This is a genomic window from Streptomyces sp. NPDC057424 (assembly GCF_042803315.1).
GTDB lineage: Bacteria > Actinomycetota > Actinomycetes > Streptomycetales > Streptomycetaceae > Streptomyces.
The window spans coordinates 18,319-75,989 of the sequence record NZ_JBHVCP010000040.1 but is presented as its reverse complement, the minus strand read 5'-3'; the positions used below and the strand labels follow the sequence as shown (position 1 = coordinate 75,989).

At 72.4% G+C, this 57,671-nt stretch carries 40 protein-coding genes (1 of these 40 running past the window's edge); 16 read left to right on the top strand and 24 right to left on the bottom strand.

All coding sequences use genetic code 11. The annotated features are described in order from the left end of the window. Positions 1–1,858: the 5' portion of an acyl-CoA dehydrogenase family protein gene (locus ACFU3E_RS27115; protein WP_384163460.1), read on the bottom strand. It extends 83 nt beyond the left edge of the window; the window shows 1,858 of its 1,941 coding nt (coding positions 1–1,858); the start codon lies at positions 1,856–1,858; its stop codon lies off the left edge, out of view. A gap of 348 nt (positions 1,859–2,206) precedes the next feature. Here ACFU3E_RS27115 and ACFU3E_RS27110 point away from each other — a divergent pair, with 348 nt between their 5' ends. From ACFU3E_RS27110 to ACFU3E_RS27100, 3 genes are all read left to right on the top strand, one after another. Beyond that, on the top strand, positions 2,207–3,220 hold the full coding sequence (locus ACFU3E_RS27110; RefSeq protein WP_384163457.1) for a LacI family DNA-binding transcriptional regulator: 1,014 nt from the start codon (positions 2,207–2,209) through the stop codon (positions 3,218–3,220). Positions 3,221–3,301: 81 nt separating this feature from the next. Continuing rightward, a complete protein-coding gene (locus tag ACFU3E_RS27105) occupies positions 3,302–5,344 on the top strand; it encodes a TIM-barrel domain-containing protein (protein ID WP_384163454.1) in 2,043 nt (680 codons plus the stop codon). Positions 5,345–5,454: 110 nt separating this feature from the next. Continuing rightward, a complete protein-coding gene (locus ACFU3E_RS27100; RefSeq protein ID WP_384163451.1) occupies positions 5,455–6,642 on the top strand; it encodes a sulfotransferase family protein in 1,188 nt (395 codons plus the stop codon). A 34-nt stretch (positions 6,643–6,676) separates the two neighbouring features. Here ACFU3E_RS27100 and ACFU3E_RS27095 read toward each other — a convergent pair whose 3' ends face one another. The 7 genes from ACFU3E_RS27095 to ACFU3E_RS27065 form a co-directional block, all read right to left on the bottom strand. Further along, a complete protein-coding gene (locus tag ACFU3E_RS27095; protein WP_384163448.1) occupies positions 6,677–7,390 on the bottom strand; it encodes a hypothetical protein in 714 nt (237 codons plus the stop codon). Positions 7,391–7,427: 37 nt separating this feature from the next. Beyond that, positions 7,428–9,620 (bottom strand): glycoside hydrolase N-terminal domain-containing protein, encoded by a 2,193-nt coding sequence (locus ACFU3E_RS27090; protein WP_384163445.1) that lies wholly within the window; start codon positions 9,618–9,620, stop codon positions 7,428–7,430. Beyond that, entirely contained in the window at positions 9,617–11,599 is a 1,983-nt protein-coding gene (locus tag ACFU3E_RS27085; protein WP_384163442.1) for a beta-galactosidase, read from the bottom strand. Before ACFU3E_RS27085 ends, ACFU3E_RS27090 begins: the two co-directional genes overlap by 4 nt. Then, entirely contained in the window at positions 11,599–13,818 is a 2,220-nt protein-coding gene (locus ACFU3E_RS27080) for a WD40/YVTN/BNR-like repeat-containing protein (RefSeq protein ID WP_384163439.1), read from the bottom strand. Before ACFU3E_RS27080 ends, ACFU3E_RS27085 begins: the two co-directional genes overlap by 1 nt. A 148-nt stretch (positions 13,819–13,966) precedes the next feature. Next, positions 13,967–14,920: a carbohydrate ABC transporter permease gene (locus tag ACFU3E_RS27075; protein WP_384163436.1), complete on the bottom strand. Its 954-nt coding sequence runs from the start codon at positions 14,918–14,920 to the stop codon at positions 13,967–13,969. Continuing rightward, positions 14,917–15,954 (bottom strand): ABC transporter permease, encoded by a 1,038-nt coding sequence (locus tag ACFU3E_RS27070; RefSeq protein ID WP_384163433.1) that lies wholly within the window; start codon positions 15,952–15,954, stop codon positions 14,917–14,919. The genes ACFU3E_RS27075 and ACFU3E_RS27070 overlap by 4 nt, the downstream gene beginning before the upstream one ends. A gap of 26 nt (positions 15,955–15,980) precedes the next feature. Further along, complete coding sequence (locus ACFU3E_RS27065; protein ID WP_384163430.1) at positions 15,981–17,663, bottom strand: extracellular solute-binding protein; 1,683 nt, start codon at positions 17,661–17,663, stop codon at positions 15,981–15,983. A gap of 371 nt (positions 17,664–18,034) precedes the next feature. Here ACFU3E_RS27065 and ACFU3E_RS27060 point away from each other — a divergent pair, with 371 nt between their 5' ends. Next, positions 18,035–20,872 (top strand): glycoside hydrolase family 3 C-terminal domain-containing protein, encoded by a 2,838-nt coding sequence (locus ACFU3E_RS27060; RefSeq protein WP_384163427.1) that lies wholly within the window; start codon positions 18,035–18,037, stop codon positions 20,870–20,872. A 97-nt stretch (positions 20,873–20,969) separates the two neighbouring features. On the opposite strand, the gene ACFU3E_RS27055 is transcribed toward ACFU3E_RS27060, so the two are convergent. From ACFU3E_RS27055 to ACFU3E_RS27045, 3 genes are all read right to left on the bottom strand, one after another. After that, a complete protein-coding gene (locus ACFU3E_RS27055) occupies positions 20,970–22,430 on the bottom strand; it encodes an aldehyde dehydrogenase family protein (protein ID WP_384163424.1) in 1,461 nt (486 codons plus the stop codon). A gap of 123 nt (positions 22,431–22,553) precedes the next feature. Beyond that, positions 22,554–24,227, bottom strand: a complete 1,674-nt coding sequence (locus ACFU3E_RS27050; RefSeq protein WP_384163420.1) for a PucR family transcriptional regulator — start codon at positions 24,225–24,227, stop codon at positions 22,554–22,556. A 118-nt stretch (positions 24,228–24,345) separates the two neighbouring features. Continuing rightward, a complete protein-coding gene (locus ACFU3E_RS27045; protein WP_384163417.1) occupies positions 24,346–26,478 on the bottom strand; it encodes an ATP-binding protein in 2,133 nt (710 codons plus the stop codon). Positions 26,479–26,730: 252 nt separating this feature from the next. On the opposite strand from ACFU3E_RS27045, the gene gabT reads away from it, so the two are divergent. Together gabT and ACFU3E_RS27035 are read left to right on the top strand one after the other, a co-directional pair. Further along, positions 26,731–28,065 (top strand): 4-aminobutyrate--2-oxoglutarate transaminase, encoded by a 1,335-nt coding sequence (gene gabT / locus ACFU3E_RS27040; RefSeq protein WP_384163413.1) that lies wholly within the window; start codon positions 26,731–26,733, stop codon positions 28,063–28,065. 419 nt (positions 28,066–28,484) lie between these two features. Further along, entirely contained in the window at positions 28,485–29,180 is a 696-nt protein-coding gene (locus ACFU3E_RS27035) for a phosphatase PAP2 family protein (RefSeq protein ID WP_384163410.1), read from the top strand. On the opposite strand, the gene ACFU3E_RS27030 is transcribed toward ACFU3E_RS27035, so the two are convergent. The 7 genes from ACFU3E_RS27030 to ACFU3E_RS27000 form a co-directional block, all read right to left on the bottom strand. Next, positions 29,162–29,632, bottom strand: a complete 471-nt coding sequence (locus tag ACFU3E_RS27030; RefSeq protein WP_384163408.1) for a hypothetical protein — start codon at positions 29,630–29,632, stop codon at positions 29,162–29,164. The genes ACFU3E_RS27035 and ACFU3E_RS27030 overlap by 19 nt on opposite strands. 129 nt (positions 29,633–29,761) lie before the next feature. Then, positions 29,762–31,180, bottom strand: coding sequence for an NAD(P)/FAD-dependent oxidoreductase (locus tag ACFU3E_RS27025; protein WP_384163405.1), 1,419 nt, complete (start codon positions 31,178–31,180; stop codon positions 29,762–29,764). 17 nt (positions 31,181–31,197) lie between these two features. Further along, positions 31,198–31,998, bottom strand: a complete 801-nt coding sequence (locus ACFU3E_RS27020) for an ABC transporter permease (protein ID WP_384163402.1) — start codon at positions 31,996–31,998, stop codon at positions 31,198–31,200. Next, positions 31,999–32,928, bottom strand: coding sequence for an ABC transporter permease (locus tag ACFU3E_RS27015; RefSeq protein ID WP_384163399.1), 930 nt, complete (start codon positions 32,926–32,928; stop codon positions 31,999–32,001). After that, positions 32,928–34,082 carry an ABC transporter ATP-binding protein gene (locus ACFU3E_RS27010; RefSeq protein WP_384163396.1) on the bottom strand — a complete coding sequence of 385 codons (1,155 nt, stop codon included), beginning with the start codon at positions 34,080–34,082 and terminating at the stop codon, positions 32,928–32,930. Before ACFU3E_RS27010 ends, ACFU3E_RS27015 begins: the two co-directional genes overlap by 1 nt. Beyond that, positions 34,079–35,326 (bottom strand): spermidine/putrescine ABC transporter substrate-binding protein, encoded by a 1,248-nt coding sequence (locus ACFU3E_RS27005; protein WP_384163393.1) that lies wholly within the window; start codon positions 35,324–35,326, stop codon positions 34,079–34,081. The genes ACFU3E_RS27010 and ACFU3E_RS27005 overlap by 4 nt, the downstream gene beginning before the upstream one ends. Positions 35,327–35,382: 56 nt before the next feature. Continuing rightward, positions 35,383–36,918 carry a gamma-aminobutyraldehyde dehydrogenase gene (locus tag ACFU3E_RS27000; RefSeq protein ID WP_384163390.1) on the bottom strand — a complete coding sequence of 512 codons (1,536 nt, stop codon included), beginning with the start codon at positions 36,916–36,918 and terminating at the stop codon, positions 35,383–35,385. A 199-nt stretch (positions 36,919–37,117) separates the two neighbouring features. Between ACFU3E_RS27000 and ACFU3E_RS26995 the strand changes: the two genes are divergently transcribed. Further along, a complete protein-coding gene (locus ACFU3E_RS26995) occupies positions 37,118–37,693 on the top strand; it encodes an NADAR family protein (protein WP_384163387.1) in 576 nt (191 codons plus the stop codon). 51 nt (positions 37,694–37,744) lie between these two features. On the opposite strand, the gene ACFU3E_RS26990 is transcribed toward ACFU3E_RS26995, so the two are convergent. Together ACFU3E_RS26990 and ACFU3E_RS26985 are read right to left on the bottom strand one after the other, a co-directional pair. Then, complete coding sequence (locus ACFU3E_RS26990) at positions 37,745–38,209, bottom strand: DUF4190 domain-containing protein (RefSeq protein ID WP_062929340.1); 465 nt, start codon at positions 38,207–38,209, stop codon at positions 37,745–37,747. Between the two features lie 69 nt (positions 38,210–38,278). After that, on the bottom strand, positions 38,279–38,908 hold the full coding sequence (locus tag ACFU3E_RS26985) for a DUF4190 domain-containing protein (RefSeq protein WP_384163382.1): 630 nt from the start codon (positions 38,906–38,908) through the stop codon (positions 38,279–38,281). Positions 38,909–39,143: 235 nt separating this feature from the next. Here ACFU3E_RS26985 and ACFU3E_RS26980 point away from each other — a divergent pair, with 235 nt between their 5' ends. Together ACFU3E_RS26980 and ACFU3E_RS26975 are read left to right on the top strand one after the other, a co-directional pair. Beyond that, positions 39,144–40,205 carry an adenosine deaminase gene (locus tag ACFU3E_RS26980; RefSeq protein WP_384163379.1) on the top strand — a complete coding sequence of 354 codons (1,062 nt, stop codon included), beginning with the start codon at positions 39,144–39,146 and terminating at the stop codon, positions 40,203–40,205. Further along, positions 40,202–40,927, top strand: coding sequence for a glycerophosphodiester phosphodiesterase (locus ACFU3E_RS26975; protein WP_384163375.1), 726 nt, complete (start codon positions 40,202–40,204; stop codon positions 40,925–40,927). The genes ACFU3E_RS26980 and ACFU3E_RS26975 overlap by 4 nt, the downstream gene beginning before the upstream one ends. Here ACFU3E_RS26975 and ACFU3E_RS26970 read toward each other — a convergent pair. Then, entirely contained in the window at positions 40,872–42,539 is a 1,668-nt protein-coding gene (locus tag ACFU3E_RS26970; protein WP_384163372.1) for an RNA polymerase sigma factor, read from the bottom strand. The genes ACFU3E_RS26975 and ACFU3E_RS26970 overlap by 56 nt on opposite strands. Before the next feature lie 163 nt (positions 42,540–42,702). Then, positions 42,703–45,666, bottom strand: coding sequence for a LuxR C-terminal-related transcriptional regulator (locus tag ACFU3E_RS26965; RefSeq protein ID WP_384163369.1), 2,964 nt, complete (start codon positions 45,664–45,666; stop codon positions 42,703–42,705). A 291-nt stretch (positions 45,667–45,957) separates the two neighbouring features. On the opposite strand from ACFU3E_RS26965, the gene ACFU3E_RS26960 reads away from it, so the two are divergent. The 3 genes from ACFU3E_RS26960 to ACFU3E_RS26950 all read left to right on the top strand — a co-directional run bounded on the left by ACFU3E_RS26960 (position 45,958) and on the right by ACFU3E_RS26950 (position 49,450). Continuing rightward, on the top strand, positions 45,958–46,626 hold the full coding sequence (locus tag ACFU3E_RS26960; protein ID WP_384163366.1) for a LuxR C-terminal-related transcriptional regulator: 669 nt from the start codon (positions 45,958–45,960) through the stop codon (positions 46,624–46,626). Between the two features lie 152 nt (positions 46,627–46,778). Continuing rightward, positions 46,779–47,468 carry a DUF4255 domain-containing protein gene (locus ACFU3E_RS26955; protein WP_384163363.1) on the top strand — a complete coding sequence of 230 codons (690 nt, stop codon included), beginning with the start codon at positions 46,779–46,781 and terminating at the stop codon, positions 47,466–47,468. Then, on the top strand, positions 47,465–49,450 hold the full coding sequence (locus tag ACFU3E_RS26950) for an ATP-binding protein (protein ID WP_384163360.1): 1,986 nt from the start codon (positions 47,465–47,467) through the stop codon (positions 49,448–49,450). The genes ACFU3E_RS26955 and ACFU3E_RS26950 overlap by 4 nt, the downstream gene beginning before the upstream one ends. 11 nt (positions 49,451–49,461) lie before the next feature. Here the strand turns inward: ACFU3E_RS26950 and ACFU3E_RS26945 are convergent, their stop codons facing one another. Further along, the gene (locus ACFU3E_RS26945) at positions 49,462–50,886 is read right to left on the bottom strand and encodes an RICIN domain-containing protein (RefSeq protein ID WP_384163357.1); all 1,425 of its coding nucleotides are present in this window, start codon (positions 50,884–50,886) and stop codon (positions 49,462–49,464) included. 86 nt (positions 50,887–50,972) lie between these two features. Then, positions 50,973–52,568: a DUF4157 domain-containing protein gene (locus ACFU3E_RS26940; protein WP_384163354.1), complete on the bottom strand. Its 1,596-nt coding sequence runs from the start codon at positions 52,566–52,568 to the stop codon at positions 50,973–50,975. A 241-nt stretch (positions 52,569–52,809) separates the two neighbouring features. Here ACFU3E_RS26940 and ACFU3E_RS26935 point away from each other — a divergent pair, with 241 nt between their 5' ends. The 4 genes from ACFU3E_RS26935 to ACFU3E_RS26920 all read left to right on the top strand — a co-directional run bounded on the left by ACFU3E_RS26935 (position 52,810) and on the right by ACFU3E_RS26920 (position 55,555). Continuing rightward, entirely contained in the window at positions 52,810–54,393 is a 1,584-nt protein-coding gene (locus tag ACFU3E_RS26935) for a phage tail sheath family protein (protein ID WP_384163349.1), read from the top strand. Between the two features lie 69 nt (positions 54,394–54,462). After that, positions 54,463–54,906 carry a phage tail protein gene (locus ACFU3E_RS26930; protein ID WP_384163346.1) on the top strand — a complete coding sequence of 148 codons (444 nt, stop codon included), beginning with the start codon at positions 54,463–54,465 and terminating at the stop codon, positions 54,904–54,906. Continuing rightward, positions 54,906–55,400 (top strand): hypothetical protein, encoded by a 495-nt coding sequence (locus ACFU3E_RS26925; RefSeq protein ID WP_384163342.1) that lies wholly within the window; start codon positions 54,906–54,908, stop codon positions 55,398–55,400. The genes ACFU3E_RS26930 and ACFU3E_RS26925 overlap by 1 nt, the downstream gene beginning before the upstream one ends. After that, positions 55,397–55,555, top strand: a complete 159-nt coding sequence (locus tag ACFU3E_RS26920; protein ID WP_384163339.1) for a DUF6760 family protein — start codon at positions 55,397–55,399, stop codon at positions 55,553–55,555. The genes ACFU3E_RS26925 and ACFU3E_RS26920 overlap by 4 nt, the downstream gene beginning before the upstream one ends. Positions 55,556–57,671: the final 2,116 nt, after the last annotated feature.

The window sequence follows — 57,671 nt, the reverse complement described above, 5'->3', positions numbered from 1 at the left end:
CGACGATGCCCTGCTCCAGCCACTCGTACGTGCCGGACAGGACGCCCTTGACGACCTTGCGGTCGAGGTCGTCGGTGTTGGTCCACAGGCGGGTGAAGAGCTCCTCGACGCGGATCCTGGCCTGGCGGCAGAAGACGTCGGCGAGCTGGTAGGCCTCGCGGCCGTGGTCGCCCTGGCCGCGCAGCAGTTCGGCCCGGACGCAGGACGCGCTCATGGCGAACAGTTCGGCGCCGATGTCGACGATCCGGCCGAGGAAGCCCTGCTTGGACTCCATGCGGCCCTGCCAGCGGGACATGGCGTAGAAGGTCGAGCGGGCGAGCCTGCGGGCGGTGCGCTCCACGTAGCGCAGGTGCGTGGAGAGGTCCACCTCGTGTTTGAACTCGCCGTAGGACGTGGGGAGCTGACCCGGACCCGCGACCAGTTTGGGAAGCCACTTGGCGTAGAAGGCGCCCGCGTTCGCGCCCGCCCTGGCCTTCTCTCCGAGGGACTTCTCCGGGTCGATGAGGTCACCGGCGACCGAGAGGTGGGCGTCGACGGCCTCGCGCGCGATCAGCAGGTGCATGATCTCGGTGGAGCCCTCGAAGATGCGGTTGATGCGCAGGTCGCGCAGGAGCTGCTCGGCGGGTACGCCGCGCTCGCCGCGGGCCCGGAGGGAGTCGGCCGTCTCGAAGCCGCGGCCGCCGCGGATCTGGACGAGTTCGTCGGCCATCGTCCAGGCCATCTCGGAGGCGTACAGCTTGGCGAGGGCGCCCTCGATGCGGATGTCGTTGCGGTCCTCGTCGGCCATCTGCGAGGCCAGGTCCGTCACGGCCTCCAGGGCGAAGGTGGTGGCCGCGATGAAGGAGATCTTGGAGCCGACCGCCTCGTGGTGCGCGACGGGCTTGCCCCACTGCTCGCGGGCCGCCGTCCACTCCCGGGCGATCTTCAGGCACCACTTGCCGGCCGCGACACAGGAAGCGGGCAGGGAGAGCCGCCCGGTGTTGAGGGTGGTCAGGGCGATCTTCAGGCCCTGGCCCTCCGCGCCGACGCGGTTGGCGGCGGGGACGCGGACCTGGTGGAAGCGGGTGACGCCGTTCTCGATGCCGCGCAGGCCCATGAAGGCGTTGCGGTTCTCCACGGTGACGCCCGGCGAGTTCGTCTCCACGACGAAGGCCGTGATGCCGCCGCGGTGGCCCTCGCTCCTGGGGACCCGGGCCATGACGACCAGCAGGTCGGCGACCACGCCGTTGGTGGTCCACAGCTTCACGCCGTCGAGGACGTAGTCGTCGCCATCCGGGACCGCGGTGGTGGCGAGGCGGGCCGGGTCGGAGCCGACGTCGGGTTCGGTGAGCAGGAAGGCGCTGATGTCCGTGCGGGCGCAGCGGGGCAGGAAGCGCTCGCGCTGCTCCTGGGTACCGAACAGTTTCAGCGGCTGGGGCACGCCGATCGACTGGTGCGCGGAGAGCAGCACGCCGATCGCGGGGCTGGCGGAGCCGGCCAGGGTGAGCGCCCTGTTGTAGTACACCTGCCCGAGGCCGAGCCCGCCGTACTTGGTGTCGATCTTCATTCCGAAGGCGCCGAGCTCCTTCAGCCCGTCGATCACCTCGTCGGGGATCCGGGCCTCGCGCTCGATGAGGGCGCCGTCGACCTTCGTCTCGACGAAGTCGCGGAGCTTGGCGAGGAACTCCTCGCCGCGCTGGGCCACCGCGTCGTCCGGGAGGGGGTGGGGGTGGATGAGGTCGAGCCGGAAGCGGCCGAGGAACAGCTCCTTGGCGAAGCTGGGCTTGCGCCAGTGCTGTTCCCGGGCGGCCTCCGCCACCTCACGGGCCTCCCGCTCGGTGACGGCGGGACGGGAAGAGGGGGTGGTGGAAGCGGACATGAGGGACACCTCGCCGCAAACTAGAAGTTGGAGGACCGTTTCGTTACCGACCAGTGCTACTGGATCGTTGGTACCCGAATCCGGACGCTCCCACCAGTCCTCGCGCGTCCGTTCAGCCGAAGGGGGCGGAGCGCGCCCGGCACTTGTCGCGCGACTGACGGCGGTGTTGCATCAAGGTGCCGCCCCGGGGGCGGCTCCCGCCCTGAGGGCGCTCCGGGAAATCCGTATCGAAGCGCTTCGACAACCTATGGACACCCACACCTGCTGGGGCTACTGTCGAACCACCCCCACCCACCCTTATCAACAAGGCGCACTGTCGAAGCGCTTCACAAGAGCTTGGAGAGCTGGATGGTCACCCTCGCCGAGGTCGCCCAGCACGCCGGAGTCTCGGCGAGCACGGTGAGCTATGTCCTCAGCGGCAAGCGGTCCATCTCCGCGAACACCCGGCAGCGGGTCGAGCGGAGCATCCGCGAGCTCGGGTACCACCCGAACGCCGGGGCCCGCGCCCTGGCCAGCAGCAAGTCGAACATCATCGCGCTGATGGTTCCACTGCGCACGGACATGTACGTGCCCGTGATGATGGAGATCGCCATCGCCGTGGCCACCTCCGCGCGCGCGTACGGGTACGACGTGCTGCTCCTCACCGGCGAGGAGGGCCCCGACGCGGTGCGCCGCGTGGCGGGCAGCGGGCTCGCCGACGGGATGATCGTGATGGACGTCGAACTCGACGACGAGCGGCTTCCACTGCTGCGGGCGACGGACCAGCCGTCCGTACTGATCGGGCTGCCGGCTGACACCGCCGGTCTGACCTGCGTCGATCTGGATTTCCGGGCGACGGGCGCGCTGTGCGTGGAGCACCTGGCCAAGCAGGGGCACCAGGACATCGCTGTCATCGGGGAGGCCCCGGCCGTCTACGAGCGGCACACGGGCTTCGCCGAACGCACCCTGGAGGGACTCCGGTCCCGTTCCCGGGAGCTGGGCGTGCGGCTGCTGCACCGGCCGTGCGAGGGCGGGTACGACGCCATGGCGGTGACGCTCGCCCGGATCCTCGACGAACGCCCCGACACCTCGGGACTCATCGTGCAGAACGAGTCGGCGGTCGAACCGCTGCTCGCACTGCTGCGGCAGCAGGGCCGGGCCGTGCCGGAGGACGTGTCGGTCGTCGCGATCTGCCCGGACCAGGTGGCGATGCAGGCCTCGGTACGGCTCACGTCGGTCGCCATCCCCGCGCAGGAGATGGGCCGGCACGCCGTGGACCACCTGGTCGCCAAGCTCGAGGGGCGCGGCAGCGACGAGGTCGTGCTGATCGCGCCCGAGCTGACGGTCCGGGGCAGCACGGGGCCGGCGCCGAGCCGGTCGTAGCCCCCCTTCTCCCCCGCCTGTCTGAACACCGCCCTCCTCTCAGGGCACCCCCATGTCTGCACTCCTCCAGGAGCACGCCACGTGAATCAGCCTGCTGAAACCCAGCCCCAGGTGAGCCTGGCGCAGTCCTCCCCGACCGTCGGCACGTTCCGCGAGCGGGACGGTGCGCTGGAGTGGAGCGGCCGCCAGGAGACCGTCCGGATCGAGCCGTGGGGTCCGGACGCGGTCCGGGTGCGTGCCCGGCTCGGCGGCCCGGTCCTCGAAGGACTCCCGGGCGCCCTGCTCGACGAGGCCCCCGCGACGCCGGCCACGGTGAAGATCGAGGACGGCACAGGACTGCTCACCGTCGGCGCGCTCACCGTGGAGGTGAGCGCCGAGGGCCTGATCCGCTTCCTGCGGACGGACGACTCCGCCGAGATCCTCGCCGAGGACCGCGCCCACTTCTGGTGGCCCGGCTCCCGCCTCTACACGGCCGTCGGCAACGGCCACCACCGCCTGGAGCAGCGCTTCGCCGCCTACGACGACGAGAAGCTGTACGGCCTCGGCCAGCACCAGCACGGGCGCCTGGACCAGAAGGGCCTGGTGCTGGACCTGATCCAGCGCAACGCCGAGGTCGGCATCCCGGTGCTCACCTCCAGCCGCGGCTACACCCTGCTGTGGAACAACCCGGCGATCGGGCGCGTGGAGCTGGCACACAACGGCACCCGGTGGGTCGCCGACTCGGCCCGGCAGATCGACTACTGGATCACCACGGGCGACCCGGCCGCCGCCCAGCGCCGCTACAGCGCGGTGACCGGCCGCAGCCCGATGCTGCCGGAGTGGGCGGCGGGCTTCTGGCAGTGCAAGCTGCGCTACCGCACCCAGGACGAACTGATGGAGGTGGCCCGGGAGTACAAGCGGCGCGGTCTGCCCATATCGGCGATCGTCTGTGACTTCTTCCACTGGACGCATCTCGGCGACTGGAAGTTCGACCCGAAGGAGTGGCCGGACCCGGCGGCGATGGTGCGCGAGCTGGAGGAGCTCGGCATCAAGCTGGTGGTGAGCGTCTGGCCGTCGGTGTCGCCGCTGAGCGAGAACCATCCGGTCCTGGAGCAGCGCGGCTGGTTCATCGGCACCCAGTACGGCCCGATGGCGCACGCCGACTGGCCCGACAAGGAGGTCGCCTCCACGGTCCAGGTGGCCTTCTACGACGCCACCAACCCGGACGCCCGGGAGTTCGTGTGGTCGAGGGTGAAGGAGAACTACCTCGACCCGTACGGCATCACGGCGTTCTGGCTGGACGCCTGCGAGCCTGAGCTGAAGCCGGGCTTTCAGGAGAACCTGCGCTACTGGGCGGGCCCGGGCCTGGAGGTCGGCAACATCTACCCGGCCGAGAACGCCCGCACGTTCTACGAGGGGCTCGTCGCCACCGGCGAGGAGGAGGTCGTCAGCCTCAACCGGTCGGCCTGGGCGGGCAGCCAGCGCTACGGCGCCGCGCTGTGGTCCGGTGACATCGGCACGGACTTCCCGACCCTGCGCCGCCAGATCGCGGCCGGCCTCAACACGGCCCTGTCGGGCATCCCGTGGTGGAACACCGACATCGGCGGCTTCCACGGCGGCGACCCGGACGACCCGGCGTACCGGGAGGTGATGGTCCGCTGGTTCCAGTTCGGCGCGCTGTCCCCGCTGATGCGGCTGCACGGCTTCCGCGACCCGGGCATGCCGCTGGGCCCGGAGATGACCGGCGGCCCGAACGAGGTGTGGTCGTACGGCGAGGAGGCCGGGGCGATCCTGGAGCGGTACCTGCGGCTGCGCGAACGGCTGAAGCCGTACGTGCTGGACGTCATGCGGGCGGCCCACGAGGAGGGCCTGCCGGTGATGCGGCCGCTGTTCCTGGAGTTCCCGGACGACCAGGCGACCTGGTCGGTCGACGACTCCTACCTCTTCGGCCCGGATCTGCTGGTCGCGCCCGTGCTGACGGCCGGCGCCACCGCCCGTACGGCGTACCTGCCGGCGGGGGCGTCCTGGACGGACGCGTGGACGGGTGAGACGTACGAGGGCGGCCGGGCCGTGACGGTCGACGCCCCGCTGGACCGCATCCCGCTGTTCCTGCGGGACGGGGCACGGCTGCCGGTAGCGGAGTAGCCGCGCCGAAGGGGATGGCCGGATCGATGGAGGTCTTCCGGCCGTCCCCATTCGCCTGTTCGGCCAACTTCCTTCCACCGCAGGCAAGTTCCAGGAGGTAGGTTTCCCGCGTGTCCTCGTCTCCGCTCGCCCTGACCCTCGCCAACCTGGCACTGCGGCCCGCCTTCGGCTCCCGCAGGGACCCCGGCCGGATCTTCGACCGCATCGTGGTGGAGGCCGGAGAGGCGCCGGGAGACCGGCAGTTCGTCGACGACTTCCGCGCCCTGCTGGGCTGGTGGGCCAAGGCCGAGCACCTCACCCCGGTCGGCTGGCAGGCCGCGCAGGGCCACGTCCGGCGGCATCTCGCCAACCGGGCGCGGGTGCGGCGGCTGATCGCCGAGCACCCGGAGATCGAGCAGGAGCCCATCGAGAAGCCGGTGTTCGTCGTGGGGCTGCCCCGCACCGCGACCACCGTCACGCACTCCGTGCTGGCGGTCTCGGAGGAGCACCGGTCTCCGCTGCTGTGGGAACTGCTCGCGCCCGACCTGGAGTTGCCGCCCCGGCGGCGGCGCAGGGCCGTGACGGCCGGGCGCCGGATGGTGCAGGGCACGGACCTGTTCGCACCGCGCTTCCGCGACATCCACGCCATGGCCGCCGAGGGCCCGGAGGAGTGCACGTTCGCACTGCCGCACGCCCTGATGCCGTTCTCCCAGGCCCGCATCCCCGAGTACCGGGCATGGCACTGCGCACGGGACTTCACGGCCGACTACCGGTACCTCAAGCAGGTCTACCAGGTGCTCCAGTACGGCCGTCCGCGGCGGCGCTGGATGCTGAAGTCCCCCATGCACCTGGAGAACCTGGACGCGCTGCGCACGGTCTTCCCGGACGCCACGATCGTGTGGTGCCACCGCGACCCGGTCACCGTCGTGGCGTCCTTCTGCTCCCTGATCGAGCACGGCATGGCCGTCAGCACCCGCCCCGTCGACCTGACCGGCATCGGCGCCACCTGGCTGGGCCTGCTGAGCCGGGCCATGACGCGCGGTCTCGCGGCCCGGGCGGCCATCCCGGCGGGGCAGCTGGTGGACGCCCCGTACTCCTGGCTCGGCTCCGATCCCGCGACCGGCGCGCCGAAGCTCTACGCGGCCGTCGGCGCCCGGTGGACCGAGGCCGACGCGGCCCGGCTCCCCGCAGCCGTCGCCCGCCCCAGGGGCGCCCGCAAGCACACCTACGACCTGTCCCGCTACGGTCTGACCCGCGACGCGGTCGAGTCGGCCTTCGCCGGGTACAACGCGCTGCGGGCCGAGGTCGACCGCGCCTGAACGGCACGGCCGGCCCCGGCCCCGGCGGCCTGGATCAGCTGCTGCTGACCGTCAGGTTGTTGGTGGTGAAGTTCAGACCGCCGGACGACGAGGTGATCTCGTAGCCGAACTGCACGTCACCGATGGTCTCGTTGCCCATCCACTTCTTGGTGTCCTTGATCCACTTCAGGATCGGCAGGATGTTCACGGTGCCGGAGCTGGAGTTGGAGGTGCGGATGAACGAGAACACCTCGTTGGCGCCGTTGGTGCCCTTGAAGACGTTCCAGGAGTGGCCGCCGAGGCTGACGCTGCCCTGCGAGGTGCCGATCGGCCCGACGGCTCCGGTCTTGTTGACCCAGAGCATGATCTCGTAGTCGTGGTCCGTGTCCCAGATGTCGTACGACGTGTTGTACGCGCCGGACGACGGGACGCTGACGTTGTAGCTGCTGGAGAGCGAGCCCAGCGAGGTGATCGACTTGTTGATCGCCTTCGTCTGGTTGGGGTAGGACTTGATACCGCCGGTGTTGGGATGGTTGGCCCAGGCGCCCCAGTTGGTACCGGAGTTGGCCCAGATGCACTGGCTGCCCGCGCCGGAGCCCCAGATGTTGTTGTAGAGCGTGTAGCCGTTCAGGCGCGTGTTGCCCCACTGGTCGCAGGAGTTCCAGACGGCGGCGGAGGCGGGGGCGGAGGCGAGGCCGATGGTGGCCCCGAGCGCGAGGGCCGGGGCCAGCAGGACCTTGCTGATCCTGCTCAGTGTGCGTGTTGCCATGGTGTCCCTTCCATGGGTGGGGGGAACTGCGGGGGGATCACCGCGCCCTCATAGTGAGGACGTGGTCTTCTCCGGCGACGAGGTCGAGGGGCTCGGCACCGGAGGAAGTCCTGAGTTCGACGCGGACGGTACGGCTCGGCCGGAGAACGGCGGTCACCCGGCCGTCCGGGCTCCAGGCGAGGTCCAGCTCGGCGCCGAACCTCGTCCGCACCCCGCGCAGCGCGCCGCCGGGGTACGCCGCCGGCAGCGCGGGGAGCAGCACCAGCCGGCCGGGGGTCGACTGGACGAGCATCTCGATCAGCACGGCGGGCAGGGTGTGCGCGGCGTCGGCGTTGTAGACGTCGCGGGCGGGGTAGTGGGCGCTCATCAGGGAGGCGTGGAAGAAGTCCCCGTCCAGGACCTGGCCGAGGGCGTGGGCGACGCGGCCCGCGTCCCGGAGCCGGGCCGCGATCAGGGCGTGGTGCAGATGGCCGTGCGCGGAGTCGTTCTCGGCGCCGCGCAGTTGGAGAGCGCGGTGTGCGGCGGCGGCGAGGCCGGGGGTGTCGTAGGGGGTGATCTCGTCGAGCGGCCAGACGCCGTAGAGGTGGCTGAGGTGGCGGTGGTCGTAGGAGTCCGTGAGGCCGGGCCAGGCCCATTCGGCCAGGGCTCCGTCCTCGTTGATCCGGTGCGGCGGGAGCCGGTCGGCGAGGGCGTTCCAGCGGTCGGCGTCGGGGCCCGGGTGGTAGGCGGCGGCCGTGCGCAGGGCGTGGCGGGCCGCGGAGAGGTCCATCGCGGCGTTGAGGGTGCCCCAGCTCGCGTTGGCGGGGCGGTTCTCGGGTGAGTAGGAGGGAACGACGACGAGGTGGCCGTCCTCGTCCGTCCTCGTGAGGAAGTCCTCGTAGAACAGGGCGACTTCGGCGAGCGCGGCGGCGGTGCGCGGGTCGCGGGTGCCGTGGGTCTCGTCGTGGTCGACGAGCGGCTTGAGCAGCCAGTCGGCTCCGGCGGTCCACAGGTGCAGCGGGTACTCGCGGTTGTAGTGGTAGGAGTGGCCGGACTCGCCGTCGGTGTGGGCCGGGGCGACGACGCCCCGGGTGCCGAAGATCGCGCGGGCGTTGTCCCGCCAGTCGGGGAACTGGCGGTGGACGAGGTTCGCGTGGGCCTCGGTGACCTCGGGGAGGGCGGCGGCAGCGGCCGAGGCGGTCTGGAGGTTGAGGTTGGCGTCGTTGGTGAACGCGCCCGACCACGCGGTGTTCCAGTCGCCGGTCCACAGTCCGGTCAGGCGGGGCGGGAAGAGGCCGCTCGCGGAGAGCAGGTGGTAGCGCCCGGCGGCGAAGAGGCGCTCCAGCAGGGCGGCGCCTCGCGGGTCCTTGAGCAGCTCCGAGCCCGGCAGGGTCCGTTCTGCGGGTTCGGCGGCGAGGTCGAGGGTGACGCGCTCGTAGGCGGGGCGGTGCAGGGTGGCGTGGCGGTCGAGGAGCTCGTCGTAGTCGGCGGGCAGGTCGCGCAGGGCACGGCCCTCGGCGACCACGTCGAGCTCACCGGTGTGCCGGTGCACCCGGGTGAGGAGCAGCACGGACCGGGCACCCTCGAGGTGCACGCCCGGGGGTACGAGGGTGGTCGTGCCGCCGGTGACGGTGATCTGGGTGAGGCCGGTGCAGGCCCGGTCGCTGTCCGGGTAGCGGGCGCGCAGGCTGAGCAGGGCGCCCTCGGGGGTGAGGACGGCTCCGTGGCCGATGCCCAGTCCGGCGGGGGCGCCGGGCAGCCGGGGGTCGAGGTCGATGTCCAGGGTGAGGCCGGGCCCGCTGACGTGCTGGACGATCACGTCGTCGGCGCGGGAGACGAAGACGCGGCTGGTCCAGCCGGCGCAGGCCGCCCGCACGACGCCGGTCGTGAAGTCGACGTCCCGGCGGTAGTCGTGGCCGCCGTCCGCGGGCCGGCCCAGCCGGACCTGGAAGGCGGGGTGGAAGGGCTGTACCCACTGGAGCGGGCGGCCGTCCGTGAAGTCCTCGGCGGCGGTCGTGTCGCCCGCCAGGAGACGGTCCTGGAGACCCGGCAGGTCGCCGGCGAGCTGCGGGGGACGCGGGTCCCGGCCGCCCGGCCGCACCAGGGTGTGGTGCGTGACGACGACCCGATCGGCGTGCGGATCGCCGAACACCAGGGCGCCGTGCCGGCCGTTGCCGCTCAGGAAGGCGTCCTCCCAGCGGGCGGCCGGGTGCTGCTCCCAGGTGCCGTGGACGGGGGCGGAGGCGGTCATGGCCGGAGCACCGCCGCCCCGTAGCGGCCCAGGGTGACCCGGTCGGCGACGTCGCTCCCGGTCAGCAGGTCGCGGTGGGTGCCGGGCACGTCGACGGTCACCGGCTCGCGGCCGTGGTTGAGCACGAACAGCAGCTCACCCCGGCGCACGGCCTCCACCTGCTCGGGCAGGCCGTCGAGCACCGGCCGGACCCCCGCGCCCTCCGCGATCGACGCCAGCAGGTCGCGCAGCGCCTCGGGCTCCGGGAGCGTGGAGACGTACCAGGCCCGGCCCTTGCGCAGGACGGCGGGCAGTCCGTCGAGTTCGCCCCCCTTGTACGGGACGGTCTCCTCGGCGGTGCCGTCTCCTTCCAGCTCCTCGGACCACAGCGTGCCCCGGAAGCCGTCACAGGCGACGGTCTCCCCCGCGTCCAGCGGCCACCACTCGTGCAGCGTGCGGATGCCGAACAGCTCGCGCAGCCGGGCGTCCATGCCGCCGGGCCGGACCCGGTCGTCCTGGTCGGCTACGCCGGTCTGGAAGCCGCAGACGAGGGTGCCGCCCTGCCGAACGTAGGCGAGGAGGTTGCCGATCGCCGCGTCGGTGAGCGCGTACAGCTGCGGCACCACGACCACCGGGTACGGCGTCAGGTCGTGCTCGGGGTGGGCGAAGTCGGTGGTGAGGTGCGCCTGCCACAGGGCCCGGTGCCAGGCGCGCAGGACGTCCGGGTACTCCACCTGGCTGGACAGGCGGCCGTCCTGGGCACCGGCCCACCAGGCGTGCCAGTCGTGCAGCACGGCGATGCCGGCGGTGAGGTGCCGGCCGGTCACCTCGGGGGCGATCCGCGCCAGGTCCGCGCCGAGCTGCTTGACCTCCTGGTACGTCCGGCCCTCCTCCCCGGCGTGGCTGACCATGCCGGAGTGGAACTTCTCCGCGCCCTGCCGGGACTGCCGCCACTGGAAGTAGCAGACGGCGTCGGCGCCCCGGGCCACGGCCTGGAGGGACCACAGCCGGTTGAGGCCGCGCGGCTTGGGGTGGTTCACGCCCCGCCAGTTGACCGGCCCGGCGGCCTGCTCCATGAGCATCCACGGTCCCCGGGCCTGGGAGCGGGTCATGTCCTGGACCAGGGCGCCGTTCTGGGCTCCGAGCGGGTCGCGCGGGTCCGGGTAGAGGTCGACGGAGACGACGTCCTCCTCCTCCGCCCAGCGCCACGCGTCCTGCCCGAACCACAGCGGCATGAAGTTGCTGGTGACCGGCAGGTGCGGGGTGTGGCGGCGGACGATGTCCCGCTCGGCGGTGTAGCACTCCAGGAGCATGTCGGAGGTGAAGCGCCGGAAGTCCAGGACCTGACCGGGGTTGCGCATGTAGTGCGGCAGGCGGGGCGGCAGGATGCCGTCCCAGGTGTCGTAGCCCTGGCTCCAGAAGGCGGTGCCCCAGGCCTCGTTGAGGGCGGCGAGCGTGCCGTACTTCTCCCGCAGCCAGCGGCGGAAGGCGGCCGCGGCCTCGTCGCCGTAGTCGAAGGTGCAGTACTCGTTGTTGATGTGCCACATGGTGAGGGCCGGGTGGCCGCCGTAGCGGGCGGCCAGGTCCTCGGTGATGGCGGCGGCGTAGCGCCGGTAGGTGGCGCTGGAGTGCGAGAAGTGCTGCCGGCCGCCCCACCACTCGGTGCGGCCCTCCTCGGTGACCGGCAGGGTGTCGGGGTGCAGCCGGCCCATCCAGGGCGGGGGCGCGGAGGTCGGGGTGGCGAGGACGACGCCGATGCCGTTGTCGTGCATCAGGCCCATCAGTGTGTCCAGCCAGCCGAACTCCCGTGCGCCCGGCTCCGGTTCCAGCGTCGACCAGGAGAAGACGCCGAGGGTGACCGAGTTGACGCCGGCGGCCTTCATCAGCCGGACGTCCTCGTGCCAGGTCTCCTCGGGCCACTGCTCCGGGTTGTAGTCGCCGCCGTAGAGGAGACGGCCCCGGGTGGCGTCACGCAGGTCGGGCCCTTTGCGCTCCGGCATCAGGCGGGCTCCCCGTACTGGACGCCCCGCCCGTTGGTGGCGACGTAGACCCGGCCGTAGACGCGCGGGTCGCCGGTGATGGCGGCGCCGATCCAGCCCCACTGGTGCTGGTCGTCGTTGACCCGCACCCAGCTCTTCGCCTCGTCGTCGGAGCGGTACACGGCGGTGATCGTCTCGGTGGAGCCGACCATGTAGACCGCCGGGTAGGAGGCGCCCCGGGCGGCCTTGCCGAAGCCGAGGGTGTACGAGGCCCGGCAGCTGCCGACCTTGGTGAAGGTGGCGCCGCCGTCGGTGGAGCGGTACAGCCCGTTCCCCTTCAGGCTCAGCCACAGGTCTCCGGACCGACCGGGCGCCGCGGCCAGCTGGAACTCGGTGTCGCCCGAGTTCAGGCCGGTGGCCCGGGCGGTGAAGGTCAGGCCGCCGTCGGTGCTGGCGTGGAGGGTGCCGGTGGTGGTGTCGAAGGCGTAGAAGCGCTTCGGATCGACCGGGTCCGCGACCGGGGCGGCGCCCTTCGGGTAGGAGGCGATCTCGGTCCAGGTGGCGCCATTGTCCGCCGAGCGGTGGGCCGGGTACTTGGTGCCGTCCCAGTGCGAGAAGGACCACAGCAGCACGCCGCCGTCGGCGTTGGCGGCGATCGGCCCCGGCGCGTCCTTGGCGATGGCGGGCTGTGCCTTGAAGGGCGCCCAGGTCTTGCCGCCGTCGTTCGAGTAGGCGCCGTTGCCGTGGTCGCCCCAGCCGGACCGGACGACGTACGCCGGCTTGGCCGCGGCCTGGGCGAGCCCCGTCGCCGAGCCGAACACCGGGTTCGACGCCATGCCGCGCGAGGGCGATGCCGTGAGCCGCTCGTGGTACATCACGCCGATGTCCCCGTTCCCGCTGATCAGGTGTGCCTCGCCGGTCGGAGGCGAGATCAGCTGGCGTACGGACGTCTCCTCCAGGCCGCGGATCTGCGGGGCCCAGTGCTTGAGGTCGCGGGTGCCGTAGAGGGTGGCTCCGGTGCCGTAGACGACGTGCCGGGAGTCGAACGGGTCGAGGCCGACGGCCTGGATCCACCAGCCGAACTTGGGCTTGTCGGCGCCGAACGTGAGGAAGGGAGTCTCGGAGACGTCGAGGACGGCCTTGTCCTTCAGGGACGTCCAGGTGCGGCCGCCGTTGGTGCTGCGGAACACCGTGTCGACCGCTGCCCAGCGGTTGTTGGTGGAGACGACGAGCGTGCCGGGGCGACGGGCGTCGACGGCCACGCCGCCGTACCCGAAGGTGTCGGCCGAGCCGTCCGTCGTCGTCCCGCCCGGCTTCACCGGAGTGACCTCGGTCCACTTGCCGTTGAGGGTGCACAGCTTGTGCACGCTGCCGTCGGACTGGCCGTTGGGACCGGGCGCGTTGGCGTACGTCACATACAGGTGGCTGGTCCACCGGTCGTACGCGGCCCGGACCGGGACCTTGGCGGCGGTGCCCTCGGGCTGCCCGGGGACGGCCTTCCAGGTGGTGCCGTCGACGGTTCGGTAGAGGTTCGCGGAGGTGCCGTCGGAGTCGCCCCAGCCGGCGTAGACGGTGCGGCCCGCGGCGACGAGGAGGGTGATGCCCTGGCCGGTGGCGCTGGGGGCGGCCGGGAAGCTCACGGCCTTCCAGGTGGCGCCCCGGTCGGTCGACTTGAGCAGCCCGTCGTGCCGGGTGCCCAGCCACAGCGTGTCGCTGTCCCGCGGGTCGACGAGCAGCCGCTCCCCGCAGCCACGCCCGTCCTCGTTGGCCCCGAGCTTCACGCTCAGGTCGGTGCGCTTCCAGGTGGCGCCCCGGTCCTCGGAGCGCAGCACGGCCCCGTTGCCCGCCCAGGACTGCGCGTACGTGCCGAGGGAGAGGTACAGCCGGTTCGGATGGGCCGGATCGACGGCCATGGCCTCCACACCGAGCAGGTTCCAGTCGTCCCAGCCGATGTGGTCGGTCAGCGGGATCCACCGGTCGGTCCGGTCGTCCCAGCGGTAGGCACCACCGATGTCGGTACGGGCGTAGGCGAGGCCGCGGACCGAGGGGTGGAAGAGGACACCGGTGACGAAGCCGGTGCCGCCCATGACCGCGGTGCGCCAGCGGTAGGCGGGGGTGGCGGCGCCGGGCGCGCTCTCGGCGGCGTACGAGCGCGCCGGGAGGAACGGGACGCTGGTGAGCGCGGCCGCGGCCGCGGTCCCGGCGAGAACGGCTCGTCTGCTGAGGTGGGACGTGCGCATGACATACCTCGTTGTTCTCGGAAAGGGGGGAGTGAAGCGTGCTGAGGGGCGGGGCTGTTCCGGCAGGCGGAGCCGCATGCCGAAGCAGCCACGACGACCCCGCGGCCGGCCGATGACAGGGGTTCCCCGCCCGTGATCCGTCAGGGCGTCAGCCCTTCACCGCGCCCGTGAGCATGCCCTTCTTGAAGTGCTTCTGGACGAAGGGGGAGAGGACGGCGACCGGCAGGAGGGCCATCACCATGACGGCCATCTGGAGGGCGAGGGCGGAGAGCTCTCCGGTGTTGACCTGGGCGGCGAGCCCGACCGGGCGTTCCTGCTTCTGGACCAGCTGGATCATCACGTTCTGCAGCGGCATCATGTCCTGGTCGGTCAGGTAGATCGACGCGTTGAACCAGGCGCTCCAGTAGCCGACCGCGTAGAAGAGCGCGATCACCGCGAGGACCGCCCGCGAGAGCGGCATCACGATCTTCCACAGGATGCGCCAGTCGCCTGCGCCGTCGATGCGGGCGCTGTCGATCAGTTCCTGGGAGATGTTCATGAAGAAGGCGCGCAGTACCAGGATGTTGAACACGCTCACCGCACTGGGCAGGATCAGCGCCAGGTAGGTGTCGGTCAGGCCGAGGGCCTGCACCAGCAGGTAGGTCGGGATCAGCCCCGCGCCGAAGAACATCGTCGCGAGCAGGGCCATCAGGATCCAGCGGTGGCCGAGCGAGCCGACGCGGGAGAGGCCGTAGGCGCACAGGACCGAGACGGTCATGCTGAACAGCGTGCCGACCAGCGTCACACCGACGCTGACCAGTGCGGCCCTCTGCACCTGGCCGCCGCTGAGGAGTTCCTGGTAGGCGATGAAGGTGATGCCCTTCGGGATCACCACCAGGCCGCCCGCCTCGTCGATGGTCTGCTTGGACTGGAGACTGGTGACGATGACGATCCACAGGGGGAAGAGGATCGAGAAGCAGGCGATGCCCAGGACGAGTCCCTTGCCCGCGAGCCCGGCCTTGGCCGGCTCCTCCTCCCAGGCCGGGCGGGGTGGGGCCGCCCAGGGGCTGGGCTTCTTCACCGGCGACGGCTCGCCGGCAGGCTTGTCGAGGACGGCGCTCATTTCTTGTACACCCCCTGCTCGCCCATGAGATGGGCGACCTTGTTCGCGGTCAGCACCAGGGCCAGGCCCACCACGCCCTTGACGAGGCCGGCGGCGGCGGCGTAGCTGAAGTCCTGGTTGCGGATGCCGTTCCACCACACATAGGTGTCGAGGACGTCGGAGGCGCCCGGCCCCACGGCTTGGCGTTGGAGCAGGAACTGCTCGAACCCGACGGTGAGGGCGTCGCCGACCCGCAGTACCAGCAGCAGGGCGATCACCGGGCGCAGGGCGGGCAGGGTGATGTGCCAGATGCGCCGCCAGCGGCCGGCACCGTCCATGGCGGCGGCCTCGTACAGGTCGTTGGAGACGGACGACAGCGCGGCGAGGAAGACGATGATGCCCCAGCCGGCGTCCTTCCAGACGGTCTCGAACGTGACCAGGTACTTGAAGAGCTCCGGGTTGGTCATCAGGTCGAAGCCCTGGTAGCCGTGCTGGCGGAGCGTCTGCGCGATGATGCCGGCGCCGCCGAAGATCTGCATGAAGACCGTGACGACCAGGACCCAGGAGAAGAAGTGCGGCAGGTACATGACCGCCTGGGCGACCGCCCGGACCCGGGGCCTGACCACACTGTTGATGAGCAGCGCGAGCAGGATCGGGATCGGGAAGTACAGCACCAGCTGGAGGAAGAAGAACATGAAGGTGTTCTGCACCGCGTGCCAGAAGGCCGAGTCCGCGAAGATCCGCTCGAACTGCTCGACGCCGATCCAGGGGCTCTCGAAGATGGCGACGAAGCCGTTTTCGCTGAGGTACGGGTCGTAGTCCTGGAAGGCGACCACGTTGCCGAGGATCGGTATGTAGTTGAAGACCAGTACCAGCAGCACGGCCGGCAACGTCATCAGGAGCAGCGTGCGGTCACGCTTGAATCTGAGCCGGAGACTCAGCTTCCCGGAGACCTTCTCGCCCCGGGGCGGGGGCCCGGCGGTGCCGGACCCCTCCGTTGTCTTCGCGCGGGTCGTCGCCTCGGTATCACTCCGAGGCACCGTGCTGTGTGACACGGCCTTCTCCTTGCTTCAGCCCCGGGTCACTTCGCCGAGCCGTTGTCGTCGAGCAGCTTCTTGTACCAGTCGCGCAGATCGTCGCCGCCCTTGCTCTTCCAGTCGGAGACCGCCTGCTGCACGTCGCTGATCTTCTTGCGGCCGCGCACGACGTCGTCCTCCAGCTGCTCGAAGTCGTCGGCGAGGTTGGCCCAGCGGTTGGGCTCGGTGACGGTCAGCCCGAAGAAGGAGGACTTCTTGGTGAAGGCGCCCATGCGCTGCTGCCACTCGACCATGCTCCGGGCGACGTCGGGGAGGTCGGGCTGGGCGATGTACGGGGCGGGGTTGCCGGTGTAGTCGAAGGCACCGTTGACCTCGTTGATGCCCTGCTGGGTCTTGGTGGGCAGGCCGCCCTTGAACTCGTAGTCGGTGCCCTCGACGCCGTAGGCGGTGAGCATGAACTCCTTGGTGCCGTACGGGGCGGCGCAGAAGTTGCAGAGGGCGAGGAAGTCCTTGATCTGCTGCTCGGAGGCCTTGTTGCTGACGAAGGTGAAGATGTTGGCCGGCTGGCTCGCCCAGAGCGTGGGGTCGCCGCCGTCGGGACCGAAGATGTCGAACGCGGCCATGTCGAAGTCCGACTTCTTGGTGCCCTGCTCGGCCGTCTTGCCCCACCAGTCGGAGATGTTGTTGTTGTAGACCAGCACCTCTCCGGCGGTGAACCGGTTGCCCGAGTTGCCTCCTGCCTTGCCGTTGACCGCGTCCGGGTGGACCACCTTGGCCGCGTAGAGCTTGCGGACCCACTCCAGGGCTTCGAGGTACTCGTCGGTCTCGATGCGGTTGATCAGCTTGTCGCCGTCCATGTTCCACCACAGCGCCTTGTCGCTGCCGGGCAGGACGCCGAAGACGTTGAACGCCGTCCACTTCATGTCGTCGCAGGCCCAGAGCTTCGACCTGGCGTCGGTGGCCTCCTTGGCCCAGGACAGGAACTCGTCCGGGCTCTTGGGGACGCTGTAGCCCTTCTTCTTGAAGAGGTCCCTGCGGTACATGGGCGCGATGTCGGTGACGTAGGAGCCGGGCATCGGGATCGCGCGCAGCTTGCCGCCGAAGATGCCGCGCTGCCAGGCCTCGGTGGGGACGGCCGCGAGGTTCGGGTACTCCTTGACCTTGTCGCCCGACAGGTACGGGCCGAGGTCGGCGAACTTGGCGTTGACCGCGCTGGGGATCCGGCCGTTCAGGTTCCAGCCGGGCACCACCACGGCGTCGGGGATGTCACTGGAGGCGAGGACCGCGCCGAGCTTCTGGTCGTAGGTGACGCCGTCCTGGTTCTGCCAGGCGACCTTGACGCCGATGGCCTCGTTCATCGCGGTGTAGTAGGGGTTGTCGCCCTTCGGCGGGGTGCCCCAGAACGGGGCCATGATCTTCAGCGTGCCGCCGCTGCCGAGCTTCTTCGGCACCGAGGTCTTCAGGTCGGCCGTCGGGATCGCCTTGGTGAAGCCGGCCGCCGAGCCGTTCTTGGCGGGGATGTCCGGCGCCACGACGCTGGACGCCACGAAGGCAGGAAGGAGCTTCTCCGCGTCCTTCCCGGACGTGGCTCCGTCCTTGCGACCCTCCTGCCCACCGCCACACGCGGCAAGCAGCGGCATCCCGCCCGCCACCGCTGCGGTGGCGACCGCCGTGGAGGCGAGGAAACTTCTCCGGCTCGGTCCGGAGGAGGCGGCGTTCGGCGTCATTGCGTCAACCCTTCATGGCGCACCAGGACACCCGGCGGAGGGCCGTCGGCTGCGGTGTCTCGAGTGGAACTGGCTGAGCCGAAGCGATAATCCGACGCGTGAGGAGGAATGCGCACCACCTGGTGGCGGACTTCACAGTCGAAGCGCTTCGATGTTGCTGCGAGGTTAGGTGAAGGCCCAAGGGTGCACAAGGGGCGATTCCAAGATTCCTCGGAGGTATGCACGATCGCGACCTGGCACATATGCCGCTTGGAACGCCGCCGAATGCCTCGACTTGCTGTGCCGGAGTCTCTTGACACCCACCCCCACGCCGATTGAGCATCGAAGCGCTTCGAAAGCGCCTCGCCGCTCCATCGCAAAGGGATTCCCACGTGAGTGCACACACGCCGCCCATGCCGCCGTTCCGCGATCCGCGCCTGCCGTTCGCGAAGCGGATCGACGACCTCCTGTCGCGGCTCACGCTCGAGGAGAAGACCGCGTTCCTGCACCAGTTCGCGCCCGCCGTGGAGCGGCTCGGCGTCGCCGCGTTCCGCACCGGCCAGGAGGCCCTGCACGGCGTGGCGTGGATGGGCGCGGCGACGGTGTTCCCGCAGTCGGTCGGCCTCGGTGCCACCTGGAACCCGGAGCTGGTGCGGCGCGTCGGCGACGCGGTGTCCAAGGAGGTCCGGGCGATGCGCGCCAAGGACGACCGGGTCGGCCTCAACGTCTGGGCCCCGACGGTCAACCTGCTGCGCCACCCCCTGTGGGGCCGCAACGAGGAGGGCTACTCGGAGGACCCGAAGCTCACCTCGGCGATCGCCACCGCCTACACGCACGGCCTGCGCGGCGACCACCCCACCTACTGGCGCACCGCGCCCGTGCTGAAGCACTGGCTGGCCCACAACAACGAGACGGACCGCTCCACGGCGTCGAGCTCGGTGCGTCCGCGCGTGCTGCACGAGTACGACCTGCGGGCCTTCCGCGACACCGTCGGCGCGGGCGCGGTGGCCGGGGTGATGCCGGCGTACAACCTGGTCAACGGCCGCCCCAACCACGTCTCCCCGTACCTGGCCGAGCACCTGCGGACCTGGACCGAGGAGGACCTGCTGGTCTGTTCGGACGCGGGCGCGCCGAGCAATCTGGTCGACTCCGAGCACTACTTCGACACCCACGAGGAGGCCACCGCCGCCTCCCTCGTCGCGGGTGTCGACAGCTTCACCGACCACGGCACGGACTCCTCGCAGATGATCGGACGGCTGCGCGGCGCTCTGGAGCGCGGTCTGCTGACCGAGGCCGACCTCGACACGGCCGTCCGCCGCCAGCTCTCGGTCCGTTTCCGGCTCGGCGAGTTCGACCCGCAGTACGACCCGCACGACGCGACGGGCGAGTTCGACACCCCGGCGCACCGCGCCCTCGCCCAGGAGGCCGCCGAGCAGGCGATCGTGCTGCTCAAGAACGACGGGATGCTGCCGCTCGCCCCGGACATCCGCATCGCGGTGGTCGGGGTGCTCGCCGACGAGTGCAAACTCGACTGGTACAGCGGCACGCTCCTCCACCGCTCGACCCCGCTGGAGGGCCTGTACGAGCGGTTCGGCGCGGACCGGGTGGAGTTCGCGGAGGGGGTGGACCGGGTCCGGCTGAAGACCTCCGCGGGTGCGTTCCTGCACGTGCCGGTGGCCGAGGGGGCCGCCGACAAGGTGCGCGGCGCCGAGGGCGCGCTCGACCCGGCGCTGCTCGCGGGACGCACCGACCTGCCCGCGCTCACGACGGACGCGACCGGCACCGAGCTGGCGCTGGTCGACTGGGGGGAGGGCGTGCTGACCCTGCGCGCGCCCGACGGCCGCTACCTCTCGGTCGCCGACGACGGCCGCGTCCGCGCCTCCGCCGACCAGCCGGGCGGCTGGGTCGTCCAGGAGACGTTCCGCCTGGAACCGCATGGGAACGGGCACCTCCTGAAGCACCTGGGGACGGGTCGCCACGTGTGTGTCTCCACCGACGGCGTGAAGGTTGCCGACGAAGATCCCGAGGTCTTCGAGCTGGTCGTCGCCGAGCGCGGTGAGGAGGCGGTGGCGCGTGCCGCCGCGGCGGCCGACGTGGTCGTGGTCGTCGCGGGCAACGACCCGCACATCAACGGCCGCGAGACCGAGGACCGTACGACCCTGCGCCTGCCCGGACAGCAGGAGCGGCTGCTGCGGGCGGCCCGCGCGGCCAACCCGGCCACCGTGCTGGCACTGGTCTCCGCCTACCCGTACGCCGTCGACCCGGCCGGTCTGCCCGCGGTGCTGTGGACGGCGCACGGCGGCCAGGCGGCCGGCACCGCCCTGGCCCGCGTGCTGGCCGGCGACGTCTCCCCCGCCGGCCGCCTCCCGCAGACCTGGTACGCCGACGACGCCGACCTGCCCGGCCTCCTCGACTACGACGTGATCGGCGCCCGCCAGACCTACCTGTACTTCGAGGGGACGCCCCTGTTCCCCTTCGGGCACGGTCTGTCGTACGCCTCGTTCGCGTACGGCGACCTGTCGGCCCGGGTCGAGGGCGGGGCGGTGCGGGTCTCCTTCTCCGTCACCAACACCGGCGACGTCACAGCCGACGAGGTGGCCCAGCTCTACACCCGGGCCGTCGGCGCGTCCGTGCCGCGTCCGCGCCGCGAGCTGCTGGACCACCGCCGTATCACCCTCGCCCCGGGGGCAACGGCCGAGCTGGACTTCGACGTCCCGGTGACCGTCTTCGGGTTCTGGGACGTCGCCCAGGACCGGTGGCGTGTGGAGCCGGGCGCGTACGAGCTGCTGGCCGGGGCGTCCAGCGAGGACGTCCGGCTGCGGACGGTGGTCACGCTCGACGGCGAGCCGACCCTGCCGCGCGCCGTCGTCGCGAACGGCCTGGCCGCGGCCGGGTTCGACGAGCAGAGCGGCATCGAGATCGTCGACCTGACGAAGGTCTCGGGCGACGCGGTGACACCGGCGGGCACGGAGGCCGGCGAACTGGTCTACCGCGCCTGCGACTTCGGGCGGGGCATCTCCGAGGTGACGGTGGAGGTGGCCGGCCAGGGCACGGTCGAGCTGTCCCTCGACGGCGGCCCGGCACTCGCGGTGCTGTCGCCCGCCACGCCGGCCTCGGGCCCGTACGACTACGTCTCGCTCGGCGCGCCGGTCGTCGCCGCGGGCGTCCACGACGTGCACCTCAGGCTGCGCGGCCCGCTGCGGCTCGCGCACGTCGGCTTCTCCGGTTGAGGGTCCGGAGCAGGCCGGCGCAGAGAAGGGGCCCGGCACCGGAAGGCATCGGTGCCGGGCCCCTTCGCGGAGCTTACATGAAAATGGTTTCCATGAGCTAGAGGTCGATGCCGGTGAGGACCAGCACACGCTCGTACGTGTAGTCCTCCATGGCGAACCGCACGCCCTCGCGGCCCACGCCGGACTGCTTGACGCCGCCGTACGGCATCTGGTCGGCGCGGTAGGACGGCACGTCTCCGATGACGACGCCGCCGACCTCGAGGGCCCGGTGGGCCCGGAAGGCGGTCTGCAGGTCGTGGGTGAACACGCCCGCCTGGAGGCCGTACTTGGAGTCGTTGACGGCGGCGAAGGCCGCGGCCTCGCCGTCCGCCTTCTGCACGGTGAGGACCGGCCCGAAGACCTCCTCGCAGGAGATCGTGACATCGTCCGGGACCTCGGCCAGGACGGTCGGCGCATAGGAGGCGCCGTCCCGCTTGCCGCCGGTGAGCAGCTGGGCACCTGCGTCGACCGCCTCCTGGACCCATGCCTCGACCCGCCGGGCGGCGTCCTCGCTGACCAGCGGGCCGACGTCGGTCGCGTCGTCGCCCGGGTCGCCGGTGACCTGGGCCTCGACGGCGGCGACGACGCGCGGCAGCAGCCGGTCGTACACCGAGGCGTCGGCGATGACCCGCTGCACGGAGATGCAGGACTGGCCGCCCTGGTAGTTGGAGAAGGTGGCGATGCGGTTCGCCGCCCGGTCCAGGTCCTCGTCGCTCGCCCAGTCGGCGAGGACGACGGCCGCGCCGTTGCCGCCCAGCTCCAGGGTGCAGTGCTTGCGCGGCGCCGAGTCCATGATCGCGTAGCCGACCTTCTCGGAGCCGGTGAAGGAGATGACGGGCAGGCGCTCGTCCTCCACGAGGGCCGGCATCTTGTCGTTGGCGACCGGCAGGATGCTCCAGGAGCCCGCCGGCAGTTCGGTCTCGGCCAGCAGGTCGCCGATGATCAGGCCGGACAGCGGGGTCGCCGGGGCCGGCTTCAGGATGATCGGGGCGCCGGCGGCGATCGCCGGGGCGATCTTGTGGGCGCACAGGTTCAACGGGAAGTTGAAGGGCGCGATGCCGAGCACCACGCCCTTCGGGAAGCGGCGGGTGAGGGCGAGCCGGCCCTGGCCGCCGAGATCGGTGTCGAGCCGCTGGGCCTCGCCGCCGTTGAACCGCCGGGCCTCCTCGGCCGCGAACCGGAACACGGACACGGCCCGCCCGACCTCGCCGCGCGCCCACTTCAGGGGCTTGCCGTTCTCGGCGGAGATCAGCCGCGCGATCTCCTCGGTGCGCTCGACCAGGCGCCTGCTGACGTGGTCGAGGGCGGCGGCCCGCACGTGGGCGGGGGTGGCGGCGAACTCGTCCAGAACGGCGTGCGCGGCGGCCACGGCCTCCTCGACCTGCACGTCCGTCGGCACGCTCACCGTGCCGACGAGCCGTCCGTCCCACGGGGAGGTGACGTCGAAGGTGTCCTCGCCGGTGGCCTGGCGGCCGGCGAGCCAGAAGGCGTGGGTGGCCGCCGCATTGTTCTTTGGCATAGGGGTTTCCGGCCCTTCGGCGTCGGGAGTGATCCTGTACTACGGGACCAACGGTAGGCGCGAGGTGGCCGAAGGGCGTTTGTCCGGGCCGTAGCAGTGAGGGACGCGGACACTACGGTTTGGCTACTCGGTGGTGGCCGCCTTCAGGGACAGCCACAGCTCCATCCGGACGTCCGGGTCGTCCAGGGACCGGCCGAGGATCTCCTCGACCCGGCGCATGCGGTAGCGCAGGGTGTGCCGGTGGACGCCGAGCTCGGCCGCCGCCGCGTCCCACTGGCCGTGCTTGGACAGCCAGGCGCGCAGGGACGCGACGAGGTCGCCGCGGCCCGTGGCGTCGTGCTCGTACAGCGGCCGCAACATGCCGTCGGCGAAGGCCCGCACCGCGTCGTCCGCCAGCAGCGGCAGCACCGATCCGGCCGCCATCTGCTCGTGCTCCACGAGGACGCGCCCGCGCCTGCGCGCCACCGACAGCGCCTGCTCGGCCTGCTTGTACGCGGCGGAGGCGGCGATGGGCCCGGCCGGTGCCGACAGACCCACGACCAGTTCGTCCTCCTCGCCGCCCGGCACCTTCTCGCGTATCCCGGCCCGGGCCGCCTCCAGAGCGGCCGCGTACTTCCCGCAGGCCTCCGCGGCGGCGCCGCCGTCCGCGGCCAGCACCACCAGCCGCTCCCCCTCCGGCACCACCAGCACGGCCTCGCCGGACCGGGCCGCCGCGGACTCCACGACGTCGGCGAGCGCCGCGAGGGGGTCGCCGCCGGTGTCGGCCGCGGTGAGCGCAGCGGCCGAGGGCCGCTCGGCGGGCGGAGCGCCCTTGCACGCCTCGGCACGAGCCAGCGCGGCCGACGCCGACACCGGCACCCGCTCCGCGACCATCATCCGGAACGGCGCGTCCAGCAGCTCGCCGTACAGGCCCCCGGCGACCGCGCGGGCGTGGTCCGGCTCCCCGGCCAGCAGCATGCGCAGCACCGCCGCACCGACCCGCTGCTCGGCCGCCTGGAGGGATCGGGAGCGTTCCGTGGTCAGGGTCAGCAGCGCGACGGCCGAGTGGACGGCGTAGCGCTCGGCGGTGCCCGGGGCGGCGGCCGTGCCCACGGCGAGGGCCGCCCGGGGGAGCCGGCCGGTGCCGATGGTGTGGAGCTCGACCCGGTCCTCGTTCTCCGGCCCGCCGACCACGGAGGAGGCGGGCGCGGGGCGGTCCCGCAGCTTCTGCACGTCACCGGTGAGCCGCGCGGCGCGCCGCCCCGCCCACTCCGGTGCCGTGGCGACGACCGCTCCCGAGGCGTCGTACAGCGCCGCCCATCCGTCGACCTGCGAGGCCAGCGCCGCCAGCAGTCCCTCCGGACCGCCGGTCTGGGCCTGCCGGGTCAGCTCGCGCTGGGCGGCGAACCCGGCGGTGACGGCCCGGTACTGGTCGGCGGCGATCGCGGCGGACACGGCCTTGCTGATGGCGAGGAACGGGGTGCGGCGCGGCACCTCCAGGAGCGGCAGACCCTCCTGCTCGGCCGCGTCGACGAGTGCCTCGGGGGTCTCCTCGTAGTTGACGCCGACGGCGAAGCCGAGCCCGACCACTCCGGCTCCGGCCAGCCGCCGGACGTAGCGGCGCATGGCCTCCGGGTCCTCGGCGTCGAGCTTGAGCGCGGTGATCAGCAGCAGTTCCCCGCCCTCCATGTAGGGGACGGGGTCGGCGAGCTCGCTGACGTGCGCCCAGCGGACCGGCACGTCGAGGCGGCCCTCGCCCGCCCGCACGGTCAGTTTCAGCGCGGAGTGGTGGACGAGCGAGGCGAGCGTCGGGGGCATGAGGCCTTCTGCGTCAGGGCTGTGGGAACTCTGTGGTCATTTGGCCGCCGCGTATGAACGACCTGTGACGATTCTGCCTCACTGTACGGTCCCGCGTACCCGCACGGGTGGGAAGGGGTCAGCCCCGCAGATCCACCAGCAGCGGTGGCGCGTGCTCGCCTCTGACGTCGGTCAGCGACAGCACCGCGTGCCCCGCCGGCACGCCGTGCGCCAGCTCGGAGGCGGACCAGCGCTCCCGCTCGACCTGGCGCACGGTCACCGCCCGCGCGGTCGGGGCCTTGCCGGTGATCACCCGGCGCAGCATGTGCACGGCCTTGCCCGCCGGGGTCTCGGCGATGATCTGCCGGTCGGTGACGTCGCGGGCCTCGGTCCACTCCTTGCCCCACACCTCGGCGAAGTCCTGCCCGTCCCACGGCGTGAGCCCCGACAGCGCCATCCGGCATCCCGTGGCCCCGAGCAGCGGCCCGCGCAGCGGCCGGGCCACGTCGTCCAGGGTCCGCAGGGTGAGCACGACCCCGGCGTTGCCGGACCGCAGCCGCTGGATGCCGCGCACGGCCTCGGGCGTCACCACCCCGGTCGCGTCGTCCAGCAGCAGGCAGGCGAACAGCGACCGGTCCTCGCGTACGGCGACACTCGCCGTGAACTGCGCGAGGACCAGCCGCGCCAGCATCCGGGAGGCGTCGGCGTGCCCGCGCTGGGGCAGGTCGATGCGCACCCGCACCGGGTGGTCGAGGGACTTGAGCGTGAAGGGCCGGGACTGCCCGGAGGTGTCGAAGAACCCGGCGAAGGCGGGCCGGTCGAGCAGCGCGACGCGATCGCCCAGCACCCCGCCGACGTCCCCGGGCTGCCCCATCTGCCGCTCCCGGGCGTCGAGCTCCCGCAGCAGCGACTCCTGCCCGGCCTCCTGGAGCCCCTGCCGCAACGCGGCGAACGGCCCCGGCGCGCCGTCCAGCAGCTGCCGCAGCTCCGGGACGGAGGGGAAACGCCCGTGGACGGCCCGGAACGGCCCGAGCAGCTGGGCGAGGACGGTGGTGGACCGGCGGCTGTCGCTGCCGGGGTGCGGGTCGGCGAGATCCCCGACGAGTGCCTCGGCGAGCACGGCCGCGGCCTCGTCCGGGTCGGTGGTGCCTCCGTACAGATCGAGGTCGTACTCGGACTCCTGGTTCCCGATCCGTACGACCACGTCGTAGGCGTCGGCCGGCCCGAGCCCCGCACCGGCCGCCCCGACGACGACCACGGCGGCGCGCCCGGCGAGGGCGTGCAGGCAGAGCGACTCGGCGAGGGGACGGACGACGGTCCCGGTCTTGCCGGAGCCGGCGGGGCCGACGGCGACGAGCGAGGTGCCGAGCAGGTCGGGGCTGAGGGCCAGCCCCGTGCCGCGGTAGGCGTACGGGTTGCGGGCGTCGTCCACGGTGGTCCCGAGCCGCACCTGTCCGGTGACGAGGTCGTGCCGGGCGAGCCGGGCGGGGAGGTCGCGCTCCCCGGAGGGGTGGAGGCACGCGGCGGCGCCGTCCTTGAGCACCGCACCGCTGAAGGTGGCGAGGCTGTGCCGTCCGGTGCGCACGCCCTGCCAGGCACGGACGATCCGGGCGTGGTCGACGTCCCGCATCAGCCCGGAGCGGGCCTCGGTGGCGAGCCGCTCGGCGGCGTCGGCGGCCCCGGCGGCGCGCAGCTCGTTCCACTGGGCCGGGTCGTCCTCGGGGGTCGTGCGGACCTCCTGGGCCTCCGGCCGGCGGAAGCGGGGGGTGACGAAGCGGCGCCACACCTCGCCCCAGCGGCCGAACCGGGCCGCCCCGACCATGATCGCCAGGGCGACGAGCAGCTCGTACCCCTGGTAGACGATGAACGTCCCGGTCTCCCCGAGAGCGCTGTCGCCGCCGCGCCAGGCGTCGGGGACGATCAGGTCGAACGGGAGCCACCACCAGTTGCCGAGGTACCCGTTCTGCAGCAGCGACCAGATCAGCCATCCCACGAGGAAGGCGATCAGCGCCCCGCTCAGCAGCTGCCGGGTGGGGATCTCCTCGGGTTCCTCCGCGGGCCGTGGCCGGTGCCCGAAGCGCCACACGCCCGGTGCGGCGTCGGGCCGTGGCGCGCGCAGCCAGGTGAGGAACGCCGACCCGTCCGGCAGCGGCGGCATTCCCGGTGCCCGGGGCGGCCGGGGAGGCATCGCGGGCACCTCCGGAGGTCCCGCCGGGCGCGGCACGGGACTCGCATGCGTACCCCGCGCGTCCTGCGTCCCGTCGCTGTCCATCGCCCTTGCCCCCTGACCAGCCGCTCCGTCCACCATCAGCGAGCCAATCTAACGCCCTCTCCTGGGGAGTTCACCGCTTACACGGCCGGGTCGTGGGCACCGGCTCACGAGACTGCCATGTCCACCCCGGACAAGGCGCTCCGCCGACAACGCCCACATGGAGCATGCCCACCCCCCTTCCCCCGCCCTAGCCTGCGAGAAAGAAGCAAAGAGCGTCCGTCAAGACCATCCGCACCACCCCAGGAGCCCCGCATGACCGCACTTCCGCAGGAGCGCCGCGTCGTCACCGCCATTCCCGGTCCGAAGTCGCAGGAGCTGCAGGCACGCCGTACCGCCGCGGTCGCGCAGGGCGTGGGGTCCGTGCTGCCCGTGTTCACGGCGCGGGCCGGCGGCGGGATCATCGAGGACGTCGACGGCAACCGGCTGATCGACTTCGGGTCGGGCATCGCCGTGACCTCCGTGGGCGCCTCCGCCGAGGCCGTCGTACGGCGGGCGACGGCGCAGCTCGCCGACTTCACCCACACCTGTTTCATGGTCACGCCCTACGAGGGGTACGTCGAGGTCGCCGAGGCGCTCGCCGAGCTGACCCCCGGTGACCACGCCAAGAAGAGCGCCCTGTTCAACTCCGGCGCCGAGGCCGTCGAGAACGCCGTGAAGATCGCGCGGGCGTACACCAAGCGGCAGGCCGTCGTCGTGTTCGACCACGGGTACCACGGGCGCACCAACCTGACGATGGCGCTGACCTCGAAGAACATGCCGTACAAGCACGGCTTCGGCCCGTTCGCGCCCGAGGTGTACCGGGTGCCGGTGGCATACGGCTACCGCTGGCCGACCGGGGCCGAGAACGCCGGCCCCGAGGCCGCCGCGCAGGCCATCGACCAGATCAGCAAGCAGGTCGGCGCGGAGAACGTCGCCGCGGTCATCATCGAGCCGCTGCTCGGCGAGGGCGGTTTCATCGAGCCGGCCAAGGGCTTCCTGCCGGCGATCCGCGAGTTCGCCTCCGACCACGGCATCGTCTTCGTCGCCGACGAGATCCAGTCCGGCTTCTGCCGTACGGGCCAGTGGTTCGCGTGTGAGGACGAGGGCATCGTCCCGGACCTCATCACGACGGCGAAGGGCATCGCCGGCGGTCTGCCGCTCGCGGCCGTCACCGGGCGCGCCGAGATCATGGACGCCGCGCACGCCGGCGGCCTGGGCGGCACCTACGGCGGCAACCCGGTCGCCTGCGCGGGTGCGCTCGGCTCGATCGAGACGATGAAGGAGCTCGACCTCAACGCCAGGGCGCAGCACATCGAGTCGGTCATGAAGGCCCGCCTCACCGCCATGGCCGAGAAGTACGACGCCATCGGGGATGTCCGCGGCCGCGGCGCCATGATCGCCATCGAGCTGGTCAAGGACCGCGCCACCAAGGAGCCGAACCCGGAGGCGACCGCCGCACTGGCCAAGGCGTGCCACGCCGAGGGCCTGCTGGTCCTGACCTGTGGCACGTACGGCAACGTGCTCCGCTTCCTGCCGCCGCTGGTCATCGGCGAGGACCTGCTGAACGAGGGCCTCGACATCATCGAGCAGGCGTTCTCCCGCATCTGAACCGCCCGCCGCGCGCATCTGAGCCACCGTCCGGGCAGCTGGGCCGCCCCGGTTCCGCTACCGGGAGGGCGAGCCGCAGAGCGTGTGAAGAAGGTGTGCGAGGTGGATGACAGGGGGCTCTGCGGCCTGTCCAGCGCCCTGCCCCTGTCGTAGGTTCTACCCAGATGAGAGATACACCCCGCCCACAGGGGACTGTGGGTGACATCAGGCCGGGGCCTCCCCAGCTTCGACCTGGTCGTGCCCTCGCGCACACAACCAGAGCCTGAGGCTCTGGATCTCCTCACCGATCGGACAGTCGCCCGCCCCAAACCCCCCGGGGCGCGCGGCGTTCCGGTCCGGACGGCCGCCTCCGGAACACCCCCCCCTGTTCCGGGGGCGGCCGACCTCCCTCCCCCGGCGTCCGTGCCAGGCTGTGCCCCATGCCGATCCCCGCGAACCAGGAGCGCGCCGCGTCCGCCGCGCGGGCCAGGAGAACACACCCGGGCACCCTGACCCTCCTGTTCGGCCTTCCCGCCCTGCTGTTCGCCCTGATCACCTGGCAGGTCGTCGCCGACGGCCCGCTCGTCCGGCTCGACGAACGTCTCAGCCGCGTCCTCGTGAACCCGGACCGCTGCTCCGAACTCCTCGCCGACCTGGGCAACATCCAGGTCGCCGTCCCGGTCCTCGCCGTCGCGCTCGGGTACGCCGCCGTGCGCCACCGTCGGACCGGCGCGGACCGCTGGTGGCCGCCCGTCGCCGCGGCGGTCGTGCTCATGGCCCTGGTCCCGGCGCTGGTCGTGCCGCTGAAGGAACTCACCGCCCGCCCGGGCACCCCGGCCGTCCCGCCCGGCACCGGCTACTACCCCTCGGGCCACACCGCCACCGCCGCCATCGCCTACGGCTCCGCGACCCTGCTCCTGCTCCCCTTGCTCCGCGCGGCCCTGGCCCGCCGCGCCCTGGTCACCCTCTGCTTCGCGCTGGTCCTCGGCGCGAGCTACGGCCTGGTCCGCCGCGGCTACCACTGGCCACTGGACGTGGTGGGCAGCTGGTGTCTGGGCGCGGTGCTGCTGTCGTCGCTGTGGCTGTACGTCCGGACGGCGAGGACGCCCGGCCGGTCTCAAGCGCCGGGTCCCTGACCGTCGTTCTCCGTCGCAAGCCCCGCCGCCGCCTCGTGCATCGCCAGTTCCAGCAGGGCCGGGTCCGTCAGCAGGCCCGACCCGTCCGGTGGCACCAGCCAGCGGACGCCGCCCGGTGAGGAACGGCCCGGGTACGGAACGACGATCCACGTGCCGGCGCCCGCCGTACGGATGCCCGTGCCGAGCCAGCGTGCCGCGGTGCCCGGCGGCACGAAGAAGCCCATGCGCGCGTCACCGAAGTCGACGAGCACGGGCCCCGGCCGGTCCAGAACACGGCTCAGCACGTCGAGCGTGGCGTAGCCGAGCTCGCCGGGCAGGATGAGCACGTCCCAGGCGCTGCCGGCCGGCAGCAGCGCCACCCCGAGCGGGTTGCGCTCCCACTCCCAGCGGCAGGCCTCGGGATCGGGTGCGACGGACGCGAGCCACTCCACCGCCGTCTTCGCCCCTGTCATCAGGAAGACCCCCATCTCTCTCGTGAATCTCGCGGACGCGCAGCGCGTCACGGGGGAGAGGGAGGTCTCCTGGTGGTCATTACGCGGATTCCGGCACCTCGTTGGAGTGAACCGGATCACACCCGTACGTCAGCTGTCGAAGCCGAGGCCCAGCTTGTCCATCGTCCGCAGCCACAGGTTGCGGCGTCCGCCCCGCGCGTCCGCCCGCGCCAGTGACCACTTGGTGAGGGCGATGCCCGTCCAGGCGAACGGCTCGGGCGGGAACGGCAGCGGCTTCCTGCGGACCATCTCCAGCCCGGTGCGGTCGGTGCGCTCCCCCGCCAGCAGGTCCAGCATCACCTCGGCGCCGAACCGGGTGGCACCGACCCCGAGGCCGGTGTACCCGGCCGCGTAGGCCACCTTGCCCTGGTGAGCGCTGCCGAAGAACGCCGAGAAGCGGGAGCAGGTGTCGATCGCGCCGCCCCAGGCGTGGCTGAAGCGGACGCCCTCCAGCTGCGGGAAGCAGGTGAAGAAGTGCCCGGCGAGCTTGGCGTAGGTCTCGGGGCGGTCGTCGTACTCGGCGCGGACCCGGCCGCCGTAGGGGTAGATCGCGTCGTAGCCGCCCCAGAGGATCCGGTGGTCGGCGGACAGGCGGAAGTAGTGGAACTGGTTGGCGCTGTCGCCGAGGCCCTGGCGGTTCTTCCAGCCGATGGACGCCAGCTGGTCGGTGGTGAGCGGCTCGGTCATGAGCGCGTAGTCGTAGACCGGGACGGTGTACGAGCGGACGCGTCTGACCAGGTTCGGGAAGATGTTGGTGCCGAGGGCGACCCGGCGGGCCCGGATCCGGCCGTAGGGGGTGCGTACGGCCATGCCCGCGCCGTACGGCTTCAGGGTCAGGGCGGGGGTGTGCTCGTAGACGCGCACGCCCAGGTCCGCACACGCCCGCTTCAGGCCCCAGGCGAGTTTCGCGGGGTTCAGCATGGCGACGCCCCTGCGGTCCCACAGGCCGGCCTGGAAGGTGGGTGAGTTCACCTGCTCCCGTACGGCTTCGGCGTCCAGGTACTCGATGCCGTCCGCGAGGCCCTGGCGGGAGGTCTCCTCGTGCCACTCGCGGAGTTCGCGCGCCTGGTAGGGCTCGGTGGCGACGTCGATCTCGCCGGTGCGTTCGAAGTCGCAGTCGATGGCGTGCCGGCCGACCGCGGCCTCGATCTCGTCGAGGTTGCGGGCGCCCAGCTCCTGGAGCTTGTGGATCTCGTCGGGCCAGCGGGTGAGGCCGTTGGGCAGGCCGTGGGTGAGGGAGGCGGCGCAGAATCCGCCGTTGCGGCCGGAGGCGGCCCAGCCCACCTCGCGGCCCTCCACCAGCACCACGTCCCGCTGCGGGTCGCGCTCCTTGGCGATCAGCGCCGTCCACAGTCCGCTGTAACCGCCGCCGACGACCAGCAGGTCGCAGGTCTCGGAGGTGGTGAGGGCGGGTTCGGGACGGGGCCGGCCGGGGTCGTCCAGCCAGTACGGGACCGGCTGGGCGTCGGAAAGTGAACGGATCCACCGATTCATGGCGCTCGGGGCCATGATGTCAACTCCCTACGTTATGCCTTCTGCCTGTTGCGGCGGTTTCCGGCAAGCATGGAAACCAGGACGAACAGCACGGCGACGACGAACATGGCCGTGCCGATGACATTGATCTGGACGGGCGTTCCACGCTGCGCCGAGCCCCACACGAACATGGGGAAGGTGACGGTCGAACCGGCGTTGAAATTGGTGATGATGAAGTCGTCGAAGGAGAGGGCGAAAGCGAGCAGTGCGCCCGCCGCGATGCCGGGTGCCGCGATCGGCAGCGTGACCCGGACGAAGGTCTGGAACGGCCCCGCGTACAGGTCCCGTGCCGCCTCCTCCAGTTTGGGATCCATCGACATCACACGCGCCTTGACGGCCGTGACCACGAAACTCAGGCAGAACATGATGTGGGCGATGAGAATCGTCCAGAAGCCCAGCTGTGCGCCCATGTTGAGGAACAGGGTGAGCAGCGAGGCGGCCATGACGACCTCGGGCATCGCCATCGGCAGGAAGATCAGCGAGTTCACGGCGCCGCGGGCGCGGAACCGGTAGCGGACCAGGGCGAAGGCGATCAGGGTGCCGAGGAGGGTGGCGCCGAGCGTCGCCCAGAAGGCGATCTGGAGGCTGAGGGACAGCGAGCCGCACAGTCCGGAGACGCCGCACGGGTCCTTCCAGGCGTCCAGGGAGAACTGCTGCCATGTGTAGTTGAAGCGCCCCTTCGGTTTGTTGAAGGAGAACACCGTGACGATGACGTTCGGCAGGAGCAGATAGCCGAGGGTCAGCAGTCCCGCGATGACGACGAGATTTCTCTTGAGCCAGTTGACGAAGGGCATTTAGACCAGATCCTCCGTCCCGGACCTGCGGATGTAGAGGGTGACCATGAGCAGGATGGCCGCCATGAGGATGAAGGAGAGCGCCGCGGCCGTCGGATAGTCGAGGACTCTCAGGAACTGCGTCTGGATGACGTTTCCGACCATGCGGGTGTCGGTGGAGCCGAGCAGATCGGCGTTCACGTAGTCACCGGCCGCCGGAATGAAGGTCAGCAGCGTGCCGGAGACGACCCCCGGCATCGACAGCGGGAAGGTGACCTTGCGGAAGGTCGTCGAGGGGCGTGCGTACAGATCGCCCGCGGCCTCGTGGAGCCGTCCGTCGATGCGCTCCAGCGAGGTGTAGAGCGGAAGGATCATGAACGGCAGGAAGTTGTACGTCAGACCGCAGACCACCGCGAGCGGAGTGGCCAGGACGCGGTCGCCGGCGGTCCAGCCGAGCCAGCTGGTGACGTCCAGGACGTGCAGCGTGTTGAGCGCGCCGACGACGGGGCCGCCGTCCGCGAGGATCGTCTTCCAGGCGAGGGTGCGGATCAGGAAGCTGGTGAAGAACGGCGCGATCACCAGGATCATGATCAGGTTCCGGTAGCGGCCCGCGCGGAAGGCGATCAGATACGCGAGCGGGTAGCCGAGCAGCAGGCACAGGATCGTGGCGGTGCCCGCGTAGAGCACCGAGCGGACGAACTGCGGCCAGTAGTCGGACAGCGCGTCCCAGTAGGTGGCGAAGTGCCAGGTGACCTGGTAGCCCTCCTCCAGGGAGCCCGTCTGCACGGACGTGGAGGCCTGGTAGATCATCGGCAGCGCGAAGAACACCAGCAGCCAGAGGATGCCGGGCAGCAGCAGCCAGTACGGGGTCAGGTGGCCCCGGCGTTTCGGTGGCTTCGGTTCGGGCGCTTTAGGCGCGAGGGGCGGTGGCGCCTCGGTGAGTGTCGACATCAGGCCGCCTCTTCCACTCCGGCCTCGGCGTCCTGCGCGGCGTCCAGGCCGAAGGTGTGGGCCGGGTTCCAGTGCAGGACGACCTCGGCGCCGGGGACCAGGCGGGGGTCGCGGTCGATGTTCTGGGCGTAGACCTCGAAGTCCGGGCAGACCGGGCTGTCGACGACGTACTGCGTGGAGACGCCGATGAAGCTGGAGTCGGCGATCCGGCCCGTGATGCGGTTGCGGCCCTCGGGTATCTCGCCGGCGTCGTCCGCGTGGGTGAGGGAGATCTTCTCCGGGCGGACGCCGGCCAGCACCCTGCCGCCGGTCGAGGTGGGCGCGGAACATCGCACTTCGGGCAGGACGAGCTTCCCGCCGCCCGCCTTCAGCACGACCTCTCCGCCGCTCTTGGAGTCGACCTCGGCCTCGATGAAGTTCGAGGTGCCGAGGAAGTTGGCGACGAAGGTGGTGCGCGGGTTCTCGTAGAGGTCGGTGGGCGCGCCCAGCTGCTCGACACGGCCCGCGTTCATCACGGCGACCGTGTCGGCCATCGTCATGGCCTCCTCCTGGTCGTGCGTGACGTGTACGAAGGTGATGCCGACCTCGGTCTGGATGCGCTTGAGCTCCAGCTGCATCTGGCGGCGCAGCTTCAGGTCGAGGGCGCCGAGCGGCTCGTCGAGCAGCAGCACCTTGGGGTGGTTGATCAGCGCGCGGGCCACGGCGACGCGCTGCTGCTGGCCGCCGGAGAGCTGGTGCGGCTTCTTGCGGGCCTGCTCGCCGAGTTGCACGAGCTCCAGCATCTCCTCGACCTGCTTCTTCACCGACTTCAGGCCGCGACGGCGCAGGCCGAAGGCGACGTTCTCGAAGATGTCGAGGTGCGGGAAGAGGGCGTACGACTGGAAGACGGTGTTCACCGGCCGCTTGTACGGCGGCAGGGCCGTCACGTCCTGGTCGCCCAGGAAGACGGTGCCGGAGGAAGGTTCCTCCAGGCCGGCGATCATGCGCAGGGTGGTGGTCTTGCCGCAGCCCGAGGCGCCGAGCAGGGCGAAGAAGGAGCCCTGCGGCACGGTCAGATCGAGCGGATGGACGGCGGTGAAGGCGCCGTAGGTCTTGGCTATGCCCGTCAGGCGGACGTCGCCGGTGGAGTCCGTCTTGTTCGTCATGGTGGTCACGCCCCCGTCAGCTTCGCGAACTTCGCTTCGAACTCGGTCTCTTCCTTCGAGCTCAGCGAGCGGAAGGCGTGTGACTTGGCGGCCATGGCCTTGTCGGGGATGATCAGCGGGTTGTTCGCCGCGTCCTCGTCGATCTTCTCCAGTTCGGCCTTCACGCCGTCGACGGGGCACACGTAGTTGATGTACGCGGCGAGTTCGGCGGCCGCCTTCGGCTCGTAGTAGAAGTCGATGAGCCGCTCGGCGTTGGTCTTGTGCCGGGCCTTGTTGGGGATCAGCAGGTTGTCGGTCGACGTCATGTAGCCGCTGTCCGGGATGAGGAAGTCGATGTCGGGGCTGTCCGCCTTGAGCTGGACGACGTCCCCGGCCCAGGCGACACAGGCCGCGAAGTCGCCCTTGGTCAGGTCCGAGGTGTAGTCGTTGCCGGTGAAGCGGCGGATCTGGCCCTTGTCGACGGCCTTCTGCAGGCGGGCGATGGCCGCGTCGTAGTCGTCGGCGGTGAAGTCCGCCGGGTCCTTGCCCATGTCGAGCAGCGTCATGCCGACGCTGTCGCGCATCTCCGACAGGAAACCCACCCGGCCCTTGAGCTCGGGGTTGTCCAGCAGGTCGGATATCGACGTCACCTCGACGCCGTCGAGGGCCTTCTTGTTGTACGCGATGACGGTCGAGATGCCCTGCCAGACGTACGAGTAGGCGCGGCCCGGGTCCCAGTCGGGGTTGCGGAACTGGGCCGAGAGGTTGGCGTAGGCGTGCGGCAGGTTGCTCGGGTCGAGTTTCTGCACCCAGCCGAGGCGGATGAGGCGGGCGGCCAGCCAGTCGGTGAGGACGATCAGGTCGCGGCCGGTGTCCTGGCCCGCGGCGAGCTGCGGCTTGATCTTGCCGAAGAACTCGTTGTTGTCGTTGATGTCCTCGCTGTACTTGACCTTGATGCCGGTGCGCTTGGCGAACTGCTCCAGCGTCGGGTGGTGCTTGCCGCTGTCGTCGACGTCCATGTACTCGGTCCAGTTGGAGAAGTTCACCGTCTTCTCCTTGGCCGAGTGGTCCTCGGCCGAGACGCCGCCCTGCGACTTGCCGGCCGCCGGGATGCCGCAGGCGCTCAGCGTCCCCAGACCGCCGACGGCGAGCGCGCCGCCCGCGGAGGCGCGCAGCAGCGACCGCCGGGTGAGGGCGGCCCTGCCGTTCCTGAAACTGCGCCGCATGGCGGCCACTTGGGCCGGGGACAGGCGGTCGGGCTCGTACTGCTCCATGCGCGTGGTGCCCTTTCGGAGGGTGGACGGCCGGTGGTCAGGCGGCCTGCAGACGACTATCGGTCCCCGAACACGGTGCGGTGCCAGTCCTTGGCGGCCACCGCGGTGTTGTCGAACATGACGTGCTTGAGCTGGGTGTACTCCTCGAACGAGTACGCGGACATGTCCTTGCCGTAGCCGGAGGACTTGTAGCCGCCGTGCGGCATCTCGCTGATGATCGGGATGTGGTCGTTAATCCAGACACAGCCGGCCTTGATCTCACGCGTGGCCCGGTTCGCGCGGTACACGTCCCGGCTCCAGGCGGACGCGGCCAGCCCGTACGGGGTGTCGTTGGCGAGTGCGAGTCCCTCGTCGTCGGTGTCGAACGGCAGCACGACCAGGACCGGTCCGAAGATCTCGGCCTGGACGACCTCGCTGTCCTGAGCCGCGTCGGCGATCAGGGTGGGCCGGTAGTAGGCGCCCTTGGCGAGCTCCCCCTCGGGAGCCTCGCCGCCGGTCACCACGCGCGCGTAGGCCCGCGCCCGGTCCACGAACCCGGCGACCCGGTCCCGCTGCACGTGGGAGATCAGCGGTCCGAGGTCGGTGCCGGCGGCGAAGGGGTCGCCGAGCCGGACCGTCTCCATGAGCGCCGCGGTCCGCTCCACGAAGGCCTCGTACAGCGGCCGCTGCACGTACGCGCGCGTGGCGGCCGTGCAGTCCTGCCCGGTGTTGATGAGGGAGCCCGCGACCGCGCCGTGCGCGGCGGCCTCCAGGTCGGCGTCGTCGAAGACCACGAAGGGCGCCTTGCCGCCGAGCTCCAGGTGGAGGCGCTTGACGGTGGCGGTGGCGACCTCGGCGACGCGCTTGCCGACGGCGGTGGAGCCGGTGAAGGACGTCATGGCCACGTCCGGGTGGCCGACGAGGCGCTCGCCGGCCACCCTGCCGGTGCCGGTGACGATGTTGATCACGCCGTCCGGGATCCCGGCGTCGGTGGCTGCCTGGGCGAAGAGCAGCGAGGTCAGCGGGGTGAGCTCGGCGGGCTTCAGGACGATGGTGTTGCCCGCCGCGACCGCCGGGAGGATCTTCCAGGCGGCCATCTGGAGGGGGTAGTTCCAGGGCGCGATCGACCCGACGACCCCGATGGGCTCGCGCCGCACGTACGAGGTGTGGTCGCCGGAGTACTCGCCGGCCGACTGTCCCTGGAGATGCCGTGCGGCACCGGCGAAGAAGGCGGCGTTGTCGATGGTGCCGGGGACGTCGAACTCGCGGGTCAGCTTCAGCGGCTTGCCGCACTGGAGCGACTCGGCGCGGGCGAAGTCCTCGGCCCGGTCGGCGAGGACCGCGGCGAACCGGTGCAGGGCGTCGGACCGCTCGCCGGGGGTGGCTCCCGCCCAGCCGGGGAAGGCCGCGCGGGCGGCGGCGACGGCCCGGTCGACGTCGGCCGTGCCCGCCAGCTCGTAGCTGAGGACCTCCTCGCCGGACGCCGGGTCGACGACGGCGTGCGTACGGCCGGAGGTGCCCCTGGTCAGGCGCCCCGCGATGTACTGCGCGCCCTGCGCGAAGCGCTCCTCTGCCGGGAATCGGTCCGGGGTGGCAGTGCCCGGGTTGTGCATGTCGCTCTCCTCCGTGTCCCCTGATGGGGCCGGCGTGGCTCAGGCTCGATTTGAGTGCCGATCCTGACAGAGGTATGGCATGCCAACAAGTGATTCCGTTGTTGAATTTTGGTTACGCGACGGAATCTGTCGACCAGGTGTCGAGTCCACCGCGAAAAGGCAGGACGCTGTGTCAGTGGTGCGTGCCAGACTCGCGTGCATGGAGAAGATCACGGGGGCGGTCGGCTCGCAGGAGGCTCTGATCAGGGCGGTCCGCGACGGGGCAAGGATCAAGTATCTGCACTTCTGGGGGCACCGGCCGCGGCCGGACGGCCGGATCGGGGCGAGCTGTCTCAGCCAGTGGTGGCCGGCGCCGTTCACGGTCGACGGCGTGGCCTACGCGACGGCCGAGCACTGGATGATGGCGGCCAAGGCCCGGCTCTTCGAGGACGCGGCGGCGGAGCGTGCCGCGCTGGCCGCGGGGCATCCCGCCGAGGCGAAGAAGGCCGGGCGCCTGGTGCGCGGGTTCGACGAGGCGACCTGGGCACGGGAGCGGTTCCGGATCGTCGTCGAGGGCAGCGTCCACAAGTTCGGCGCGCATCCGGAGCTGCTGGCGTACCTGCTGGGCACGGGTGACCGGGTGCTGGTCGAGGCCAGCCCCGTGGACCGGGTGTGGGGCATCGGGCTGGCCGCGGACGACGAGGCGGCGATGGATCCGGAGCGGTGGCGGGGGCCGAATCTGCTGGGCTTCGCGCTGATGGAGGCGCGGGAGCGGCTGGGGACGGCGAGAGCATGAGTGAAGGACCGGTCCCGTGGACCGGCCCCTCACGAACCCCGGGAGCTGCCTTCAGGCCGCCGCGCCGAGCCCGCCCATGATGCTGGCGAACAGCAGGAAGCCGAGCAGCGGCAGGATCACTGTGGCGATGATGCCGCAGACCAGGCCCGCGGTGGCCGCGCCCTTGTTGGTGGCCTCACCGCGCGTGGCCTTGCCGCGGCCGACGGCGCCGAAGATGATCGCGAGGATGCCCAGGATCACGCCGAAGAACCACAGGATGAACGTCACGCTGCACACCACGCCGATGATGCCCAGCACCAGTCCCGTGGTTCCCATGCCGTTGCTCGGCTGCGCGGGCATCCCGTAGCCGGGCGCCTGCGGGTAACCCACGGGCGGCGCCGCCGGGTAGCCGGGGCTGCCCTGGGGGTAGCCGTAGCCCGGGCCGGGCTGCTGTGGATAGCCGTATCCCGGGGCCGGCTGCTGCGGCGGCTGGGCCGGCGGGCCGAAACCACCCGGGGGCGGGTTGGTGTTGGACATGGACGATCTCCCCTCCGTTGTCAGACCAGGGCATCGTAATGGCCAAGTCCGTTGCGGAGGGCGGCCGTTTCAGCGGTGGGACGGGGCGGTGGCCACCGGGCCGAGGGTGCCGTAGTACGGGTCGTCGTCGTGGTCGTCGCTGTTGATCGCGGCCGTGATGCCGACGGCGATCAGGACGATCACCGTGATGCCGAGGATGATCCCGATGATGCCCATGATCAGGCCGGCCTGGGCCTGACCGTGGTTGGTGGCCACTCCGGCCTCGGCGCGCTTGCGGCCCTTGATGCCGAAGACGACGGCGAGGATGCCGGTGACCAGGGAGACCACGCCGTAGAGGCAGAAGAGGGTGCAGGAGATGATGCCGAGCACCATCGCGGCGACACCCATGCCGTTCTGGGGGGCCACGGGCATACCGGGCCAGCCGTAGCCGGACTGGGGGTAGCCGGGGTAGCCGTAGCCGCCGGGTGCTCCCGGGCCGGTGGGGGCCACGGGCGGGGGCGGGACGGCACCGGTGCCGGGGCCGGGCGGGTCGAACTGCGGTGTGCCGGTGGGCGGGGTGAAACCCGGCATGGAGGTGACCGTGGCCTGGTCGTGCACGGACGGCGGCTGCGGCGTCTGGTTCTTGTCGAGCGAGGGCGTGCTCTCCGGAGGCGCCCACGGGTCGTGGCTGCCTCCGCCGGGCTGCGTCGCGTCCGTCATCGTGCGTCCCCCCTGGGTCGATCGTGCCGTCATGCTACGGGCCGTCCGATGCGTGCCACAGTGCGGGGTGGACGGGGGCTGCGCGCACCCGTGCGTCGGAGCCGCAGTCCGCCGGCCCCGCGCCCCCGGGAAGGGCGCCGCACCCACCGCATACGATGAAGCCGAGTCATCGATCAGCCGATCACCCGCGCCCGCCCGCCCTGTGCCGGCCGGGGCGCCGTTCCGGGGAGGAACCTTGACCCAGCATCTCGTCGACGCCCGCGCCCCGCGCGACCTCACGGCGTTCATCGCAGGACTGCCCAAGGCCGAACTGCATGTGCACCACGTGGGATCCGCCTCCCCCCGGATCGTCTCCGAACTGGCCGCGCGGCACCCCGACTCGAAGGTGCCGACCGACCCAGAGGCGCTGGCCGACTACTTCACGTTCACCGACTTCGCGCACTTCATCGACGTGTACCTGTCGGTCGTCGACCTGATCCGCACCCCCGAGGACGTCCGGCTGCTGACGTACGAGGTGGCCCGGGACCTGGCCCGGCAGCAGGTGCGGTACGCCGAGCTGACCATCACCCCCTTCTCGTCCACCCGCCGCGGCATCGACGAACGGGCCTTCATGGACGCGATCGAGGACGCCCGCAAGGCCGCCGAGGCCGAGTTCGGGACCGTGCTGCGCTGGTGCTTCGACATCCCCGGCGAGGCGGGCCTGGAGGCCGCCGAGGAGACGACCCGGCTCGCCACCGACGACCGGCTGCGCCCGGAGGGCCTGGTCTCCTTCGGTCTCGGCGGGCCCGAGGTCGGCGTGGAGCGGCCGCAGTTCAAGCCGCACTTCGACCGTGCGATCGCCGCCGGGCTGCACTCCGTACCGCACGCCGGCGAGACGACCGGGCCGCAGACGGTGTGGGACGCGCTGACCCACCTGCGGGCCGAGCGCGTCGGGCACGGCACCAGCTCCGCGCAGGACCCGGAGCTGCTCGCGCACCTCGCCGAGCACCGGATCCCGCTGGAGGTGTGCCCGACCTCGAACATCGCCACCCGCGCGGTGCGCACCCTCGACGAGCACCCGATCAAGGAGTTCGTGCGGGCCGGGGTCCTCGTCACCGTCAACTCCGACGACCCGCCGATGTTCGGCACCGACCTCGCCAACGAGTACGCGGTCGCCGCCCGGCTGCTCGACCTCGACGAGCGGGGTCTGGCCGAGCTGGCGAAGAACGCCGTCGAGGCGTCCTTCCTGGACGCGGCGGGCAAGGCCCGGATCGCGGACGAGATCGACACGTACACCGCGCGGCGGGTCACCCGGTGACGCCCGCCCCGGTCGCCGTGGCCCACCGGGGCGACCCCTACCGCGTCCGCGAGAACACCGTCGCCTCGCTGCGTTCCGCCCTGCGCCGGGGCGCGGACGCGGTGGAGATCGACGTACGGCTCACCCGGGACGGCGTGCCGGTGCTGCTGCACGACGCCACGCTGAAACGGCTCTGGGAGCACGAACGGCCGGTCCTCGCGCTGTCCTTCGCGGAGGTGAGGGGGCTGACCGGCGGCGGGGTGCCCCCTCTGGCCGAGGCGCTGAGCGCGACCGACGGGCACCGGGTGATGATCGACCTGCCCGGGTCGCCCGACGTGCGGGCGGTGCGCCGGATCATGGGCGTGGTGGAGGAGTCGGGGGCGGCGGACCGCGTCTACTACTGTGCGGGCGCCGACGCCATGCTCGCCGTGCGCGCGGCGCATTCCGCCGCCGAGATCGCCCTGACCTGGACGACGCTGGCCCCGCCCCGGCCCGTCCTGCTGGAGGCGATCCGCCCGCGCTGGCTCAACTACCGCTTCTCCCTGGTGGACCGCCCTCTCGCCGAGCGCGTGCACCGCGACGGCCACCTGCTGTCCGTGTGGACCCCCGACACCCGCCGCTCCATGCGGCGGCTGCTGCAGGCGGGCGTGGACTCCATCACGACGAACCGCGTCGACGTGCTGTGCGCTACACGCGCGAGCGCTGCGGCACCGTCGCCGGATCGGCCGGGGCCGAGCGCGTGACGTACTGCGGCACCGGCGCGCTGTCCGTGCCGGTGTCGCGGACGAGCCCGTAGCGGAGGGCGCCGTCGACGGGGCCCTCGTCGACGTCCTTCACCACCGCGTCCCGGTTCGACGGGGAGACGGCGATCCCGTAGTCGCAGCCCCGTTCGTTCTGGTTGAGGGTGACGGTGCCGTCGAGGTAGAAGAACTCGTTCTGCCACATCTGCTGGGTGCCGGGCGGGAGGACCGCGTAGCCGATGTCCGGGCCGCCCATGCCGGTGACGTAGCCGTTCGGGGCGCCGGGCAGCGGGTCGTCCATGCGGCGCGAGCCGCCGGAGGCCACGTGGAACAGCTTGCCCTTCAGGCCGGTCCAGGTCGGCATGACCACCGCGCCGGGCCGGGCGTGCGGCGAGATCTGCCAGCGGACCAGGACATAGCCCTGACCGCTCAGCGTCACACTGTCGCCACGGTGCTGCATGACGGCCCTCGGGCCGCCGGTGCTGGTGATGCCGGACTCGGGGCGTCGGGGCAGGGCGGCGGGCCGGGCGTCCGGGTCGGGGGCGCGGTCGACGGCGTCGACGACCGTGCCGTACGGGTCGGTCTTCCTCTTCGCCGACGGGGAGGGCGTGGAAGTGGGCGTGGAAGTGGGCGTGGAGGTGGGCGTGGAGGTGGGGCCGGCGGAAGGCGGCGGTTCGGACGTGGCCGTCGCCGTGGGCTTGACCGCGGCCCGGGGCGGCGGGGCGTCCGGCGGCTGGGTGACGACGTAGGCGCCGCCCGCGACGATCGTCGCGCCCGCCGTCATCGCGACGGCCGGCTTGGTGAGCGCGCCGAGCAGCTTGGCGGACCAGCCGGCCGAGGTGGCGGCCGCCGCGGTCTTGCCGCCGAAGGCGAGCGACAGGGTGAACCCGGCGGGCAGCGGGACGAGGGCGATGCCGGCCAGGAGGCGTTCGGCCGGGACGACGGCCTCGCGGGTGCCGCCGCAGTAGCCGCAGCCGCGGACGTGCCGGGCCAGCCGCTTGCGCCACACCGAGTCGGGCCGGCCGTTCCAGCGGCCGGTCAGTTCGCGCAGGCCGGGGCAGGCACCGTCCAGAGCACGGACGATGCCGCGCGAGGTCTCCAGGCGCTCCTTCATCCGCTGGACGCGCACCGCGGCGTGCTGCCGGGTGATGCCCACGGCGGCGGCCAGTTCACGCCGGGTCAGGTCACCCGCGACCTCCAGCCACCACAGCGACAACAGCTGCCGGTCCTCGTCGTCGAGCCACCGCACCGCCTCGGCGACCTCGCGCCGCTGCCCCTCCAGCTGGAGCCGCAGCACGGTCAGTTCGGCGAAGTCGGAGGCCGCCGCCTCCTCCAGCCGGTCCGGGGTGCTGCGCCGGGCCCGGTCGCGGACCTGCCGCATGGCGATCGCCACCAGCCAGGACCGGAAGCTGTCCGGGTCGCGCAGCGAGCCGAGGTTGCCGACCGCGCGCAGCATGGTCTCCTGCACGACGTCGTCGACGTCGGCGTGCCCGTTCAGGGCCCGGCCCACGATGTTGTAGACCAGCGGCAGCCAGGCCGCGACCAGCTCGTCCAGCGCCCGCCGGTCGCCGGCCTGCGCCGCCGTGATGACGGCGTGCCAGTGCTGACTGTCCACGGTGGCCTCTCGACGCCTGGGTTCACTGATGTTCCGCACGCACCCTCTCAGCCGCTCCCGGGGTCCCCGCCATGGCGGGGATCACAAAGTGGGGACGGCGTGAAGGGCGGGCGATAACACTTTTTGCGTCCGGCGCTCTGAGAACACGTCCGGGCGCGAGCCGTCAGTCCCCGTTCAGCGCCTGCCGGAGCTCGGCCCGCCGCCGGATGCCCAGCTTCCTGTACGTGCTGGTCAGATGGGTTTCCACCGTGCGCCGGGCGAGGTGGAGGAGGCCGGCGATCTCCGTGTTCGTCCGCCCGTCGGCGGCCAGGCGCGCGATGCGCAGCTCACTTCCGGTGAGGGAGCCGGAGCCGGTGCGGGCGGTGGCGGGGCGGCGGGCCCCGCCTTCGCGCAGGGCCTCCTCCGCGAGCGTCCGCAGCCGGACCGCGCCCAGGCGTTCGGCACGCTGTGCCGCCGTCCGCAGGCACTCCCGGGCCCGGGCGCGTTCCCCGGCGGCGGTCAGCTGCCGGCCCTGCGCGAGCAGCGCGGAGACCAGCTCCCCCTGCGCTGCGGGCGGCGCGTCCGTGAGGAGCTGTACGGCCTCGTCGGCCAGGAGCAGGCCCCGGCGGCCGCCGGTGACCGTGCCGAGGACCCTGAGGGCGCGGCCGACCGTGCGGGGTGTGCCCCACACCCGGGCCAGGCGCAGCTCCTCCTCGGCCAGCGTGAGCGCCTCCCGGGGGCTGCCGAGGGCCAGCCGGCACTCGGCGGCGGCGGAACGCCACGGGGTGACGACCGGGCTGACCACGTCACGGGCCGTCTGGCGGCGGCCACACTCCAGGAAGTCGTGCAGCGCCCCGGCCGTGTCGCCCGCCGCGGCCCGCTGCGTGCCCCGGGCGTACAGGAACCGGTTCAGCTCCCAGCTGTCGGGCGCCTCGCGCAGGTCGAAACCGTCGGCGAGACGGCGCGCCTCCTGAGTACGTCCGGTCTCCACGAGGGCGATCAGCGTGACGGCATGCACGTTGGAGGGCCCGTGGGCGGGCGCGGGTCGTTCGGCCGGCAGCTGCGCGTACTCACCGCGCGCGGCGGCGAGGTCGGCCCGGGTGTTGAGCAGGGCCGCGTGCATCGGGTGCAGCAGGTCGGGGCGCTGGCCGGCCAGTCCGCGGTCCACGAGGCGGTCGGCCTCGTCGAGTTCGTCGGCCCACTGGGCGACCGCGGCGGCCGTCCCCAGCAGGAACGGCTCGGTCAGCGGGTGGGCGGGCTCGGCGAGCAGGGCCCGCACCTGCCGCATCGCGTCCTGCGCCGAGGTCAGTGCGGCCGTGGCCGCGTACCGCACGAGCAGTGCCCGGGCCGCGGGGCCGACGAGTTCCGGTGAGCGCTCGGCGGTGTCGCTCAGGCAGCGGTACACGTCCTGGCGGACCGTCTGGTCCTGGTCGGACAGCAGGGCGGACGCGGTCTGCAGCGCGGCTCCCAGGTCGGGGTGCCCGGAGAGCTGGCCGTCCACCGTGCGCAGCACCTCCACGGCGGCCCGGGTCCGGCCCCGCCCGGCCAACGCGGTGCCGAGGGCGACGGCGGCACGCACCCGGTCCTGCGGCGTGCCGTGCAACCGCAGCGCCTCGGTGAGCCGGCTCATCCCGGCCGAGGGTTCCCGCCCCGCGCACTCCAGGGAACCCAGCTCGGTCAGGATCCGCTGCCGGTGGTCCTCGGGGAGCGGCTCCTCCAGGGCCCTGCGCAGGAACATCACGGCCTGGTCGGAGCGGGCCTCGCGCAGCGCGAGAGCGGCGGCGTCCCGCAGCACGGCCGGGGCCCAGGGGGCGCCCACAGGGCCGGACAGCAGCAGCTGCCGGGCCACCGTCCCGGTGGGAGCGCCGCGGTGCAGCAGCGCCGCGGCGGCGGCCCGGTGCACCGCGCGCCGCCGGGCTTCGGGAACGCCCGTGAGGACGGCGTCCCGCAGCAGCGGATGGGCGTAGCGGGGGTGGCCGTCCGGGCCGGGGCGCAGGACACCGAGCCCGGTCATGGCCGTGAGCCAGCCCGCCACCCGGGCCGGATCGGCCCCGGCGACCCCGGCGAGCAGCCCGGCCGGGGGCCCGCCGGGGTCGCCGGTGGCCCGTCCCACCGCGCCGTCGCCCTCTTCGAGCACGGCGAGCACCCGCGCGACCTCGGCCGTGGCAGGACCGGCACTGTCCAGCCACCAGTGCACGGCGGCCGGGTAGGAACCGGGGTAGAGGGCGGCGGAGGTCTCGGGGACGGGTGGGTAACAGGGGGCAGGGCCGGGGCCGGGGGTAAGGAGGTCGCCTGCCGGCAGGCGGGAGGGGGTACGGGGATCGCCGGCCGGGAGGTGGGAGAGGGTGCTCGGCTCGTCGGCCGGGGCGTAACCCCGCGTGCCCTCCGCGTCCGCCGGGGCACGCCCCGCGCACCGGCGAGGAAGCACAGCCCCGAGGTCGTCCAGGAGCGCTCGCAGCAGCAGGGGGCTGCCCGCCCCGGCCCGGGCGCAGGTCCCGATCCACTCGGCGGGAGCGTCCGGGTGCTCCGCACGCACCAGCCGCGCCGCCGAGGACGGAGTGAGAGGGACGAGCGTGTGGGTGGTGACGAGGGCGGGCGAGAGGGTGTGGGTGAAGCCGGGGGCGGGCGGTTCGATGTCGTACTGGCTGCGCTCGGTGACGGCCAGCAGGACCGGCAGGGGTAATCGGCCCACGTGCCGGGCCGCCTCGACGAGCCAGCGGTAGGAGGGCCCGTCGGCCAGGTGGACGTCGTCCACGGCGAGCAGCATCGGGGAGGCACTGGCGTGCGCGTGCAGGATCCGCCAGAGCAGTGCGGCCTGTTCCCGTTCGTCACCCGCCGGGTCGGGCCTCTCCAACGCGACGACCGGATCGAGAAGTTGCAGGACCGCGGCGAAGGGCCCGGCCGCGTAGCCCGGTGCGCAGCGTGCGCGCAGCACCCGCATGCCCTGGGCGGCGGCGGCCTCGACGGCGGCTTCCAGAACACTGGTCCGGCCGGTTCCGGTCGCGCCGCGCAGCAGTACGACGCCGCCCGTTCCGGACCGTGCGCGGGCGATGCCGGCGGCCAGCAGGGCGGCGGCTTCCCGGTGTTCGCCGGGCAGGCCGGACCGTAACCGCCCGGGCTGGGGCTGCTCGCGCTGCGGATCGGGCATTCCTGCCTCCTTGGTCGGACGTGGCGCCTTCCCCCGACGAGGACGGCCGGTGCGTGGGGCCGGTGCCGTGACAAGGGCCACGGCGGCGGAATCCGGCCCGGGCACGACCGGACGGGCCGTCATGTCCTGCCCCGTGCGGGGCTGTTGACGGACCGGTTCGTTCCCCGATCTCGTGGTCCCTCTCGTGGTTCTCCACGATTGCGCTCAGCCCACTCGTCCCAGAAGGCTGATGAGTGCACATCAGCCACCGACCCCACGAAGGTGGCGCGCACGCGGACATAGGGGAAACGGTTGCTCAGCTCATCGCGGACCACACACCCCGGCTCGGCCGGCTCCGCGGCCCGGATACCTGTGGCGGTGCACGCCGCAGACCCGATCTCACGCGAGGGGGCCGTCAGCCAGCTGCGCCGGTTCCCGGAGATCGACCTGCGGGAGGAGACCGGTTCCGGTCCCGGCACGGTGGCCCTGCTCATCGACGACGTGCTGGACGACTCGGCGCTGACCCGGCTGCGCCGGCTCGTGCGCAGCGAGGGCGCCCGGGCGGTGCTCGTCGTGGGTGCCCTGCGGGAGACGGAGCTCCTCGACGTGATCGAGTGCGGGGTCGGTGCCATCGTGTGGCGGCGGGAGGCCACGGCGACGCGGCTGGTGCAGGCCGTGCTCGCGGCCGCCCGCGGCGACGGCGACCTGCCCGCCGACCTGCTGGGCCGGCTCATCAACCAGGTGGGCACCCTGCACCGCAGCGCCGCAGGCCGTTCCGGCGCACCGGCCTCGGGGATGACACCGCGCGAGGTGGACGTGCTGCGCCTGGTCGCCGAGGGGTTCGACACCGGTGAGATCGCCAGCAAGCTGTCCTACTCCGAACGCACCGTCAAGAACGTGATGCACGGGCTGACCACCCGACTGCACCTGCGCAACCGGGCGCACGCCGTGGCGCATGCCCTGCGGGAAGGCTACATCTGACCGAACGGGCATCCGAAATCGCCCCCGCGGGCAGGGATTTCTGCCCCGCCGCCGTCCCCGGCGTCCCTGCGGGCCCGGGCACCTCGGAGGGCAGGATCGAAAGGGCGGCAGGTGATACGCGGGACGAGCGGGGCGGAAGCGGGAGCGCAGCGGTGATCCACGAAGTGGACGAGGTCCTCAAGGGCCTGCTCGGCGGCGGCGCGCTGGCCGGCTCCGGCATCGACATCGCCCTCGACGCCCCGACCCGCGACTGGGCCGCCCGCCGCAACGCGCCCACCGTCAACGCGTATCTCTACGACATCCGGGAGGACGTCGCCCGCCGCCAGCGGGGGCAGCTCCCGGTCCGGGACGACCGGGACATCATCGTCAAGCGCCGTCAGCCCCCGCGCTGGTTCCGGCTGTCGTACCTGGTGACGGCGTGGACGAAGCAACCCCAGGACGAGCACCGGCTGTTGTCCGCCGTGCTGGCCACGCTGATCCCGCGCGAATTGCTGCCGCCCTCCGAACTCCCCCGTTCCCTCGCCGCGCTGGGCATGACGATCCCGGTGTCGGTGGCCGGCATCCAGACCGAGTCGCGTTCCCTCGCCGAGATCTGGTCCGCGCTCGGCGGCGAACTCAAGCCGTCCCTGGACCTCGTGATCACCGCGCCCTTCCCGGCCTACCCCGAGTACGAGGCCGGGCCGCCCGTCACCGAGGGCGCCGCGGTACGGGTGAGTGCCCTGGACGGCACGCCGCCCGGCGCGGAGGAACGCGCCCACAGTCCGCGGCAGGTGGCGGCGGCCGAGGAGGCCCGCAGGAGAGCCCGGCGCATCGCGGGACGGGGACGGAAGCCGGCGACGTGACCGCACAGACCTCCGAGGCGGCCCCCGCCACCGCGCTCCTCGCCCGCCTCGCCGAGCTGCGGCACCAGGCCGCCCTGCTGGTCGAGCACCGGTCGGCCGGCGACCCCACGGCCGGCGACCCGCTGCGCGGCCTGTACCTGTCGGACGAGGCCGTACGGCATCTTCTGCGCCCGGCCGAGCCGTTCCCGCTCACCTGCCCCGCCCCGGACGGGCCGCCCGGAGACCGGCTGGCCGAGCTGTCCGCCCGGCTCGGCCTGACCGAACTCGACAGCGCGCTGCTCCTCATCGCGCTCGCCCCGGACCTGGACCGCGGTTTCGAGCCGCTGTACGGCTACCTCAACGACGACGTCAGCAGGCGGCGGGCCACCGTGGCCCTCGCCCTCGACCTGTGCGGCGTCCCCGTCCACCTGGCCGGAGCGCGGGCCCGGCTGCGTCCCACGGCCCCGCTGACCGCGCTCGGGCTGCTCGCGGTGGAGGAGCCCGAACGGCCCTTCCTCAGCCGCTCGTTGCGGGTGCCGGACCGGCTCGTGGCGCATCTCCTCGGCGACGACACCCCGGACGCGGCACTCGCCGGGCACCTGCATCCGCTGCCGCACACCGTCCCCGGCGACGACGAGGAGTTCACCCGCTTCACCGGCCTGCTGGCCGCTCGCCTCACCGCCGGTGCGCCCCTCACCGTGTACGTCCGGGAGCGGCGCGAGGGCGACGGACTCCCCGGCGTCACCACCGCCCTGCGGGCCGCCGGCGTCACCGCCGTACGGTTCTCGGGCCCCGGGGACCGGGTTCCCGATCTGCTGCGCGAGGCCCGGCTGAGCGGCCTCGCGGTCGTCGTCACCGGGCTGCCGGAGCAACCTGGGCCACTGTTGCGGCAGTTGACCGCGGCGGACGACGTGCCCGTGCTGGTCACCGGGACGGGCGCGTACGACCCCCAGTGGTGCGACGAGGAGCCGCTGGTCCTGGACGCTCCCCCGCAGCGTGCGGGCGTGGTGCAGGCCTGGTCGGCCGCCCTCGGCGGGGAACCGGACTTCGACCTGGCCGAGACCGTCGCCCCGTACCGCCTCGCCGGTGACCACATCACCCGTGCCGCCCGCGCGGCCCGGGACCTCGCCGCGTTCGAGGGCGCCCCGCTCTCCCCCGCCCATCTGCGCCTCGCCGCCCGTCGGCAGTCCGCCTCCGGGCTGGAGCAGCACGCCCGGCGGATCCGGCCGGCCGTCGACTGGCGGGACCTCGTCCTGCCCGAAGGGCCCCTGGCCCAGCTGCGGGAACTCTCCTTGCGCGCCCGCCACCGCGACCGGGTCCTCGGCGACTGGCGGCTCAGCGCGGGCGGTGGCCGTGGCCGGGGTGTCCTCGGCCTGTTCGCGGGCGACTCCGGCACCGGCAAGACACTCTCGGCGGAGGTGGTGGCGGCCGATCTCGGACTCGACCTGTACGTCGTCCAGCTGTCGTCCGTGGTCGACAAGTACGTCGGCGAAACCGAGAAGAACCTCGAACGCATCTTCACCGAGGCAGACCGCACCGACGCGGTGCTCCTCTTCGACGAGGCCGACGCCGTCTTCGGCAAGCGGTCCGAGGTGAAGGGCGCGCACGACCGGTACGCCAACCTGGAGAGCTCCTACCTGCTCCAGCGGCTGGAGTCCTTCGACGGCATCGCGCTGCTCACCACCAACCTGCGCGCCAACATCGACGAGGCGTTCACCCGGCGCCTGGACCTGGTGGTCGACTTCCCGTTCCCGGACGCGGGGCAGCGCCTCGCGCTGTGGCGGCACAGCCTGTCGCACGTGCCGGGCGCTGACGGCATCGAACCGAGCGCGGTGGCCGAGGACTTCGAGCTGGCGGGCGGCTCCATCCGCAGCGCCGTGGTGACCGCCGCGTACCTGGCCGCCGGGCGGGGGGACCGGGTCACGGCGGGCGACCTCCTGGAGGGCGCCCGCCGCGAGTACCGCAAGGCCGGCCGCCTGGTTCCGGGGGAAGGCACCTGGTAGCGGCCTCGGCCTCAGCCCTCCGACGGCTTGATGATGTCCCACTCCTGGTCATCCGTGTTGGAGCAGTCGAAGAGGGTCAGGTTGGTGCCGTCACCCCCGGTGCTGTAGCCGGCCACGTCCAGGCACTTGTTGTTGCTGGCGAAGTTGCGGATCCAGTAGGAGCCGCTCGGCTGCTTGTCGAGCCACCACAGCTGGTTGTCGCGGGTCGTGCCGTCACAGGTGTACTCGGTGATCGGGGACCGCACGGCGGCGGCTCCGTAGTACGGCAGGTCCACGCACAGCTGGTCCTTGACGTTGCGGATCAGGAACAGCGCCTGGCCGCCCGGCCCCTTGTCCGGGTACGTCACCTCGAGGTTCCACCGCTGGTTGCTCTGCGGGGACTCGTTGCACGCGAACTGCTGCACGCGGCCGTCGATCTTGCCCTTGCCGGTGCCCGGCAGGCTCGCGCACTTCCTGGTGGTGGGGTTGCGCAGCAGGATGTTCTCCGCCGGCACCACGGGCTTGGGGGGCTTCCTGGTCTGCTTGGGCGCACCCCCGCCTCCGCCACCGCCACCGCCTCCGCTTCCGTTGCCGCCCTCCGGCTGCTGCGGGGTCGGCGACGGTGGCGGCGGGGCCGAGGTGAGGGCCGGGGTGGGGGTCGGTGAGGGAGCGAGCGTGCTGCCTGCCTCCACGGCGGCCCCGGGGCCGGCCTTGCTGGCGACCGCGGGCTTGTAGGTGATCCACAGCATGAGGAAGGTGAACGCGAGGGCGAACAGGATCCCGAAGCAGGTCGCCAGCCAGCGCGGCAGGAACCCGCGCTGGACGAACGTCCCCTCCACGGGCAGCGGTTCGGCGCCCGAGCGCTGCACCGTGAGGGTGTAGGGCCGCTGCTCCTTCGACCCGAACCAGATGATGTTCTTGGGCTTGAGCGTGGCCTTGACGAAGGCGGCCCGGCCCGGCTCGATCTGGACGTTGCCCGGGTTGAGGTCGTACGACAGCTCGTCGCCGTTGTCGCTGCCGCCGAGGGACGCGGTGAGTCGGGTGTTGCCCACGTTGTCGACCGCGAGCCGGGGCCGCCCCCGCAGACGCCCCTTGACCGTGGGCGGCACCAGTTCCGCCCGCACCTCCGTGAACGGGGTGATGGTCAGGTTCCCCTCGGGGACCGTGGTCGCCTCGGGGTGCTCGGTCGGCGTGATGCGCACCGCGTACGGGTTGGGCCCCGCCGCGGCGTCGGGCGTCCGCGGCGGCGCGAACGTCAGCTCCACCGTGCCGGTCGTGCCGGGGTAGAGGCGCAGGGCCGCCGGTTCGACCGTCGTCCAGGGGGCGACGGGTCCGACCGGTTCGAAGCGGTACTCGTCGACGACGTCGCCGGTGTTGCGCAGGCGCAGCCGGACGCGCGTCACGCTGCCCGGGTCGACGGTCGCGGACGCGGGTTCCAGGGAAGTCCACAGGCTCACGGTCGCGACGCTAGCCGGGACCCGACGGCGCGTCAGGAAGCGCGAGGGCACGATGACATGACCGAACGGGCCACGCGGCGGGGCCTTCAGGTCCGGGGCGTCTGAGCCCCGGTCGCCGTCAGGATGAACTGGGCGTAGGAGTCGGCGTTCATGAGGGCGCGGCGGCCCAGGGCGTACCAGTTGGCCTGCTTGGGCCGGAACGTCTGCTCGTCCTTGCCGGTGAACTCCTTCGGGTCGCGCACCTTGCGCCGGTCGAGCGTCGAGGGCTCCATCGCCGCCGTCACTTCCGGGTCCGCCGCGGCCAGGAAGTCGTCCTCCTTCACCTCCTCGAAGTACGGGCTGTACTGGAAGTCGAGGGTGCCGGCGAACCGGTGGGTGGCCTCATGGACGATGTACCAGGCGTTCTGCCCGCGCTCCAGCAGGTTGATGGGGCCGGAGCGCTCCACCATCGGCGGGAGTTCCTCGCTGGTCTTCCGATGGCCGAGGTGGAACAGACCCGCCAGGTTCTCCGACAGGTTCCCGTCGACCCAGGCGGTGGCGTTGCCCGGCACGCCGGGCACCCCGGTGCCGACCAGGGCGATCTTCGCGCCCTGCGCGTTCAGCCCGGCCTGGATGCGCTGGACGACCTCGGTGATGTGCGGCAGGAAGGCCCCGAGCTGCTGGGGCGGCACGGCCCGGAACAGGGGGAATCCCGACTGGAGGGCGGCCAGCAGCGGGCCGCCGGGGGTGCCGTCGGCCGCCTTCAGCAGCTGGAGCGCCGAGGCGATGCGGTGTTTGGCCTCGGCGACCGCGCGGCTGGTCCCCGTGGTGAGACGCGCGAGATCCCGCTCCGGGATGTGGCCCTTCGTGGAGAACTCGACGTTCTCACTGCTGTGGAGCTGCTCGGTCTCGTCGTCGTAGCGGTCACCCGGGCGGGGCTTGCGCCCGGGGTCCAGGCCCAGGTCGCCGGAGGTCTTGAGGGCATCGGAGCCGTCGTCGCCGCGCCACCGGTAGTGGGGACGTTCACGCTCGTCCTGGACGCTGGCGCCCGGATCGAACGTCCACACCGTGCGCTGCACCGTCCCCGCCTCCGGTGCGCCGCCGGCCGGCGTGCCGGTGCTCTCGTCCGGGGTGCCCCGGCCGGCCGGCACCGGCCCGTTCATCACCCGCCGGGCGTTCTCCACCGCGTGCCGTTCGCCCGAGTCGTCCTCCTGGGAGACCCGCACTCCCGCGCCGTTGTCCGTGCCGGGTACGGGGCCGGTCATCTGGTCCTGGTAGTGGGTGAGTTCGTGCGCCCAGTCCTCCTTGGTCAGCGGCGCGCCCTCGACGATATGGGCGCCGGAGGTGTACGCCTTCGCGCCCAGCTCGGCCGCCGACTCCTGGGCGAGGGGCCCCTTGTGCACACGGACGCCGCTGAAGTCGGCGCCGCCGAACCGGGCTTCCATCTCGCTGCGCAGTCCGGAGTCCATGCCCTGCCCCGGGGTGTTCAGCACGTCGTGCACCAGGGCGCGGCGCTGCACGGAGGGTGTGTGTCCGCAGTTCCCGTCGTGCTCGTGGCGCTCCTCCTCGACGGCACGGGCCACGGCCGCGTTGCCGGCCAAGCGCTGCAGGGCCAGCAGGCGGTGGGCCGGCGCGCCGGGGGCGTCCGCGCGGCGGTCGTCCCGGTCAGCGGCCCGCCCGCCCCGTGTTCCGTGTGCGTGCACGGCGTTCCCCTCGATGATCTGCGGCTGACCCGTCAGCTGTACCCGCCCGCGCGGCGGCACGGGAGGGCCGGGAGGGCAGACGCGGGGGCAGAGCCGCCGTGCGGCGGTCCGGGGGCACCCCCGGTCCTGCCCTCGCGGGCAACGGGATTGCCCCCGCTCAGGCACCGGAGGCCGTTTCGGCGGCGGTCGGGCGCGCGCGAGGGTGAGGTGTTCGTGACTCGTACCCCGAGGAGAGCAGAGCATGCCGTCCTACCTGTCGCCCGGCGTCTACGTCGAGGAGGTGGCCAGCGGCTCGCGCCCGATCGAGGGGGTGGGAACGTCGGTGGCGGCCTTCGTGGGGCTCGCCCCGACCGGTCCCCTGAACGAGCCGACGCTGGTGACCAACTGGACGCAGTACGTGGCGGCCTTCGGTGAGTTCACCGACGGGTACTACCTCGCGCACTCCGTCTACGGCTTCTTCAACAACGGCGGTTCGGCCGCGTACGTCGTCCGCGTGGGCGGCTCCCCCGAGGGTGCTCCCGCCGACGCGGAGCAGGGCCCCGCGGCCGTGACCGGCCGCTCGAACGCCCCGGCCGCTCTGCCCGCGGGCGAGCCGAAGCAGCTCGGCACGTTCACCGTCACCGCCGTGGCGCAGGGCGACCTGAGCGTCGAGGTCGCCGACCCCGAGGGCGAGGGCCCCGCCGAGCGGTTCAGGCTGATCGTCAAGGACGACGGCAAGCCGGTCGAGACGTTCGACGTGACCGCCAAGAAGGGCGGCCGCAACTACGTCGTCACGCAGGTCAAGGAGCGCTCCAAGCTCATCGCCGTCACCGAGGCCGCGCCGGCCGCACAGCTGGCCCGCCCGGACAACCAGACGGTGGCCCTGGCGGCCCCGGCGCCCGCGGCCGCTCCCGCCGAGCCCGCGGACACCTCGCAGCCGGGCCCGGCCCAGTACCTCGGCGACTCCGCCGACCGCACGGGTTTCGGCGGTCTGGAGGCCGTGGACGAGATCTCCATGGTCGCCGTGCCCGACCTGATGGCCGCCTACCAGCGCGGCGCGATCGACCTGGAGGCCGTCAAGGCGGTCCAGCTCGGGCTGATCGCGCACTGCGAGCTGATGGGCGACCGCGTCGCCGTGATCGATCCGCCGCCGGGCCTCAACGCCCGCCAGATCCGCGTCTGGCGCCAGGAGACGGCCGGCTACGACTCCAAGTACGCGGCCCTGTACTACCCCTGGATCAAGACCTTCGACCCGGCCGGCGGCCACGCCCGGCTGGTTCCGCCGAGCGGTCACGTCGCCGGCATCTGGGCCCGCAGCGACGCCGAGCGCGGCGTGCACAAGGCGCCCGCCAACGAGGTCGTACGCGGCGCGGTGGACCTGGAGACCCAGATCACCCGAGGCGAGCAGGACCTGCTCAACCCCATCGGGGTCAACTGCATCCGGGCGTTCCCGGGCCGTGGCATCCGCGTCTGGGGCGCCCGCACCCTCTCCTCCGACCCGGCGTGGCGCTACCTGAACATCCGCCGGTACTTCAACTACCTGGAGGAGTCGATCCTGATCGGCACCCAGTGGGTGGTGTTCGAGCCGAACGACCACAACCTGTGGGCCCGGATCCGCCGCAACATCTCGGCGTTCCTGGTCAACGAGTGGCGCAGCGGGGCGCTCTTCGGGCAGCGGCCCGAGGAGGCGTACTACGTCAAGTGCGACGAGGAGACCAACCCGCCCGAGTCGGTCGACGTCGGCCGGGTCGTCTGCGAGATCGGCATCGCCCCGGTCAAGCCCGCCGAGTTCGTGATCTTCCGCCTGGCCCAGTTCTCCAGCGGCAACGGGGAGCTGGAGGAGTAGCCCGCCCCGGATCCCCGGCCCCCGCCCCCGTAAGCCCTTCACGACCTCTGTCACAAGGACATCCCACACATGAGTCTCCAGCCGGGTGACGCCCTCACCTCACACAACTTCGGCCTCCAGATCGACGGTGTGATGGTCGAGTACCTCGCCGAGGTCAGCGGCCTCACCCTCGAACAGGACGTCATCACCTACCAGCAGAACACCGCGCAGGGCAGGTCCGGAGTGGCCCTGCTGCCGGGCGTGCAGAAGAACGGGCAGTGCACCGTCGTGCGCGGCATGACCCAGTCGGCGTCGTTCACCCAGTGGATCAACGACTCCATCGGCGGCCGGATGGCCACGGCCCGCAAGAACGCCTCGATCATCATGATGGACTTCGAGGACAACCCGGTGAAGCGGTACAACCTCCGCAACGCCTGGTGCAGCAAGATCGACACGAGCACGGTGAAGGCCGGCGAGGCGGCCGCCCTCACGGAGACCGTCACCATCGTGTTCGAAGAACTGGTCATCGAGTAATGCGGCGTACGGCTGCGAGGGCGGGCGGGGCCGCGCCGGAGGCACCGGGGACCGCGGAGTCGGGGCCGGAGTCGGCCCGGGACTCCGCGGTCCCCGCGCAGGCCCCGCCCCTCCGACAGGACCACCTGCGGACCGAGTTCCCCTTCCAGCTGCCGCGCGGCTACGTCGACGACGCGGGCACCGTGCACCGCGACGGCGTCATGCGCCTGTCGACGGCGAGGGACGAACTGGTCCCGCTGCGGGACGTCCGCGTCCAGGAGAACCCGGCGTACCTGTCGGTGGTCCTGCTGGGCCGGGTCATCACCCGGCTCGGCACGCTGGCGATGGTCCACGACGGGATCGTGGAGAACATGTTCGCCTCCGACCTGGCGTTCCTGCAGGACTTCTACCGCCAGATCAACGCCGAGGGACACACCCGCGCGGCCGTGCGGTGCCCCCACTGCACGGAGCCCTTCGAGGTGGAGCTCGGCGGGAGCCGCCTGGGGGAATCGTGACGTACGCGACCGACCGGCTGCACGAGGAGATCGCGTACGTCGCCTACCACTTCCACTGGAGCATGGACGAGATCCTGGACCTGGAACACCACGACCGCCGCCGGTTCACGAACGAGATCGCGTCCTTGGTGACGCGTGCCGGGGCGGAGGGCTGAGGGATGGGGTTCCTGGGGCGGTTGCGGGCGCGCGGGAACGGGGCGGACGCCCCCGGCGCCGGTGGCGGCGGGGTGGCCGCCGGTGCGGCGTCGTCGGACGGCGGGGCGGAGGCCGAGGCGCGGTCCGATGCCGGTACGGGCGAACCGCGCGTCGTCGGGCGGGCGGACGCCGGTACGGACGTACCGGGCACCGGCGCCCAGGCGGATGCCCGCCCGGCGGTGACCGCCTCCTGGACGAAGCTGCCGCCGATCCGGCGTGCGCTGGCTCCGGGGCAGCGGTCCGGGGTCGCGGACGCGGGATTCGGCGGGCGGCTGCCGACGTGGCAGAACCCGTCGTTCGTGGGCATGGTGCCCCACGCGGTTCTGGACGGGCGGTCCAGCGCCATGCTCGCCGACGTGCCGGGCCCGACGTCCGGCCGGCCGGTGTCGGGCCTCGAACGCCGCGCGGGTGCACTGCCGTTGGCCGGTCCGGAGCCGGTGGCACAGCGGCCGCCGGCGGTACCGCTGCGCACGCTCGCCCCGACGGGGCCGGGGGTGGCCGGTGAGCCCGGTGCTGCCGGTGCCGTGGCGGACGCGGCGCCGGCTGGTCCCCGGGGCACCGGGTTCGGACCTGCCGTGCAGCGGAAGCGCAGTGACGTCACACCGGCCCCGTCCGCGGGCTCGTCGCCGGGCGCGGTGCGTGCGGTGAGGCCCCTGGCCGCTGCGTCCGGCCGTGACGCTGCCACGGGGACCGGGGCGGGCCCGGCCCCGGCCAGGACCGGCACGCCGTCGGCCCCGCCGCGCACGGTCGCTGCGACGCCTGCGGGCGGAACCACCCCCGCCACAGCACCACGCACCCCCTCGGCCGCGCCGCGCTCCCCGGCCGCCACACCCGCGCGCCCGGGTCGCCGAGTCGACGGCTCGACCCTTCCCGTGCCGTCGGCCGGAACCGCTTCCCCGCCGCCCGCCTCCGGTCTCCGGGTGACCCCCGTACCGGCGCACCAGCCGTCCCGGCCGGGGTCGTTGACGAGGACGCCGATGACGGCGCCTCCGGTACAGCGACGGACCCTGCCGACGGCACGTGGCGCCCTCGGGCCCTCCAGGGGCAGCACGGCAGGTGTGGCACCGACGGCGACCGACGGCGGTCGAGCCCCGGTCCCCACCACCACGCCGGTGCCCGCCTCGCCTCCGGGGCCCGCCGGCACCGCGCCAGGGATGAGCGGCACCGGTGCGTCCGAGACCGTGCAGGCCCAGCGAACGGTCCGGGCGCCGGGAACCCCGGCCGGCCCCCACAACGCACCCCCCGACTCCCATACGCCGGTGCACCGCACGCCCTCCCGTCCCGACGGGCACTCGGCGCCCCGTTCCGGCGCCCCTTCCGCACCCGGCTCCCCTCAGGGCCCGGCGCACCACGTGCCCCGCCCTGCACCTCCGCCCAACACCCTCACGACACCCAACTCCCCTCAGGGCCCGGCACACCAGGTGCCGGACCCGGCACCTCCGTCCAGCACCCCCACGACGCCCGACGCCCCTCACCCCCCGACGCACCACGTGCCCCGCCCGGCGGCACCACCCAGCACCCCCACCACGGCATCCAGCTCCCCCGACATCCCGGTGCAGCGGTCGGCACGCCCGTCCACCGGCACGACCGCAGCGCACCCCGGCACCCCGGTGCCCCAGTCCGGCGGCGTCCCGGTACAGCGCATGACCGCGGCCCCGCGTGACGCGGTGCGGGGACACGACCGAAGCACACCCGGGCTCGGTGACGTGCCGTCCGCGCCCCCTGGCGCCCCCGGCCCTGCGACGGCCGCCCGGGGGATCGACACGAACACCGGCAACCGCCCGTCCGCCACGGCAGCACCCGCGCAGCCGCCTTCCCGTCCGGCCACTTCCTCAGCCCCGACAGGACCGCAACGCCCCGCGGAAGCCTCCGCCGAGCACCCCTCCGCCCCGGCCACGCCCTCAGCCCGCCCCATCGGAGCCTCCGCCCAGCGGCCCCCCGCCCCGGCCGGACCCCCACACCCGACCCCGGCACACCCCCCCGCGGAAGCACCCGCCCAGGCACCCACCCATCCGGCCACATCCTCAGCCCCGACAGGACCGCAACGCCCCGCGGAAGCCTCCGCCGAGCACCCCT

Excerpts from the sequence above, each read along its gene's own strand:
- ACFU3E_RS27015 (WP_384163399.1), bottom strand. The coding sequence starts at position 32,928 with ATGTCGACACTCACCGAGGCGCCACCGCCCCTCGCGCCTAAAGCGCCC.
- ACFU3E_RS27090 (WP_384163445.1), bottom strand. The coding sequence starts at position 9,620 with ATGACCGCCTCCGCCCCCGTCCACGGCACCTGGGAGCAGCACCCGGCC.
- ACFU3E_RS27030 (WP_384163408.1), bottom strand. The coding sequence starts at position 29,632 with ATGACAGGGGCGAAGACGGCGGTGGAGTGGCTCGCGTCCGTCGCACCC.
- ACFU3E_RS26990 (WP_062929340.1), bottom strand. The coding sequence starts at position 38,209 with ATGTCCAACACCAACCCGCCCCCGGGTGGTTTCGGCCCGCCGGCCCAG.
- gabT (WP_384163413.1), top strand. The coding sequence starts at position 26,731 with ATGACCGCACTTCCGCAGGAGCGCCGCGTCGTCACCGCCATTCCCGGT.
- ACFU3E_RS26995 (WP_384163387.1), top strand. The coding sequence starts at position 37,118 with ATGGAGAAGATCACGGGGGCGGTCGGCTCGCAGGAGGCTCTGATCAGG.
- ACFU3E_RS26935 (WP_384163349.1), top strand. The coding sequence starts at position 52,810 with ATGCCGTCCTACCTGTCGCCCGGCGTCTACGTCGAGGAGGTGGCCAGC.
- ACFU3E_RS27065 (WP_384163430.1), bottom strand. The coding sequence starts at position 17,663 with ATGACGCCGAACGCCGCCTCCTCCGGACCGAGCCGGAGAAGTTTCCTC.
- ACFU3E_RS26965 (WP_384163369.1), bottom strand. The coding sequence starts at position 45,666 with ATGCCCGATCCGCAGCGCGAGCAGCCCCAGCCCGGGCGGTTACGGTCC.
- ACFU3E_RS27055 (WP_384163424.1), bottom strand. The coding sequence starts at position 22,430 with ATGCCAAAGAACAATGCGGCGGCCACCCACGCCTTCTGGCTCGCCGGC.
- ACFU3E_RS27085 (WP_384163442.1), bottom strand. The coding sequence starts at position 11,599 with ATGCCGGAGCGCAAAGGGCCCGACCTGCGTGACGCCACCCGGGGCCGT.
- ACFU3E_RS27035 (WP_384163410.1), top strand. The coding sequence starts at position 28,485 with ATGCCGATCCCCGCGAACCAGGAGCGCGCCGCGTCCGCCGCGCGGGCC.
- ACFU3E_RS27005 (WP_384163393.1), bottom strand. The coding sequence starts at position 35,326 with ATGGAGCAGTACGAGCCCGACCGCCTGTCCCCGGCCCAAGTGGCCGCC.
- ACFU3E_RS27110 (WP_384163457.1), top strand. The coding sequence starts at position 2,207 with ATGGTCACCCTCGCCGAGGTCGCCCAGCACGCCGGAGTCTCGGCGAGC.
- ACFU3E_RS27025 (WP_384163405.1), bottom strand. The coding sequence starts at position 31,180 with ATGGCCCCGAGCGCCATGAATCGGTGGATCCGTTCACTTTCCGACGCC.
- ACFU3E_RS26930 (WP_384163346.1), top strand. The coding sequence starts at position 54,463 with ATGAGTCTCCAGCCGGGTGACGCCCTCACCTCACACAACTTCGGCCTC.
- ACFU3E_RS27080 (WP_384163439.1), bottom strand. The coding sequence starts at position 13,818 with ATGCGCACGTCCCACCTCAGCAGACGAGCCGTTCTCGCCGGGACCGCG.
- ACFU3E_RS26925 (WP_384163342.1), top strand. The coding sequence starts at position 54,906 with ATGCGGCGTACGGCTGCGAGGGCGGGCGGGGCCGCGCCGGAGGCACCG.
- ACFU3E_RS27000 (WP_384163390.1), bottom strand. The coding sequence starts at position 36,918 with ATGCACAACCCGGGCACTGCCACCCCGGACCGATTCCCGGCAGAGGAG.
- ACFU3E_RS27045 (WP_384163417.1), bottom strand. The coding sequence starts at position 26,478 with ATGGACAGCGACGGGACGCAGGACGCGCGGGGTACGCATGCGAGTCCC.
- ACFU3E_RS27075 (WP_384163436.1), bottom strand. The coding sequence starts at position 14,920 with ATGAGCGCCGTCCTCGACAAGCCTGCCGGCGAGCCGTCGCCGGTGAAG.
- ACFU3E_RS27020 (WP_384163402.1), bottom strand. The coding sequence starts at position 31,998 with ATGCCCTTCGTCAACTGGCTCAAGAGAAATCTCGTCGTCATCGCGGGA.
- ACFU3E_RS27095 (WP_384163448.1), bottom strand. The coding sequence starts at position 7,390 with ATGGCAACACGCACACTGAGCAGGATCAGCAAGGTCCTGCTGGCCCCG.
- ACFU3E_RS26985 (WP_384163382.1), bottom strand. The coding sequence starts at position 38,908 with ATGACGGACGCGACGCAGCCCGGCGGAGGCAGCCACGACCCGTGGGCG.
- ACFU3E_RS27050 (WP_384163420.1), bottom strand. The coding sequence starts at position 24,227 with ATGCCCCCGACGCTCGCCTCGCTCGTCCACCACTCCGCGCTGAAACTG.